Below are 56,414 nucleotides of genomic sequence, written 5' to 3'. Positions count from 1 at the left end.
CCACGCCCGCCGATGTGACGCGCCAACAACTCGCCCGACGGTCGTCCCGCGCGCCACGGCCCGCCCCACGGCAGCGCGACGCGCGAACAGCTCGCCCAACGGTCGTTCCGCGCGCCACGGCCCGCGGCCCGCCGACGTGACGCGGCGACGGCCCACAGCCGGTCAGCCAGGCCCCCGAGCGCGGCCCCGAACCACCACGCCGCCCGCCCCTCCCCGTACGTGCCCCGCTGACCCAACGGACCCGCCCGTCGAGGCCACGCCGCAGCACCGACCACCCCCGTCGCGGCAACCGATCGCCCCACGACCAACCTCCCGCTGCCCAGCTGCGCCTCTGACCGACCAACTGCCCCCCACACTTGACTGACCAGTCAATCCATGGCGCTACGATGCGAGAGTCGCGGCGTCAGCGTCGGAAGTGCGCCGCTTCTCCACCGGAACCGAACCGAAGAGGTCTCCCCAATGCCCGAGGTCGTCATCGTCGACGCCGTTCGCACTCCGATCGGCCGCGCGCTCAAGGGCTCGCTGAAGGACGTCCGCGCGGACGACCTGGCCGCGATCCCGCTGAAGGCGCTGCAGGAGCGCAACCCGCAGGTCGACTGGTCGCAGACGAACGACCTGCTGATGGGGGCCGCCTCGTCGATCGGCGAGCAGGCCTACAACGTCGGCCGCGACGCCGGGCTGCTCTCGGGCCTGCCCGACTCGGTCCCCGCCGCCACGATCAACCGCTTCTGCGCCTCGTCGCTGCAGGCGATCCGCAACGCCTTCCACGCCGTCGCCGCGGGCGAGGGCGACCAGTACATCGCCGCCGGGATCGAGGCCGTCTCGCGCGCGGGTCTCGGCGCCGGGATGCCGGACGACTTCAAGCACCCGAAGCTGAGCGGCGGCGAGGGCTCGCTCTACGACGTCTACATCCCGATGGGCCTGACGGCGGAGAACGTCGCCAAGCAGTGGAACGTCACCCGCGAGCAGCAGGACGAGTGGGCCGCGCTCAGCCAGCAGCGCGCCGTCGCCGCCCAGGAGTCGGGCCACTTCGACGCCGAGATCATCCCGGTCACCACCCCCGACGGCACCGTCGTCAGCAAGGACGACGGCCCCCGCCCCGGCACCACCGTCGAGGTCCTGGCGGGCCTCAAGCCGGCCTTCGACCCCGAGAACGGCACCGTCACCGCCGGCAACTCCTGCCCACTCAACGACGGCGCCGCCGCGACCCTGATCATGAGCGCCGACAAGGCCGAGAAGCTGGGCCTGACCCCGCGCGCCCGGATCATCGCCACCACCGTCGCCGCGATCCGGCCCGAGATCATGGGCATCGGCCCGATCCCGGCGATCAAGGCCCTGCTCGAGCAGACCGGCAAGACGATCGACGAGATCGACATCGTCGAGATCAACGAGGCGTTCGCCGCCCAGATCGTCCCCTGCAAGAACGAGCTGGGGATCGGCGACGAGCAGCTGAACCCGTTCGGCGGAGCGATCGCCCTCGGCCACCCGTTCGGCATGACCGGGGCGCGGATCATGACCACCCTGATCAACGGGCTGGAGAAGAAGAACGGCCGCTACGGCATCGAGTCGATGTGCGTGGCCGGCGGCATGGGCATGGCCGCGCTGGTCGAGCGGATCTAGGACCCCCGCCACCGCGGCGCACCGCCCAGGGGGTTGGTGCGCCGCCGGGCCTGCCCGCCGCCCGCCCCGCCCCGTAAGGTCGGGGACGTGCGCATCGGGATCCTGACCGCCGGCGGCGACTGCCCCGGGCTCAACGCGGTGATCCGGGCGGCCGGACGCCGACTGCTGCGGGCTGGCCACGAGCCGGTCGGCCTGCGGCGCGGCTACCGCGGCCTGGCCTTCGCCGACCACGTGCCGCTCGACCACCCGGCGCTGTCGGGGATCCTGCCGCTCGGCGGGACGATCCTCTCGACCTCCAGCTACGACCCGTTCCGCCACGACGACGGGCCGCAGCGGGTTCGCGACGCGATGGCCCGCGGCGACGTCGACGCGGTGATCGCGATCGGCGGCGAGCACACGATGGAGATCACCCGCGAGTTGCACGCCCAGCTCGGGCTGCCGGTGGTCGGGGTGCCGAAGACGATCGACAACGACATCGTCGGCACCGACCGGACCTTCGGCTTCGACACCGCGGTCCACGTCGCCGCCGAGGCGATCGACCGGCTGCACACCACCGCCCAGTCGCACGACCGGGTGATGGTGGTCGAGGTGATGGGTCGCAACGCCGGCTGGATCGCCGTGATGGCCGGGCTCGCCGGCGGCGCCGACGGGATCCTGGTGCCCGAGGTCGACGTCACCGTCGAGGAGCTGGCCGCCAACATCCGTCACCGCCACGACCGCGGCAAGGACTTCTCGATCATCGTCGTCTCGGAGGGCGCCCGGCTGGCCTTCGCCGACGGCTCCAGCCGCAAGGTCCGGGCCAGCGACGACACCGACGAGTACGGCTACGAGCGGCTGGGCGGCATCGGCGCCGCGCTCGCCCACGAGCTGGAGCAGGCGACCGGCTACGAGACCCGCGCCGTCGTCCTCGGCCACGTCCAGCGCGGCGGCACCCCGACCGCCACCGATCGCGTGCTCGCCACCCGCTACGGCGCCGACGCGGCCGACGCGGTGCTGGAGGGCGCCTTCGGCACGATGGTGGCGCTGCGCGGCAGCGAGATCGTGCGGATCCCGCTGGCCGAGGTGGTCGGGGTCAAGCCGGTCGACCTGCGGCTGCTGGAGCTGGCCCGGACCTTCTTCTGAGCGCGGGCCGGTCTAGCATCCCCGCCGATGCGGATCCTGACCGTCGTCGGCAACCGTCCCCAGTTCGTCAAGGCGGCGGCGGTCTCGCGGCCGCTGCGCGAGCGCCACGAGGAGCGGCTGGTCCACACCGGCCAGCACCACGACGACGCGCTCTCGGCCGTCTTCTTCCGCGAGCTGGACCTGCCCGCACCGGACGTCGAGCTGGCCCTCGGCGGCGGCAGCAACCTGGCCCAGACCGCGCGGATGATCGCCGAGCTGGAGCCCTTGGCGGCCGAGGCGAACGCCGACGCGGTGCTCGTCTACGGCGACACCAACACCACCCTCGCCGCCTCGATCGTGGCCGCCGACGCCGGGATCCCGCTGGCCCACGTCGAGGCCGGGATGCGCTCGTTCGACCGCCGGATGCCCGAGGAGCGCAACCGGGTCGTTTGCGACCACCTCTCGCAGCTGCTGCTCGTCCCGACCACGACCGCCGCCGGCAACCTCCAGCGCGAGGGCCTGGGGGACAGGGTCGTCGAGGTCGGCGACGTGATGACCGACGTCACCCTCCACGTCCACCCGCGCGCCCGCGAACGGGCCGCCGGCTGGCTGGCCGAGCGCGCCCTGCAGCCCGGCGGCTACCTGCTGGTGACCGCCCACCGGGCCGGCAACGTCGACGAGCGCGACCGGCTCGCCGCGCTGGTCGAGCTGCTGCGGACGGTGGCGACGCCGGAGCGCCCGCTCGTCCTGCCGCTGCACCCGCGGACCCGCGCCCGGCTCCACGAGCACGGGCTCTGGGAGCGGCTGGCCGGCGCCCCGGGCGTGCGGCTGGTCGACCCGGTCGGGCCGCTCGACTTCGCGACCCTGCTGGTCGGCGCCGCCGCGGTCCTGACCGACTCCGGCGGGGTCCAGAAGGAGGCCTACCTGGCCGCCGTCCCCTGCGTGACGCTGCGCGACACGACCGAGTGGACAGAGACGGTCGAAAGCGGCTGGAACGCGCTGGTCGACCTCGACGCGGCGGCTGCGGCGACGGCGCTGGAGCGGACGCCGCCGGCCGATCGTCCCGAGCTGTTCGGCGACGGCCAGGCCGGTCGCCGGGTCGTCGCCGCGCTCGAGGCCCACCTGGGCTGAGGCCCTACTTCGGCGCCATCCGGATCGCGCCGTCGAGCCGGATCGTCTCGCCGTTCAGCAGCGGGTTGCTGACGATGTGGGCGGCCAGGTCGGCGTACTCCGAGGGGTTGCCGAGCCGCGGCGGGAACGGCACCTGCGCGCCCAGCGAGGCCTTCGCGTCCTCGGGCAGCGCGGCCAGCAGCGGGGTGTCGAAGAGCCCCGGGGCGATCGTCATGCAGCGGATCCCGTAGCGGGCCAGGTCGCGGGCGACCGGCAGGGTCATGCCGACGATCGCGCCCTTCGAGGCGGAGTAGGCGACCTGGCCGATCTGGCCGTCGAACGCCGCCACCGAGGCGGTGTTGATCAGGACGCCGCGCTCGCCGTCCTCGTTCGGCTCGTTGGCGGCCATCGCCTCGGCCGAGAAGCGCTGGGCGTTGAAGGTGCCGAAGAGGTTGATCTTCAGGACCGTCTCGAAGGGCAGCATCGGGTGCGGCCCCTTCTTGTGGTGGAAGACCTGCTGCGGCCAGCCGGTCCCCGCGCAGGAGACGGTCGCCACCAGCGGGGCGACGCCGGCGGCGGCGGTGACCGCGGCCTTGACCGCGTCCTCGTCGGTGACGTCGGTCTTCACGAACTGGACCCGCTCGCCCAGCTCGGCGACCAGCGCCTGGCCCTTGTCCTCCTGGACGTCGGCGATGGTGACGTGGGCGCCGTCGGCGTGCAGCCGCCGCACGGTCGCCTGTCCGAGTCCCGACGCGCCGCCCGTGACGAGCGCGCTCTTGCCTGCGATCTGAGCCATGGCCGGCAATCTAGCGCGTCGGTTGGCTGACCAGCCAATCCGCCTGCGCCGGCCCGACGGTCGGCGGAGGCCCGCTCAGCCCGCGTCGTTCCAGCGCAGCAGGGCGTGCCGCTCGCGCTCGAGGCCCAGCAGCGAGATCGCCCCAACGGCGAGCGCCAGCTGACCGCCGAACGCCGCCGGCTGTCCCAGCCAGCGGGCGGCGAGGACCCGCAGCAGGTGACCGTGGGCGACGAGCAGGACGTCGCCGGCGTCGCCCGCCTCGGCCAGCGCGCGGGCGATCGCCCGGTCGGCCCGTTCGCCGACCTGGTCGATCGTCTCGGCGCCGTCGATCGCCACCGTCCACGAGTCCCAGCCCGGGTGCTCGGCCCGCAGCTCGGTGGTGGTGCGGCCCTCGGCGACGCCGTAGTCGCGCTCCTGGAGGTCGTCGTCGAGCGTCGCCGCCACCCCCGGCAGCGCCAGCTCCAGCGTCTCCCGCGCCCGCCGCAGCGGCGAGCAGCGGACCGCCGCGAAGTCGATCGCCCGCAGCCGCGGCCCGAGCGCCGCCGCCTGCTCGCGACCGTGCGCGGTCAGCGGCACGTCGGTGCGACCGGTGTGGCGCAGCGCCCGCGCCCACTCGGTCTCGCCGTGGCGGGCCAGCCACAGCCGCGGGCCGGCGTGGAGGACGCTCACGAGGAGACCAGGCCCGCGGCCCGGGCATCGGCCAGCGCGGCCTCGTCGGCGATCACCGTCAGCCGCTCGCGGGGGAGGAGGGTGGCCGGCGCGTGCGGTCCCGGCTCGCCCAGCGAGCGGGCCAGCGCCGCCGCCTTGCCGGCGCCGGTCACCAGCAGCACCAGCCGCCGCGCGGCAGCCAGCGTCGGCAGCGTCAGCGTCACCCGCTCCGGCGGCGGCTTCGGGGAGTCGAGCACCGCGACCGTCCGGCCCTCGGCCTCGAGCGCCCCGTGGCCGGGGAAGAGCGACGCCGTGTGGCCGTCCTCGCCGAGCCCCAGCAGCACCAGGTCGAGCGGGTCCTCGCCGAGGTCGTGGGCGTAGGCGCCGGCGCGGTCGACCGGCGTCCCCTGCTCGACCAGCCGGTGGACCCGCAGCTCGCGGGCCGCCGGCTCCAGCGCCTCGACCACCAGCCGCGCGTTGCTGTCGGGATCGTCGAACGGCACGCAGCGCTCGTCGGCCAGGAAGACGTCGACCGCCGACCAGTCCGGCACCAGCGGCCCCAGCCGCCGGTAGGCCGCGACCGGGGTCCCGCCGCCCGAGAGCGCGATCCGCGCCCGCCCGCCGGCGGCGGCGATCACCTCGGCGACCAGCGCGGCGGCCGCGGCGGCGCAGGCGTCGGCGTCGGGCAGCGCCCGCACCGTCGGCCCGTCGCCGTCGCCCGCGGCGGGATCGCTCACGTCAGCTCCCCCTGGCCGGGGATCACGTGGTACGGGGTCGAAGCGGAGTTGGCGTCGATCGCGTCGTCGGCCCGGATCACGTGCATCACGGCGTTGATCAGCGCCAGGTGGGTGAAGGCCTGCGGGAAGTTGCCCAGGTGGCGGCCGGACTTCGGGTCCAGCTCCTCGGCGTAGAGCTGGAGCGGCGACGCGTAGCCGAGCAGCCGCTCGCAGAGGGCCCGGCCGCGCTCGACCTCGCCGATCTCGACCAGCGCCGAGACCAGCCAGAACGAGCAGATCGTGAACGTGCCCTCCTCGCCGTGGAGGCCGTCGTCGGTCTCGTCGACCTTGTAGCGCAGGACCAGGCCGTCCTCGGACAGCTCGTCGGCGATCGCCAGCACCGTCGCCCGCAGCCGCGGATCGTCCGGGGGCAGGAACCGCACCAGCGGCATCAGCAGCAGCGAGGCGTCGAGCGCGTCGGTCTCGTAGTGCTGGCAGAAGACGCCGCGCTCGTCGACGCCGTTGGCGCAGACGTCGGCGTGGATCTCGTCGGCGATCCGCTGCCACTCGAGCGCCATCTCGTGCTCGCCGCGCAGCTCGGCCAGCCGCGCGCCGCGGTCGAGCGCCACCCAGCACATGACCTTCGACGAGGTGAAGTGCTTGAGCCCGCCGCGGACCTCCCAGATCCCGGCGTCCGGCTCGCGCCAGTGGGCGATCGCCTCCGCCACCTGCTTCTTCAGCGTCGGCCAGACCGACTCCGGCAGCTGGTCGCGCGAGCGCGTGTGCAGGTAGACCGAGTCCAGCATCGCGCCCCAGACGTCGTGCTGGTTCTGGTCGAAGGCGCCGTTGCCGATCCGCACCGGGCGGGCGCCGTCGTAGCCCTCCAGGTGGTCGAGCTCGAACTCCTCCAGCTGCCGCTCGCCGCCGATGCCGTACATCACCTGCAGCGGCTGCTCGCCCTTGGCGACGTCCTGGATGAAGTAGAAGAAGTCGTTCGCCTCCTCGTCGAAGCCGAGGGTGTACAGCCCCCAGAGCATGAACGTGGAGTCGCGGATCCAGGAGTAGCGGTAGTCCCAGTTGCGCTCGCCGCGGGGGGTCTCCGGCAGCGAGGTGGTGGCCGCGGCCAGCATCGCGCCGGTCGGGGCGAAGGTCAGCCCCTTCAGCGTCATCGCCGATCGCTGGAGGTAGGTCCGCCAGGGATGGTCGGGGAACTCGCCGTGGCTCAGCCACTCGTGCCAGAAGTCGGCCGTGTAGTTGACGCGGGCGTGGGCGTCCTCGTAGGTCTGCGGCGCGCCGTGGTGCGACCACGAGAGGGCGATGAAGTGGGTGTCGCCGGCGCGGACGGTGGTGCGGGCGCGGGCGCGGGCGCCCTCGAAGCCCAGCCGCAGGTCGGTGGTCAGGACCAGCTCGGTGCTCGACCCGGGATCCTTCACGCGGCCGATCCCGTAGCCCTCGGAGTCGTAGCTCCAGCGGCCGTGGCGCTGGCCGTAGTCGAAGACCGGCTCGCACTCCATGAACATCTCGACGTAGCCGTTGACGCAGCGGATCGTCCGCAGCAGCACGTGGTCGGCGTCGTCGTCGGTCGGCGAGCGGCGGTGGGTCTGCGAGCGCTCCGCCTCGTGGTGCCAGGGTCCGATCAGCAGGCAGTCGCGGACGACCACCCAGCCGGTGCGGGTGCCCCAGGTGGTCTCCAGGATCATCGTCCCCGGCAGGTAGCGGCGGCCGGCCGGGACCGTCTGGCCGACCGGGGCCAGGCGGAACGTGCCGGCGTCGCGGTCGAGCAGCGAGCCGAAGACCGACGGGCTGTCGTGCCGCGGCACGCAGAACCACTCGATCCCCCCGGAGGGCGCCACCAGCGCGTTGACCTCGCAATCCGACAGGAAGGCGTAGTCGGCGATCGGCGGGTAGGCCGAGTGCGGGTTGGGACGCTCGACGGGGCTCAGGTGCACTGGATGATCCTCCTGGCGGTGGCCAGCGCCTCACGGTAACCGTCGTCGGGGACGAGCGTGCGCCGCAGCGCCGCGCTCAGCACGCCGGCCTCTCCGCGGGAGGCGCCGAGGATCGTCCACTCGCGGTCGACCAGCGCGCCGGCGACGGGCGAGCCGGCGGCGGCGTCGGGCGCCACGTCGCGGGCCCGCAGGCCGCCGGGGTTGCGGTCGAGCGAGAAGCGGGCGCCGTCGCGGCCGGCGACGGTCGTCCCGGCCAGGCCGGCGACGCCGACGTCGGCCGCCACCAGCCGCAGCGCGACCGGCTGACCGGCGCCGTCGCGGACCTCGTCGCCGTCGGCGCTCCAGCCCAGTCGTGAGGCCAGCCAGCCGAGCACCAGCCAGCCGGCCGCGGCCGAGCCGGGCTGGTGGCGGACCTCGACCTCGCCGATCCGGGCCAGCCCGTCGCGCCGCCAGGCGGGGGCGAAGGCGGCCGCCAGCCGCTGCCGCCAGGGCAGGGTCCGCATCCAGGAGAGGTCGACGACCGCGGCCGCGTCCGAGGTCTGGAGGGCCAGCGCCTCGTCGAGGCCGTCGGTCGCCCGCTCGGCCTCCGAGCTGTCGAGCAGCACCGTCTGGGCCAGCGGCACCAGCGTGTCGATCGCGGTCCGGTGGCCGTGCGGGGCCCAGAGCAGCGTCGGCACGTCGGTCAGCACCATCGGGTCGACGATCGACTCCAGCCGCGACAGGTGGCGGGGGCCGATGTCGACCGTCACCAGCTCGTTCATCGCCGCCGGCCGGTCAGCGGCGCCGGTGGCCAGGGTGACCCGCGCCGACAGCCGGCTGCGGTCGGGGTGGACCCGCAGCAGGATCGAGCGCGAGGGCGCGTTGCCGCCCGTGGCCGCCAGCCGCCCGACCACCTGCTCGGCGTGGTCGGCGTCGACGACGGTGACCAGGTTCAGCGCCCGCGCCGGCAGCGAGCCCGCGCGCTGGCGGAAGCGCTCGCGCTCGAGGGCGCGCATCGCCTGCTCGACCCCGGCCGGGTCGACGTCGTCCTGCTGCCAGACGGTGTGGGCGACGGTGGACACGGCAGCCGTCCTCAGATCGCGCGCCAGCGGTCGCCGTCGCGCAGGATCCGCTGCTGGCTCTTCGGCCCGTCGCTGCCCGCCGGGTACTCGTCCGGCGGCGACGGGTCGGCCGCCCAGGCGTCGAGGATCGGCTGGATCACGGCCCACTGCGCCTCGACCTCGTCGGCGCGGGTGAAGAGCGTCGCGTCGCCGCGGAGGGCGTCGGTGATCAGCCGCTCGTAGGCCTCGGGCGAGGTCGACAGGAACGAGGTCCCGTAGGAGAAGTCCATCGTCACCGGCCGCAGGTGCATGCCGCTGCCGGGGACCTTCGCCGCGAGCTTGATCGAGACGTGCTCGTCGGGCTGGATCGTGAAGACGATCTGGTTCGGCTCGACGACCGTGCCGCGGTCCTGGAAGGCCAGGTGCGGGACCGGCTGCAGGGTGACGGCGATCTCGGTCAGCTTGCGCGACAGCCGCTTGCCGGTGCGGATGTAGAACGGCACGCCGGCCCAGCGCCAGGTGTCGACCTGCAGCCGCAGCGCGACGAAGGTCTCGGTGGTCGAGCTGGCCGGCACGTCGGGCTCGTTGACGTAGGCCGGCACCACCTCGCCGCCGACCGCCCCGGCGCCGTAGCGGCCGCGGACGGCGTGCTCGGGCATCCGCTCGCGGGCGATCGGCTCGATCGCGCGCAGGATCTTCACCTTCTCGCCGCGGATGTCGTCGGCGGCGAACGCGGTCGGCGGCTCCATCGCCAGGATGCAGAGCAGCTGCAGCAGGTGGTTCTGGACCAGGTCGCGGAGCGCGCCGGCGCCGTCGTAGTAGCCGGCCCGGCCCTCCAGCCCGACCGCCTCGCCGGCGGTGATCTGGACCGAGGCGATGTGGTTGCGGTTCCAGATCGGCTCGAAGAGGCCGTTGGCGAACCGCAGCGCCAGCAGGTTCTGGACCGTCTCCTTGCCCAGGTAGTGGTCGATCCGGAAGATCTGCTCCTCGTGCAGCACCTCGCGGATCCGGCGGTTGAGGTCGAGCGCCTCGTCCTCGGTGGTCCCGAACGGCTTCTCGATCACCACCCGCGTCTCGGCCCCCTCGCGGCGGGCCAGGCCGTGGCCGCCGAGCTGGGCCACGATCGGGCCGAAGAAGCGCGGCGCCGTCGACAGGTAGAAGACGCGGTTGAGCGGCTGGCCGGCCGCCGCGTCGAGCTGGCCGAGCCGCTGGGCCAGGCCGCGGTAGGCGCCGTCCTCCTCGAAGCCGCCGGTGACGTAGGAGACGTTCTCCAGCAGCGCCGTCAGCACCGTCTCGTCGGGCGGCCGGCGCGAGAAGCGCTCGACCGCCTGCCGGACCTGCTCGCGGTACTCGTCGTCGGACAGCTCCCCACGCGAGACGCCGACCAGGTGGAAGCGCTCGGGCAGCGAGCCCTCGTGGGCCAGGTTGTAGAGCGCCGGCAGCAGCTTGCGGCGGGCCAGGTCGCCGGTGGCGCCGAAGATCACCAGCGTCGACGAGGGCGGCGGCAGCTGGTCGAGGCCCTCGGCGAGCGGGTCGCCGCCGAGGTCGGGAGCGGGGGTCTCCTGGGCGGTCATCGGCGGGGCGCTCAGTCGGCGCGCTTGACGGCGTGGCCGCCGAACTGGTTGCGGAGGGCGGCCAGCACCCGGCTGGCGTAGTCGTCCTCCCCGCGCGAGCCGAAGCGGGCGAAGAGCGCGGCGGTGATTGCCGGCACCGGCACGTCGTGGTCGATCGCGGCCTCGATCGTCCAGCGGCCCTCGCCGGAGTCGTCGACCCACGGCTCGAGCCCGTCGAGGCCGGTGCCCTCGGCCTCGAACGCCCGCGCCGCCAGCGCGTTCAGCCACGAGCGGACGACCGAGCCCTGCTCCCACAGGTGGGCGACCTTCGCCAGGTCGAGGTCGGGATCGTTCTTGCGCAGCAGCGCGTAGCCCTCGGCGAAGGCCTGCATCACCCCGTACTCGATCCCGTTGTGGACCATCTTCACGAAGTGGCCGGAGCCGGAGGGGCCGACGTGCTCCCAGCCGCGGTCGCCGATCACGTGCCGCGACTCCTCCACGGTCTCCGGGGCCAGCGCGTCGAGGATCGGGGCCAGCCGCGCGACCGCCTCGTCGGGGCCGCCGACCATCATGCAGTAGCCGGCGTCGAGGCCCCAGACGCCGCCCGACGTGCCGACGTCCAGGTAGTGGACGCCCTTCGGGGCCAGCGCGGCCGCCCGCGGCTCGTCGTCGGTCCAGCGGCTGTTGCCGCCGTCGACGATCGCGTCGCCGGCCTCCAGCAGCGCGCCGAGCGCGTCGACGGTCGACTGGGTCGGGTCGCCGTGGGGGACCATCACCCAGACGTGGCGGGGGGCGTCGAGCGTCGCCACCAGCTCCTCCAGCGAGCCGACCGGGCGGGCGCCGGTCTCCGCGCCGAGCGCGCGGGTCAGGTCGGTGTCGCGGTCGTAGGCGACGACGTCGTGGCCCGCACGGCGCAGCCGCCGGACCATGTTGCCGCCCATCTTGCCGAGTCCGACGAAGGCGATCTGCATCAGCGGTGCTCCTCGATCGCGGTCACGAGCGCGTCCAGCCCCTCGGGCCAGTCGCTTCCCAGGTCGACCCGCAGCGCCTGCCGGTCGCGACCCACGAGCGTGCGCAGGTCGCCGGCCGACTGGGCGCGGAACAGGGTCCCGAAGTCGTAGTCCGCGCCGGGGATCGAGACCGCGGCGCGGGGGTCGTGCTCGAGCAGCAGGAAGCGGCCGCCCGGCGGCCCGCCCTTGTGCAGCTGCCCGGTCGAGTGCAGGTAGCGGGGACCGAAGCCGGCGGTGACGGCGGCGTCGGTGCGGGCGGCGAGCGCGGCCCGCAGCCGGTCGACCGCCTCGGCGGCGCCGTCGCTCGGCGGCAGGTAGGCGAGGATCGCCAGGTAGCCGGGGGCGGTGAGCCCGTCGAGCAGGCCGAGGATCGACCCGGCGTCGGCCTCGGGCGCCTCGGGCACCGCCTGGCCGGCGGCGATCTCGGCCAGGACCGCCTGGGTCGCGTCCTTCGCGGCCTGCACGTCGGGCTGGTCGAAGGGGTTGATCCCCAGGCCCCAGCCGGCGATCGCGACCGCCACCTCGGCCGCGGCGAAGGCGGCGCCGAGCGCGCCCGGCCCGTCGACGGTCAGCTCCAGCACCGGGACGCCGGCCGCGGCCGCCGCGGCCAGCTCGTCCTCGAGCGTCGGGTCGGGCCCCCCGGGCGGATCGGCGGCCCGCAGCACCAGCAGCTGGCGGTCGGGGCCGAGGGTGCCGCCGCCGGAGCGGGCCTCGTCGATCACCGGCAGCAGGCCGTGGCCGTGCTTGCCCGTCGACTCGGCCACCAGCTGCTCCAGCCAGAGGCCGAACCAGGCCAGCCGCGGATCCTCGACCCGCAGCGCCAGCTTGTCGCGGCCGCCGGCGGCGAGCGCGGCCAGCGCGACCCCGAGCCGGACGGCGGCGTTGTCGGCCAGCGGCATCCGGGCGCCGTCGAGCGCGGCCTGGCCGCCGCCGAGCAGGTGCTCCAGGTCGGCCCCGACCAGCGCCGCCGGCACCGTCCCGAACGGCGACAGCGCGCTGTAGCGGCCGCCGATCTCCGGGTCGCCGTGGAGGATGGCCCGGAAGCCGTGCTCCCGGGCCAGCCGCTCCAGCCCCGAGCCGGGGTCGGTGACGGCGACGAAGGCGTCGCCGTGGGGGTGGCGCTCCCAGAAGTGGCGGAAGAGCGAGAGCGTCTCGACGGTGCCGCCGGACTTGGTCGAGACCAGCACCAGCGTCCGCTCGGCCTCGGTCGCGGCGTCGGCGGTCGCGACCGCGTCGGGATCGGTCGAGTCGAGCAGCCGCAGGTGCAGGTGCGGCCGGTGGTCGTCGCCGGCGCGGTGGTGCGACCAGCGCCAGATCACCTCGGGCGCCAGCGACGAGCCGCCCATCCCGGCCAGGATCACGTCGGTGAAGCCGTCGGCGACGACCTCGGCGGCCAGCGTCTCGAGCGCCTCCCGCTGCTCCAGCCCGGTGGTCGGCGCGTCGAGCCAGCCGAGCCGATCGGCGACCTCGGGCTGCCCGGCCGGTCCCCAGAGGGTCGGATCGCGCTCCCACAGCCGCTCGACCACGCGCTCGGCGGCGGCGCGCTCCAGCAGCTGCTCGACGGCGGCGGCCTGGTCGCCGTCCAGCCGCCAGCGCAGCGTCGGCGGCACGGGGGAGGGGGAAGGGGTCTCGGTCATCGCGTGCGCGTCTCCTCGATGCGGGCCAGCAGGGCGGCGCCGCGGACCCCGGCCTGGGGCCCGTGCTGGGCGACGCGGATCTCGGTCTCGCTGCCGAGGCCGGGCAGCAGCAGCCGGCGGGCCGCGGCGCGCGCGGGACCGACCAGCAGCTCGCCGGCGCGGGAGACCCCGCCGCCGACGACCACGACCTCGGGCTCGATCAGGGTGATGGCGGCGGCGATCCCGATCCCGACCCGCTCGCCGAGGATCGCCAGCGCCTCGATCGCGGACGGCTCGCCCGCCTCGGCGGCGTCGGTCACGGCCATCCCGTCCTCGTACCCGCGCTCGCGCGCGAGCCGGTCGAGCGCGCGGCCGCTGGCCCAGGTCTCGAGCGAGGTCGGCAGCGGGGCGCTGCCGGCGGCCGGGGCGCCGGTGGACGGGTCGGCGGCGATCGTCAGGTGGCCGAGCTCGACCGCGGAGGTGCGGGCGCCGTGCAGCGGCCGGCCGTCGAGCACGATCCCGCTGCCGATCCCGGTCCCGACGGTGACCCCGACCAGCGAGCGGTGGAGCAGCTCCAGGTCGTCGCCCCAGGCCTCCGAGAGCGCGGCCAGGTTGCCGTCGTTGTCGACGTGGACCGGCAGCCCCAGCCGTTCGCCGAGCGCGTCGCGCAGGGCGACGTCGCGGAAGGCGGCGATGTTGGTGGTGCTCATCACCCGTCCGTCGGCGATCCGGATCACCGACGGGACGCCGACCCCGACGCCGTCGACCGGGCCGAGCGCGCGGACCATCCGCGCGATCTGGTCGAGCAGCGCCTGGGGATCGTCGACCGCGGTCGGCTCCAGTCGGGAATCGGAGAGGGTCGTGCCGTCGAGCAGGCCGACGGCGACCTTCGTGCCGCCGACGTCCACTCCGGCGGTGCGGCCGGTGCGATCCATCGCCGCGAGGTTCGCACATTCCGGGCCGACGCTCGGCGCCAGGGGGTGAACACCCGCGGCCGCGATTGCGCCCGCTGGAGCAGCGGGGGCCGGCCGGGCCGTGAGACCGGGGGCCGGAAAGCCGGACGGGCGGGGCCGCCACCGGCCCGCATCCGATCGCCGCCCGCGCGCGTAGGGTCGGGTGATGAGCGTGCGACAGCCGGGCCGGATCCTCGTCGCGGGCGCCACGGGCTCGATCGGCCGGCCGCTGGTGGCGGCGCTGGCCGCAGCCGGTCCCGAGGTCCGGGCGCTGGCCCGGCGGCCGGAGCAGGCCGGGCTGCCGGCGACCGTCGAGGTCGTGCCGGGGGACGTCCTCCGCGATCGCGGGCTGGCCGCGGCGCTCGACGGCGTCGACGTGGCGTACTACCTGGTCCACGCGATGGGCCGCGGCAACGACGGCGACTTCGCGGAGCTCGACCGTCGTGGTGCGCGGGCCTTCGGGGCGGCGGCGGAGCGGGCCGGGGTGCGGCGGCTGGTCTACCTGGGCGGGCTCGACGGCGCCGGAGCCGAGCGGTCCCACCACTTGCGCAGCCGGGCCGAGGTCGCGGCGATCCTGGCCCGCCACGTGCCCGAGCCGGTCCACGCCCGCGCGGCGATGGTGATCGCGCCCGACAGCCAGTCGTTCGTGATCCTGCGCAACCTCGTCCGGCGGCTGCCGGTGATGGTCTGCCCGGCGTGGGTCGCGACCCGCAGCCAGCCGATCGCCGGTCGCGACGTGACCGCGGCGCTGGCGACGCTCGCGACCATCCCCGCGGTGCCGGGCGAGGTCCAGCTCGGCGGGGGAGAGGTGCTGACCTACCGCGAGATGATGGCCCGGACGGCGGCCGCCCTCGGCCGGCGGCGGCCGCCGATGCTGCCGGTGCCGGTGATGACGCCGCGGCTGTCGTCGCGCTGGGTGAGCCTCTTCGGCGGCGTCGAGTACCCGCTGGTGCGGCCGCTGGTGGACGGGCTGCGGGCCGAGATGGTGGTGACCGAGCCCCCGCCGCCGGGCGTCAACGACGCCCCGCTCGGCTTCGACGCGGCGGTCCGGGCGGCGATCGACGGCTGAGCGCCGCATCCCCGTCCGGCCGCGCCGGCGCGGCCGAGGGTGGTTGAATCAGCCGCGATGCCGCTGTTCGTCCTGGTGCTGCTGGCCGTGGTCGCCGTCGCGAGCGCCGTGCTGGGCCGGCGACTGCGGACGCGCGAGGCCGTCCAGCAGGTCCGCGTCGGCCGGCTCGTCGACCACACCGGCCGCGACGCGGAGTCCGGCTCGGTCTACTCGATCCAGACCGCGACCCTGACCACGCCGACCGAGAACCTCGACCGGATCTGGACGCCGATGCACCTGGAGCGGCTGGCGCGCTCCTACTGGCACTACATGCAGCGGTTCTCGCTCGGGCTGGTGCGGGTCCACTACGACGACCGCGGCCGCTACGTCTGCCTCTTCTCGCGCCGGATCGTGATGCTCGGCTTCCGCGAGCCGGAGTACGAGTTCACCCCGACGCTGGGGCTGGTGCGGTGGCCGATCACCCACGGCCTGCTGGTCTCGCGACGGGGTCGCGACCGCGGCTTCCTGGAGATCGAGGTCCACCGCCGCGACGGGGTCGAGGATCCCGCCCGGCCCGACCACCCGGGGCCGCTCAGCCAGGCCTACGTCGAGCTCGAGGTCAGCCAGTTCTACCCGGCGATGTCGTCGGGGATCGCCTACTGGATCTACAAGCAGACCCAGTCGCGGTACCACGTGCTGCTGGCCTACGGCTTCATCCGCTCGCTCGCGACCGGCGAGCTGGCCGAGTCGGTGGTCGGCCGCTTCGCCCCCCGCCTGTCCGTCGAGGAGGACGGCCCGACGCCGGAGCGGATCCCGCGCGCGCGGCGCTCGCCCGCGGGGCGCGCGCCGTAGCGACGGGCACTACCGGCGTGTAGCGATGGGCGCTCCACCGCTGTAGCGATAACCGCTACAGCCCTGTAGCGATCGACGCTACAATCCTGCCATGAGCGAGCCAGGGCGTCAGGGCACGCCGTTCCCCTTCGAGGGGCCGGTTCCGCCGTCGCTGATGATCGACCGCCAGCGCGAGCTCGCCCTACTGGCCCGCCGCGCGGCCGATCGCGTCAACGTGCGACTGGTCGCGCCCCGCCGGTTCGGCAAGACCAGCGTCACGCTCGCGCACGCGCGCACGCTGCGCGAGAGCGGCTGGCGGACCGCCCACGTCGACCTCTTCCGGGTGGCCGACGTCACCGACGTCGCGCGCCGGGTCGCCGCCGCCTACGCCGCGCTCGACGTCCCGTGGATCCGGGCCCACCTGTCGGGACTGTTGGCGCGGATCGGCGTCGGGCTCTCGGCCAGCGGACCGACGGTGACGGTCGGGCCTCGGCCGCCGGCCGGGCACGGCGCCGACGCCGAGGCGCTGCTGCTGGAGCTGCTCGACCTGCCGCTGACGCTCTGGAACCGCGACCAGACGCCGACGCTGGTGGTGTTCGACGAGTTCCAGGACCTGCTCGTCGCGCGCCGCGACCTCGACGGGCTGCTGCGGTCGCGGATCCAGTACCACCAGGACGCCGCCGCCTACGTCTTCTGCGGGTCCGAGCCGTCGATGATGCGCGAGCTGTTCGAGGCCCGGGCCCGGCCGCTGTTCGGCCAGGCGACGCCGCTGACGCTGGGACCGCTCCCGCTCGCGGACGTCGCCGCCGAGCTGGCCGCGCGCTACGGCGACGAGGGCCTCGACCCGGGCCTGGCGCTCGGGGAGCTGGTGGCGTTCGCCGCCGGGCACCCCCAGCGGACGATGCTGCTGGCTTACCTGCTGGCCGAGCGGCTGGCCGACGGCCAGCCCGGCACGCCCGCCGTCGCCCGCGAGGTGATCGACGAGGCGATCGCCCAGACCGCCGCCGGCCTGCGGGCGATGTGGAACGGCCTCGACGCCAACGAGCGGGCGGTCCTGGCGGCGATCGCGGACGGCGTCGCGCCCTCGTCGACGGCGCTGGCGGCGTCGCACGGGGTCGCCCGCTCGACGCTCAACAACGCCGCCGAGCGGCTGGTCGACCAGGGCCACCTGCAGCGCGACGGCGATCGCGGGGCGATCGCCGTCGTCGACCCGCTGCTCGCGGAGTGGGTGCGCCAGCGCTAGGAGATCGCGAAGCCGGGACCGGCGCCCGGCATGCTGGCCAGCTTCTCCGGCCGGTGCTGGGCGTGGACGCGGCGGATCGTGTCCGACCCGGCCCGCATCACCACCGACTCGGTGGTGGCGCCGCCCTGGGCACGGCGGCGGACGCCCTGCAGCAACTCGCCGTCGGTGACGCCGGTGGCCGAGAAGAGGCACTGCTCGGCGTTCACCAGCGTGTCCTGGGTCAGCTGGCGATCGAGGTCGTAGCCGCCGGCGATCGCCGCCTGCCGCTCCTCGTCGTTGCGCGGCCAGAGGCGACCGACGATCGCGCCGCCGAGGCACTTGATCGCCGCGGCCGAGATCACGCCCTCCGGCGTGCCGCCGACGCCCCACAGGAAGTCGACGGCGGAGTCGCTCATCACCGCCAGCAGCGAGCCGGCGACGTCGCCGTCCGAGATCAGGCGGACCTTGGCCCCGGCGGCGCGGACGGCCTCGATCTGCTGCTCGTGGCGCGGGCGGTCGAGGGTGATCATCAGCACCTCGCTGATGTCCTTCTGCCGCCGCTCGGCGATCAGGCCGACGGTCTCCACCAGCGGGCGGTCGAGGTCGAGCAGGTCGCCGATGTCGCGGCCGCCGGCCAGCTTCTCCATGTAGACGCAGGGGCCCGGGTCGAACATCGAGCCGCGGGGGGCGATCGCGATCACCGCGAGCGCGTTCGGCTGGCCCTTGGCGGTCAGCGTCGTGCCCTCCAGCGGGTCGACGGCGATGTCGACCTGGGGACCGTCGCCGTTGCCGACGCGCTCGCCGTTGTAGAGCATCGGCGCCTCGTCCTTCTCGCCCTCGCCGATCACGACGATGCCGTCCATCGCGACGGTGTCGAGGACGTGGCGCATGCCGTCGACGGCGGCCTGGTCGGCGGCGATCTTGTCGCCGCGACCGGCCAGGCGCGACGCCGCCAGGGCGGCCGCCTCGGTGGTGCGGACGAGCTCCATCGCGAGCGTGCGGTCGGGCGTGGTGATCATGCTCTCGTTCTCGGCGATCGGTCGGGGAACACGGGGCTGGACGGCGCGTGCCCCGCGACGGCGGGGCACGGACGCTTCACGGCGCGGACCCTATCCGAGCCCGCGGGGACGGCGGATCGAGGCTCAGCGCGCGGCCGGCGCGTTCTGCGGCGTGGCGAGGCGCTTGAGGTCGGCCCGGACCACGTACTGGACCGCGTCGACGCCGGTCACGCCGAGGTCGTCGGCCAGGTTCTTGGTCAGGTCGAAGGTGGCGCCGTTGGCGAACGGGCCGCGATCGATGACCGGGACGACGAAGCTCTCGCCGCCGCGGCGGATCTCCACCTGCGTGCCGCAGGGGAGGGTGCGGTGGGCGACGCCGACGGTGCTCTGCGTCAGCGTCGTGCCGCAGGCGGTCTTGCGGCCGTAGAAGCCGGGGCCGTACCAGGTGGCGCGGGCCTTGGCGAGCACGACGACCTTGACGGTGTCGGCGCTGTTGGCGTCGCCGACGGTGGCGGTGCGGGCCTTGCGGGCGTCGGCCTGGCCGGTCAGCAGCACGCGCAGCTCGTGGTAGCGGATCGCGCGGGTCCGCCAGTTGGCGCGGAACTTGCCGTTGCTGCGGATCTTGGCGATCGCGGCCCGGCGCCAGACGCCCTTCGGGTCCACCCGCTCGACCCGCACGTAGCGGCCGGCGAGGTCGCGGTCGAAGCTGCCGGCGATCTGGACCGGGCGGCCGACGACGGTGGACGGGCTGGCCGACCAGGTGCCGGCGCCGGAGAGGTCCGCGCTGGTGTCGGCCGGCGCGGCGGCGGCGGCCGCGGCGCTCTCGAGCGTCAGGCCACCGGTGCCGTCGGCGGCCAGGGCCGTGGCGGGAAGGAGCGCGGGTACCGCGAGCAGGCCGATGACGGCAGCGCGGCGCGCGAAGTTGCGGGCGATCACGTGATCCTGTTGGTCTCGTTCTGCGCCTACGGGGTGAGCTGTCGGGCTCGCGCTGAACGAGTGCGCTACGGATCGAAATCGACCCGATTCGCCCCAGCGGCCGCCCTTCCGGGCCGGCCGCAGTGGTTCCCCCGCCCCCCGACGAACCGGTCGTCGGGAGCTCGGCGGGCAGGATTATGGCACATCGATCGCGGCGCGCCAGGTCGCCGTCGCGGGCTCCCGGCGCGGGCCGTCGATGGGTACGGTGTCAGCGCGGCGTGATCCGGCGGAGCACGCCGCGGACGATCGACTCGCCGCGGTTGGCGACCGCGCCGACCGCGTCGAGCACGTCGCGCAGGGCCTGGTCCTTCGGCGACGGGGTCGGCTCCGGCGTCGCCCAGCCGGAGCGCGGCGCCTTCGGGACCGGCCGCGCGCGGTCGGCGCCGGAGCTCGCGGTGGGGGCGGGGGCCGCCTGGGGTGCGGCCCGCTTCGGCTTGGCGCCCGCGGCCGGCTTGGTGGTCGCCTTGGCCGCGGCGGCCCGCTTCGGGGCGGCCTTGGCCGGGGCCTTCGCGCGGGTGCCGGCGCCGGCCTTGGCGGTCGTCTTCGCGCTCGTGGCCTTCGGCTTGGCGGTCGCCGTCCGGGCCTTCGGCGCCGCCTTCGCCGTGCCCGACGGGGCCCGCCGGGCGCTCCGTCGCTGGGGCCGGCTGGCGGGCAGGTTGCCGAGGACGCCGTCGGTCGCGGGCGGGTCCTGATCGGGCTTCGCGTCGGCCATCGTCGGCGAATCGTCGCGCAATCGACGCGCGAGTGCACCTTTTCCCGTTCTGCGGTGTATAGGAGTTCGACGGGCCTCGCCGCGCGCGCATCTTGGCGCTTTACGCGTGTAGATGTGCGACGGCAGCCTGTTAGAATGAAGGGACGCTGTCGGTAGCCTGGGCCGCTGTTGCCCGCACCTCTGCTTCGGCCGACGCGCACTCCTCACTGCTTTGCCACTGCCTCCGCCGTCTCCCGGCGGAGCGCCGAAGAGACGCCTCCCTATATGTCTGCAGTCGAACTCCAGGAACTCGAAGAGGTCAAGACGCTGGTCCATCGGGGCCAGACGCTCGGGGTGCTCACGCACGCGGAGGTGCAGAAGGCCATCTCCGAGCTCGACTTCGACGAGTCCGACGTCGAGGACCTGAACACCTACCTCGAGAAGAGCGAGATCGAGCTCGTCGACGAGATCGATCCCGCCCACAGCGCCACGCAGGTCGAGCGCGCGCCCGACAAGCGTGGCCGCAAGAAGCGCCAGGCCACGCCGCTGGACCTCCGTCCCGACATGACGACGGACAGCCTCCAGCTGTTCCTCAAGGACATCGGCAAGGTCCGGCTGCTGACCGCGGCCGAAGAGGTCGACCTCGCCAAGCGGATCGAGCGCGGCGACCTCGACGCCAAGCAGAAGATGGTCGAGTCGAACCTGCGCCTGGTCGTCTCGATCGCCAAGAACTACCGCAACCAGGGCCTGCCCTTCCTCGACCTGATCCAGGAGGGCACGCTGGGCCTCGTGCGTGCGGCGGAGAAGTTCGACTACCGCAAGGGGTTCAAGTTCTCCACCTACGCGACCTGGTGGATCCGCCAGGCGATCGCCCGCGCCCTGGCCGACAAGGCGCGGACGATCCGGATCCCGGTCCACGTCGTCGAGAAGCTGAACAAGATCGGCCGCGCCGAGCGCAAGCTGGTCACCGAGCTGGGCCGTGAGCCGACGCCGGACGAGATCGCCGAGGTCACCGGCATCGACCCCGAGGAGGTCGAGTCGATCAAGCGCTCGGCCCAGGCCCCGGTCTCGCTCGAGAAGCCGGTCGGCGACGAGGAGGAGTCCGAGTTCGGTCAGTTCATCGCCGACGAGCGGGCCGAGTCGCCGTACGAGCGCGCCGCGGAGATCCTGACCAAGGAGCACCTGCGCGAGGCGCTGGAGAACCTGAGCTACCGCGAGCGCCGCGTGCTGGAGCTGCGCTACGGGCTCGGCGGCGAGAAGCCGTGCACGCTGGACGAGGTGGGCCACCGCTTCAACGTCACGCGCGAGCGGATCCGCCAGATCGAGAACCAGTCGCTGAAGAAGCTGCAGTCGCTGGCGGAAGCGCAGAAGCTGCGCGACGTCGCCTAGCCGCGGCCGCGATCGACCGAAACGCGCGAAGGGCGTCCTGCGGGGCGCCCTTCGTCGTTCGTCCGTCCATCCGCGGCCGCCCGCGCGCGGGGACGGATCGGGCAGCGCCGATCCGGTCCCCATGCCGGTCGATCTGCGCACCTGCCTCGCCGCCCTCGTCGCCCAGGACGGCTCCGACCTGCACCTGAAGGTCGACCGCCCGCCGCTGGGCCGGATCGACGGGGTGCTGCGGCCGCTGATGGCCGACCATCCGCCGCTGACCGCCGCCGACACCGAGGGCGTCCTCCAGGCGATGCTGCGCGACGACGAGGCGCGGGCCGCCTTCGCCGCCGAGGACGAGATGGACCTGGCCCACCAGGAGCCCGGGATCGCCCGCCTGCGCGTCAACGCCTTCCGCCAGCGCGGCCACGTCTCGATCGTCTGCCGCGTGGTCCCCGACGAGCCGCGCTCGATCGAGGAGCTGGGCCTGCCGCCGGTGATCGGCGAGCTCGCCGACGAGGAGCGCGGCCTGGTGCTCGTGACCGGCATCACCGGCTCCGGCAAGTCGACCACGCTGGCCGGGATGGTCGACCGGATCAACCGCGCTCGCGAGTGCCACGTGGTCACGATCGAGGACCCGATCGAGATGCTCCACACGGACCGCAAGGCCTCGATCAACCAGCGCGAGGTCGGCGCCGACACCCGCGGCTTCGGCCAGGCCCTGCGCCGCGTCCTGCGCCAGGACCCCGACGTGATCCTGATCGGCGAGCTGCGCGACGAGGAGACCGTCCGCGCCGCGCTCTCGGCCGCCGAGACCGGCCACCTGGTGCTCTCGACCGTCCACACCCTCGACGCGACCGGGGCCGTCGACCGGCTAGTCGGCTTCTTCCCGCCCCACCAGCACCAGCAGATCCGCGAGGCGCTGGCCCTGACCCTCCAAGGCGTCGTCAGCCAGCGGCTGGTCCCGCTCGCCGCCGGCAAGGGCCGGCTGGCCGTCTGCGAGGTCCTGCGGGCGACCGGGCTGGTCCGCGACATCGTCCGCGACTCGGCCCGCCTCGGCGAGCTGAGCCAGGTGATCGCCGAGGGCAAGCACTACGGGATGCAGACCTTCGACCAGGCCCTCTGCCGGTTCGTGCTCGACGGCCGCGTGAGCCATGACGACGCGATGCGGGCCGCCGCCCGGCCCCACGACCTGGAGCTGCTGCTGCGCGCCGACGGCCGGATGGGGACCTCGATGGACGACGTCGCCGACCAGCAGCGGCGGGCCGCCGGCGGCGAGGAGCGGGAGACCGCGCTGCCCGCCGTCTGACCGCGACGGCCTCCGCCGCGCCCCGCGAGCGGAGATCCCTGCTGTGCCCAATGCTTCATTCGGTAAAGTCACGGCATGCCCGTCGATCCGACATGCCCCGTGTGCCGGACCGCAGAGATCGTCTGCGGGAAGTGGACGCTGCTCCTGATCCGCGACCTGGCCGAGGGCCACACGCGCTTCTGCGAGCTGGAGCGGTCGCTGGGCGGGATCAGCCCCCGCACCCTCTCGCTGCGCCTGCGGGCGCTGGAGGACGAGGGGATCGTCGAGCGCCAGACCTTCCCCGAGGTCCCGCCGCGGGTCGAGTACGCGCTGACCGCCAAGGGCCTGGCGCTGCTGCCGATCATCGAGGGCATGCGCGAGTACGGCAGCCGCTGGCTCGGCGGGGCCGACGAGTGCGCCGCGGTCGACGTCGCGGACGCCCCGGCGCCGCTGGCCGTCAACGCCTGATCGGGCGCCCGCGGGGCCCGGCCCCGATCTTGCAGTCCTTGCGACCTTCGTCCCGGACCGGAACTCTCGGGGCGGTCCCCGGTTGGGACCTTCGATGGAGCAGGTCGTTCCCCCAGACGGTCACCGCTGCGGCTGTGGCGCGCACGCCCACGATCCCGGATCCCCGGACCGCCTGACCCGTCGCGGCGTGGTCCGCGCCGGAGCGACGCTCGGTGCCGCGATCTGGCTCGGCGGCGCGGCCGGCGCCGATCCCGTGGCGGCCGCCACCCGTGGCCGCGGTCTGGTCGTGCCCCGCTCGCAGCTGCGGCCGGGACGGGTGGTCGGCCTCCGCGCCCCGCGCCGCTTCGACCTGCTCGGCGGGTCGCTCGACGCGCTCCGCGGATCCGGGGTCGAGGTCCGCACCCGCCCCCGCGGCGGACGCTGGAGCCGCTGGACCGCGCTCAGCGACCACGGCGGCCACGCCCCCGACGGCGAGCGGAGCGCGATCAGCGACCCCGTCTGGTTCGGCGGCGCCGACGAGCTGCAGCTGCGGACCCGCCGCCAGCCGCGCCACGACCTGGCGCTCGAGCTGGTCTCGGTGCCGGCCGCCGAGCAGCGGGCCGGCGCCCGCGCCACCGCCCGCGCCGTCGCCGAGGGCGGGGTCCACGTCGCCGCCCCGCGCAACGCCGGCGAGGCGACCGCGACCCTCCGCGCGGCCCAGCCGACGATCGTCCCGCGCGCGGCCTGGGCCGGGAACCTGAAGCCGAAGTCCGGCCCCGACATGGGCCAGGTGCAGGTGGCGTTCGTCCACCACACCGTCAACGGCAACACCTACCAGCCGGAGCAGAGCGCCGGGATCGTGCGTGCGATCGCCGAGTACCACATGCGCTCGAACGGCTGGAACGACATCGGCTACAACTTCCTCGTCGACCGCTTCGGCCAGATCTTCGAGGGCCGCGCCGGCGGGATCGACCAGCCGGTGGTCGGGGCCCAGGCGGTCGGCTGGAACAGCCTCTCGACCGGGATCGCGATCATCGGCACCTTCGACGGCGAGCCGGCCCCGGACGCCGCGCTGAACGCGGTCGCGGCGCTGATCCGCTGGAAGCTCCCGCTCCACGGGGCGCCGACCGCGGGCACCGTCCCGCTGGTCTCGGTCGGTGGCGCCGGCAACCGCTGGGCGAAGGGCGCCACGGTCGCCATGAATCGCGTCAGCGGCCACCAGGACGGCTGCTCGACCGACTGCCCCGGCCGCGCGCTCTACGGCCAGCTGCCGACCCTCCGCAGCCGCGTCGGCGGCTCGGCCGGGCCACCCCCGACCACGCTCTCGCTCGACGTCCAGAAGGAGATCGTCGAGTACGGCGGGACGCTGGGCGTCAGCGGCCGGCTGGCGATCGGCGGCGCCGGCGTCGGCGGCTCGCAGGTGGTGGTCGAGAAGAAGAGCCCGTCCGGCCAGTGGGTGCCGATGGCGACGGCGACCACCGACGGCTCCGGCAACTGGGACGCGCGGGTGCGGTGGAAGCGGTCGAGCCCGATCCGCGCCCGCTCCGGCGGGGTCGTCTCGAAGCAGGCGACGCCCCCGATCGCGCCCAAGTTCAGCCTCACGCAGCCCTCGCGCCACGTCCGCAAGGGCAACTCGTTCAAGGTCACGGGCCGCGCCCAGGGGACCGACGCGATCGAGGTGATCCTCCAGCGCAAGGTCTCCGACACCCGCTTCCCGGTCGTCTACCGGCGGCGGCTGAAGCTGAAGGGCTCGCGCTTCACGCTGCGGGTGCCGGTGCGGCGGACCGGGCTCCAGCGGGTGGTCGCCCAGACCCGCTCGGGCGGCAAGCTGTTCCAGTCGCCGCGCCGCTACCTGCGCGGGGTCTAGTGGTGATGGTGGTGGTGGCCGTCGCCGAGGGCGGCGGTCGGCACCCGGCCGACCAGCACCGCGGCCAGCGCCGTCGAGAGCGGCACCGCCAGGATCAGCGCGATGCTGCCGACGAGGGTCGAGACGATCGGCTCGGCCAGCCGCGAGTCGTTGATCGCGTCGCCGAACGGAACCCCGTTGGCCGACACGATCAGCAGGATCGGCAGCGTCGCTCCGGCGTAGGCCAGCACCAGCGTGTGGATCGTCGCCGCTAGGTGGTCGCGGCCGACGGTGAACGCCTCGCGGTAGAGCCGGCGGGCCGAGAGCCGCGGGTCGGTGCGGTGGAGCGCCGCCACCGTCGAGACCTGCGAGACGACCGTGTCGGTCAGGACCCCGAGCGCGCCGATCACCATCCCGGCCAGGACGATCCCCTGCAACGGCAGGTGGCCGCCGCTCTGGAGCGAGAACGAGCTCAGCTCGCCGTCCTTGCCGTCGAGCGCGGCCAGGTCGGTCCAGAGCACGCCGAGCAGGCCCGCGGCGACCAGCGCGACGCCGATCCCGGTCACCGCCGCCAGGCTCTGGGTGGTGACGCCGTAGGTCAGGCCGGTGGTGATGAACATCACCGCCAGCGCCCCGACCACCGCCACCAGCACCGGCGAGCCGCCGTCGAGGATCGCCGGCACCAGCCACAGCACCACCAGCCCCATGCTGAAGGCGGTCCCGGCCAGCGCCAGCAGCCCGCGGCCACGGGCGACGACGGCGCCGAGCAGCGCGAACAGGACCGCCAGCCAGACCAGCGAACCGTGGCGGTCGACCCCGACGAACGAGTAGGCGGGGCCCTCGCCGCCGATCCCGGCCGCCGCCGGGTCGCTGCCCTCGGGCCCGGTCGGCTGCGGCGCCACCCGCACGTCGTCGCCGGGATGCAGCTCGGGGCTGACCTCGGGCGGGCCGAGCACCACCGGCACCAGCTGGCCGCGGTCCGCGCCCTCGGCGATCCGCAGGTGGGCGGTCGCACAGCGCTGCTCGGTCGGGCCGCCGCAGGAGGCGGTCGTCACCCGGTCGACGGTCGCCGCGACCGTCTTCTGGGCGCCACCCTCGATCTTCGGGCCGCTGCCGTCCGGCCACAGCACCGCCAGCCCGACGACGGTCAGCAGGGCGACGACGGCGACCGCCCCGACGAGCGCCCGTCCCGCGCGACTGGTCAGGAGCGTGCGCAGGGGGGAGTCGGCGGCCATCCCGGCCTGGTTCGGCCCGGGGGGCGGGGGTCCTGCCTGCGCCCCTAGGCGGCGTCGCGGCAGGCCGCGCAGCGGCCGTGGAGGACCACGTCGTGGCCGGTGATCTCGAAGCCGGCGGCCTCGCTCAGGCGGGCGATCGACTGCTCCAGCCCGTCGTCGGTGAAGGGCACGACGGCGCCGCAAGCCTGGCAGACCAGGTGGTGGTGATGGTGGTCGGGCGCCAGCCGCTCGTAGCGGGCGATGCCCTGGCCGACCTCGATCCGCTGGACCAGGTGCAGCTGCTCCAGCTCGTCGAGCACGCGGTAGATGCTGGCCCGGCCGACGGTCCGGTCCTGGGCCCGCAGCTCGTCCTCGATCTCGAGCACGGTGCGGGCGCAGCGCTGCTGGTCGAGCAGGTCGAGCAGCGTGGTGCGGGCGCCGCCGCGGCGGTAGCCGGCGTCCGCGAGCCGTTCCTCGGCCCGGCGGCGCCACGCCGTCGGTGCGTCGGTGGTGGTCACCCCTCCATCGTAGCCGCAGCGGCCCGCCACCCACGCTTGCAGGACGGCGCCCAGCGGCGAGGACCCGGCGATGGCGGGGCGAACGGCGGGCCCATGCGCCATCCCCAGCTGCATGCTGCCCTCCGGACGGCGGCGCTCCACGCCGGGCGCGAGCTCGCCCGGCGGGTGGACGACGGCGACGAGGTCCCGTTCGAGCTGCTCGAGCACACCCGCGGATCGTCGCGTCGGCCGGACGCCCCGACGCTCTACTCCTACCGGCCGCTGGTCGGGCTCTACGTCGAGCGCCACGGCGACACCCTCGGCCGGCTGCCGGCCGTCGCCGAGGCCGCCCACGCGATGGTCGCCTCGTGGGGCGTCGAGGCCTACCTGGAGGCCCGCGGCGTCTCTCGCCCGCCGGCCGACCCGCACGCGCGGGCGGCGCTGGCCGTGCGCCAGTTCCTCGAGCGGCTGTTCGAGGACGCCCCCGACTTCGAGGTCGTCGACGAGCACTTCGAGCGGGCCTTCGCCGAGCTCGACGCCGTCCTCACCACCGACGCGACCGAGACCGTGGTGGCGATCCCGCTGACCGGGGTCGAGGTCGAGCTGGGGACGGTGGCGATCACCCGCGGGGTGGCGCTGCAGCAGCCCGAGACCCTGCGCGGCGAGGTCCCCGAGGCGGCCCTGGCCGGCCCCGACGGCGGCCTGGCCGACGCGGTCGCGACGCTCCGCTGGGGCGCGCGGCCGGGATCGCCCGACACCCCGCGGCGGGCCCGCGAGGCGGCCCGGCGGCTGGTCACGGCCCTGCGCCTGCACTGCCCCGGCGCGGCGCCGGCGGCCGGGGCGCTGGTCTGGCTGCGGCCGGCCGACGGTCCCTGGCGGGCGATGGCGCTCGGCGGCACCTTCGCCGCCCGCGGCCACGTCGTGCTGGGCGTCGACGACGTCCCCGACCTGCAGGCGTTCGTCGAGCTGGTCGCCCGCCGCCTGCCCGAGCAGGGCGAGGTCGCCTGGGCGCTGCGGCGCTGGACGCTGGGCCTCGACCGCGACCGTCCCGAGGAGGCGCTGAGCGACCTGCTGCTGGCGGGGCGCGCGCTGCTGGAGCCGGAGGGCCCCCGCAGCGGGCGGCTGGCCGGACGGCTGGCGGCGCTGGTGGCCCCGGCCGAGGAGCGGGCGGCGCTGGCCCAGCGGCTGGCCGCGCTGGCGCTGACCGAGCAGGACGTGATGGCCGGCAGCCGGCGGCTGGGCAAGGACCTGCCCGAGCGGGTCGACGAGCTGGCCGACTGCCTGCGCGCGGTTCTGCGGGACTGCGTCTGCGGCCACCTCAGCGGCGACCTCGTGGTGGTGGCCGAGGAGGTCCTGGACGGCGCGATCGTCGAGCCGGAGGACGCTCGCGTGCAGCTGCGCGACCGGGTGCTGGCCGCCGTCCGCCGGCCGCTGGCCCCGCGCGAGCCGGCCTGGCGCCCGGCGCCGGCGGCCCGTGACCGCTGGACCGCCGAGGAGCCGGCCGACGAGCCGACCTGGGACGAGGAGGACGGCTGGGAGGAGCAGCCCGCCGCGCCCCGCGGTCGTTCCGACGACGAGCTGGACGCCCGCTCCCGCCAGCGCTGGCAGGACGACCACGCCGACGCCGACCCCGACGACGGCGACGACGAGGCGACCTGGGACGACGAGCCGGCCGCGGTCGAGGCCGCCCGCCCGCCGCACGAGGACGACCCGACCGGCGAGCGGCCGCCGATCCACGTGATCGACCGCCGCGGGCGAGGCCCGGTGGTGGAGGAGGAGCCGATCGCCGAGGAGGAGCCGGTCGCCGACGAGGCCGGTCCCGCCGCGACGATCGGCCCGGCGGTCGCCTGGACCGCCGCCGGCGACGAGGAGCCGCCCGCGATCGACGTCGAGGAGCTGCTGCGCGACGAGCGGCTGGCCGAGGCCGACCGCGAGGCGCTGTGGCTGGAGCAGACCTGGGACGAGCCGCAGCTGGCCGAGCGGACGGACGACGACGACGCCACCGGCCCCTGGCCGGTCGCCGCCAACGGCTGACCGGGTCGCCCACACCCCCCCCCGGCCGCGCGCCGCTTGGTACCGCATCGGTAGCAAACGGCGCGCGCTCGGCTGGCCGGCCGCCGGCCGTGCGGTTACAGTGCTGCAACCATGAGGAGCTGCCTGGCGGTCGTCGTCGTCCTGATCGCGTTCGCGCTGCCGACGCCGGCGCTGGCCGACGGCCGCTGCGGCGCGCATCCGTGGTGCGACACCGCCAAGGGCCCCGACGAGCGGGCCGCGCTGCTGCTGGCCGCGATGAGCGACCAGGAGAAGATCTCGCTGCTCGGCGGGGACGACGTCGCCGGCGGCCTCGGCGGGCTCGGGGCGGCCGTCCCGACCGGCACCGGCAACGGCATCCCGCGGCTCGACGTGCCGCCGCTGCGGCTGGTCGACGGCCCCAACGGGATCCGCCAGGGCCGGGCGACTCAGATGCCGGCGCTGGTCTCGCTGGGCGCGAGCTTCGACCGCGAGCTGGCCGCCCGTCACGGCCGCACGATCGCCGAGGAGGCGCGGGCGAAGGGCGACGACGTCGTCTACGGGCCGGGGGTGAACATCGTCCGGACCCCGCTCGGCGGCCGCTCGTTCGAGTACCTCGGCGAGGACCCCTACCTGTCGTCGCGGCTCGGGGTGGCGTGGATCGAGGCGGCCCAGGCGACCGGCGTCGTGGCCGACGTCAAGCACTACGCGCTCAACAACCAGGAGGGCGCCGACGGGATCCCGCCGATCGGCGGCACTCGCGGCGGGCGGATGTTCTACAACGCCGTCGTCGACGACCGGACCCTGCGCGAGATCTACCTGCCGGCCTTCGAGGCCGCGGTCCGCGAGGCCAACGTCGGCACCGTGATGTGCGCCTACAACCGCGTGGCGCTCCAGTACGCGTGCGAGAACGAGCGGCTGCTGGAGACGATCCTGCGCCGCGAGTGGGGCTTCAAGGGCTTCACGATCGCCGACTACGGGGCGGCCCGCAACACCTACGCGTCGCTCGAGAAGGGCCTCGACTTCGAGCCCTGGCCGGGACTGATCTACAACCCGCTGCTGATCAACGCCGGGCTGCTGCTGGGCCAGACCAGCCAGGCCGCGATCGACCGCCACACGGCCCGGATCCTGCGGACGATGTTCGCCTACGGCATGTTCGACCGGCCCGCCTACCCCGAGGACGACCGCCTGATCGACCAGCCGGCCCACGACGAGGCGGCGCGGACGATCGCCGAGGCGGGGACGACGCTGCTGCGCAACGACGGCACGCTGCCGCTGCGGCCCCGTCGCGGCGGCCGGATCGCGGTGATCGGCGCCGCCGCCCAGGAGATCGTCAGCGGCGGCGGCTCGTCGGCGGTGACCCCGTTCGCGCACGTCACCCCGCTCGACGGGCTGCGCCAGCGGGCCGCCCGCGACGGCGTCCGGGTCGACTACGACGACGGCGCCGAGGCGGGTCGCGCGGCGGCGCTGGCGGCCGGGGCCGACGCGGTCGTGGTCGTGCTCGGGGCCCCGACCACCGAGGGCACCGACCGCTCGTGCCTGGCGGTCGCCTGCCCCGGCGAGAGCGAGGCGCCGAACCACGATCCCGACGGGCTGGTGCGGGCCGTCGCCGGCGCCAACCGCCGGACCGTCGTGGTGCTGCAGACCGGCGCTCCGGTCCTGACCCCGTGGCGCGACCAGGTGGCGGCGCTGGTCGAGGCGTGGTTCCCCGGCCAGGCCGGCGGCACGGCGATCGCCCGGGTGCTGTTCGGCGACGTCGATCCCGGCGGACGGCTGCCGGTCAGCTTCCCGGCCTCGGCGAACGACGGCCCGACCGCCAACCGGCCCGAGCGCTACCCCGGCGAGCCGAACGGCGACGTCCACTACAGCGAGGGGGTGCTGGTCGGCTACCGCTGGTTCGACCACGAGCGGGTCCGCCCGGCCTACCCGTTCGGCTTCGGGCTCTCCTACACGACCTTCGCCTACCGCGACCTGCGCGTGGCCGCCGACGCGGTCGAGGCGACCGTGGTCAACACCGGCACGCGGGCCGGCAGCGACGTCGCCCAGCTCTACGTCGGGATGCCGCAGCCGGCGCCCGGCGTCGTCCAGCCGCCGCGGCAGCTGAAGGGCTTCCAGAAGGTCCGGCTGGCCCCCGGTGCCAGCGCCCGCGTCCGGTTCCCGCTCGACCGCCGCTCGTTCTCCTACTGGGACGTCCGCCGCGACCGCTGGACGATCGCTCCCGGCTGCTACCGGATCGAGGTCGGCCGTTCCTCGCGCGACGTGCTGCTGCGCGGGGTCTACGGCCAGGGGCGGCGCGACTGCCCCGACCCGAACCCGCCGGCCGCCGTCGCCCGCGCGCCGCGGCTGACGCTGACCGTCGGCCCGCGGACGCTCGTCGCCGGCCGCACGACGACGGTCCGGGTGCGGGTGCGGACGGTCGCCGCCGACGGCCGCGCCCGCGCGGTCCGCGGGGCGCGGGTCGCGATCGTCGGCCGCGGCGGTGCGGTCCGCAGCGACCGCCACGGCCGTGCCCGGCTGCGGGTGCGGGCCGACCGCGCCGGCCGGCTGACCGTCCGCGCCAGCCGCCGCGGGCAGCGACCGGCGCGGGCGGCCCTGCGGGTGCGCTAGCCGCCGGCCAGCGCGTCGCGGACGGCGGCCAGCGCCGGCAGGTCGAAGACCTCGTGGTCGAAGGTCGGGACGACCGTCGGCCGCGGGTCGCCGACCGCCGCCGCCAGCTCGGCCACGATCGCCCGGTCGCGGGCGGCCAGCGCTCGGTGCTCGTCCCAGGTGCGGCCGACGCGGGCGGCCAGCGGCGCGCCCAGCCGCTCGCTCAGCGCGGCGGTCACCTGGTCGCCGTCGCGCTCGCGGTCCCCGTCGGCGACCACGCTGACCCGGTTGACGACCAGCCCGGTGAAGGGCATCTCGACCTCGCGCAGGTGGCGGCGGAAGAAGACCGCCTCGCCGGCCTGGACCGGGCCGGCGCCGGTCACGATCACGAACCGCGTGGCCGGGTCGCGGAGCAGCGCCCGGACGGCGGTCGCGCGGCGGGCGAAGCCGTCGGTCAGCGGCCCGAGCGCCTCGAAGAAGGTGGCGAGGTCGCGGAGCAGGTCGACCCCGGTCAGCCGCTGCAGCGCCCCCAGCGCCAGCCCGGTCCCGCGCCGCGCCACCCGCGCCGCGATCCCGCCGCGGCCCTGGCCGAGCAGCGCCCGCACCGCCCGTCCCTCCAGGAAGCCGGCGATCCGGTCGGGCGCGTCCAGGAAGTCGAGCGCGTTGCGCGACGGCGGCGTGTCGAGCACCACCACGTCGAAGCGCGGGTCGCGGTGGAGGTCGTGGAGGCGGGCGACGGCGGTGAACTCGTGGCTGCCGCCGGCGGCGGTCGAGATCTGGCGGTAGAGCGGGTTGGCCAGCACCCGCTCGCTGGTCGCCGCGTCCGGGCTCAGCTCACGGACCAGCGCGTCGAAGGTCCGCTTCGGGTCGAGCATCATCGCCCACAGCTCGCCGGGCGGGGCGACGCCGAGCGCGTCGAGGGCCGCCTCCGGCACCCGCTCGGGATCGTTGCCGAGCGCCCCCAGGCCGAGCGCGTCGGCCAGCCGCCGGGCCGGGTCGATCGTGACCACCGCCACCCGCCGGCCCTCGCGCGCCAGTGCCAGCCCGAGCGCCGCCGCGGTGGTCGTCTTGCCGACTCCGCCCGGACCCGCGCAGACGACCACCTGGGCGTCGGCCAGCCGCTCCAGCAGCGGCCCGCTCACGCCGCCGCCCCCGGGGCCGCCAGCCGCCGCAGCCCGGCGCCGAGCCGGTCGGCGAGGGCGCCGATCTCGTCGGGACCGAGCCGCCGCGCCGGCAGGAACGGCAGCGTCACGACCGGCGCCGACGCCTCGCGGCGGAGGCGGGCCAGCTGCCGCTGCTGGTCGTGGGCGCGCTCGGCGTGGCCGCGGGCGGCGACGATCGCCGGGTCGTCGCCGGCGGCGGCCAACCGCTCGCGGTCGGCGGCGGCGAAGCGGTCGGGCAGCAGGCCGTTGGCGATCCCCAGCGTCACCGCCACCCCGGCGCCGCGCCGCAGCCCGCCCTCCAGCTCGATCGCCTCGGAGACGGGCAGCTCCTCGGCGGTCGCGACCACCACCACCGCGGTCTCGGCCGGGTCGACGATCGTGGCGGCGATCTGCTGCCCCTGGCGGGCGACCGGCCCGACCCGGGCGGTGGCGGCGAACTGGGCCGGCGCCCCCAGGATCGTGGCGGCGTGGCCGCTGGCCGGCGCGTCCATCACGCAGAGGTCGTAGGGCTGCGCCCCGGGCGTCCGCCGGCGCGGCTGCGACAGCTCCCAGACCTTGCCCATCGCCAGCAGCTCGCGCATCCCCGGCGTCGCGGCGGTCAGGGCGGTGAAGACCCGGCTGGAGCGCAGCAGCTCGGCCAGCGGCCCGATCGGCAGCTGGTCGCGCAGGTACTCGCGCAGCGCCGCCTCGGGCGAGACCGAGACGTGCCAGAGGGCGTCGCCCCAGGGACCGGGCAGCCGCCGCTCGTCGAAGCGGTCGTCCTCCTCGCCGACCGACTCGCCGGGAGCGACGCCGGCGGCCGGGTCGAGCGTCGCCGCGACGTCGCCGCGGCGGCCAACCTCGGCGATCACGGTCCGCCGGCCCTGGCGGGCGGCGAGGACGGCGAGCGCGGCGGCGACGGTCGACTTGCCGACCCCGCCCTTGCCGGTGACCACGATCAGTCGCCGGTGCAGCAGCTCGCCTGGCATCCGCCGGCGATCCTACGCCAGCGGCCCGATCAGTCGATCACCAGTCCGACCTCGACCCGGCTGACGCGGTGGCCGGCGCTGATCCGGAAGGTCGTCACCCGCGCGCCCGGCCGCAGCGTCCCGAGCGTGCAGACCGATCGCCGCCCGACCGCCGCGCAGCGCAGCCGCGGGTAGGCGCGCCGCAGCGCCGAGCGGGCCGAGCCGACGCCGATCCCGGCCGCGGTCCGCTCGGCCCGGCGGCCGCTGGAGACGGAGATCACCTTCGCGTCCCCGGGGTCGCCGGGGCCGAAGGTCACCGTCAGCCCGCGGTAGGCGTAGACCGTCAGGTTGCCGGTGATCTCGCTGGCCGGGTGGGTGATCCGCGTCGGCGGGCCGAGCCGGTCGCGGACGTCCTGGACGCCGGCGCCGAGGCGGACGCCGGCGATCGAGGATCCGGGGACGATCCGGGCGGCGGCCGGTGACGCGGCGACCAGCAGCGCGGCCGCGCCGGCGGCGGCCAGCGCGGCGGCGCGGCGGGCGCGGGGGCGGGAGGGGAGGGGCGACGACATCGGCCCATCGTGGCGGCCGCGGGGGACGTCACCCGCGTTCGCCGCCGCCCACGGGAAGGAACGGCCGCGTCCCCGGCGAACCCCCGGATCGCAGGCAGTCAACGACGCCCGCAGGAAGATCCCGTGTCGGACCACGCCACCCCCATCCCAGCGCCGGCGGACGCCACCGCGCCCGCCCGCCCGATCGTCATCGTCATGGCCAACCAGAAGGGTGGCGTGGCGAAGACCACGACCACCCTCAACCTGGCCGTGGCCCTCGCGGAGAAGGGCCACCGCGTCCTCGCCATCGACCTCGACCCGCAGGGCAACCTGACGATGTCGCAGGGCCTGGACCCCGACCACGTCGACCCGTCGATGTACCACGTGCTCGTCCAGGGCCGCCCGATCGCCGACGTCACCCACAGCGCCGAGATCGACGTCGCCGCGGCCTCGATCGACCTCGCCTCCGCCGAGGTCGCGATGGCCTCGATGATCGGCCGCGAGCGGGCCCTCGAGCGCGCCCTCCGGGCCGTCGCGGGCGACTACGACTACGTCTGCATCGACACCCCGCCGAGCCTCGGCCTGCTGACGATCAACGCGCTCTGCGCGGCCGACAAGGTGATCGTCCCCGTCCAGGCCGAGTACCTGTCCCTGCGCGGGCTCGCGCAGCTGCGCCATACCGTCGACATGGTCCGCGAGCAGCTGAACCCGAAGCTCGAGATCCAGGGGATCCTGCCGACGATGCTCGACCGCCGCACGGTCCACGCCAAGGAGGCGCTGGAGCTGCTGGAGGAGCACTTCGGCGACCGCCTCTTCGCCACCCGCGTCAAGAAGACCATCCGCTTCGCCGAGGCGCCCGTGAAGGGCATGTCGGTCCTCCGCTACGACCCCGACAGCCTCGCCGCCCAGACCTACCGCGACCTCGCCCAGGAGGTGCTCCGTCCATGAGCCCGCAGCACAACCGTTCCAGCCTCCGCGAAGGTCCGCTGGCCGACCTCTTCCGCCGCACCGACGCGCCCGCCGACGCGATCGCCGACGGGACGACGATCCCGACCGACAGCCGCTACCCGGCGAAGGTCGAGCTCGGCGCCGATCCCGACCAGATTCTCGGCCTCGCCGACGTCGAGCCGAGCGCGGCCGAGCTGGCCGAGCCGACCGTCCCGCTGGTCGCCCAGACCGCGGCGACCGTCGAGGCGTGGGGCGAGCGGCGGCAGCCGATGCACGCGCCGGGCGGCCCGTCGATCCGCGTCGTCGGCGTCGGCGGCGGCGGCACCAACGCCGTCAACCGGATGGTCGAGGCGGGCATCACCGGCGTCGACTTCCTGTCGATCAACACCGACGCCCAGTCGCTCCAGGAGTCGCTGGCCGAGACCACGATCCACATCGGCCGCGCCAGCACCCGCGGCCTCGGCGCCGGGGCCAACCCGGACGTCGGCCGCAGCGCGGCGATGGAGCAGTACGACGACATCAAGAACGCGCTCCGCGGCAGCGACATGGTCTTCATCGCGGTCGGCGAGGGCGGCGGCACCGGCACCGGCGCGGCCCCCGTGGTCGCCCGCGTGGCCCGCGAGCTGGGCGCCCTGACCGTCGGCATCGTCACCAAGCCGTTCGCCTTCGAGGGCCGCCGCCGCGCCGAGTCGGCCGACGCCGGCATCCAGGAGCTGTCGAACGAGGTCGACACCCTGATCGTGGTCCCGAACAACCGGCTGCTGTCGGTGCTCGAGCGCAACACCTCGATGGTCGACGCCTTCAAGGTCGCCGACGACATCCTCCGCCAGGGCGTGCAGGGGATCTCCGAGCTGGTGACCGTGCCGGGCCTGATCAACCTCGACTTCGCCGACGTGCGGACGATCATGGCCGACCGTGGCGCCGCCCTGCTGGGGATCGGCCACGGGACCGGCGAGTCGCGGGCGATCCAGGCCGCCGAGCGCGCGGTCTCGAGCCCGCTGCTGGAGACCTCGATGGACGGGGCGAAGGCGATCCTGCTCTCGATCACCGGCGGCGGCGACCTGTCGCTGTGGGAGATCAACGAGGCGGCGGAGACGATCCGCGAGGCCGCGCACCCCGAGGCGAACATCATCTTCGGCGCGATGGTCGACGAGAAGCTCGGCGACGAGGTCTGGGTGACGGTGGTGGCGACCGGCTACGACCGCCAGCCGCACCTGGAGCCGGAGCAGCCGGAGCGTCGTCGCGTGCGCGCCCCCGAGGGCGAGCCGCGCGTCGAGCGCCGCGCCCCCGCCCCGCGCGAGGCCTACGCGCCGCCGCGGCGCGAGCCGGTCGCGACCAGCGGCTGGAGCGTGCCCGAGTTCCACCACGACGGGCGCTGAGCCCGCCCCAGTCACGCTCGCGTGGCGGATCGCCCCCGGACGCCGGGGATCAACCGCCACGCGAACCTTGGGGTGCGCCGTCGCCATGGGGATCGTCGCCGCTGGTCATCCCCGCACCGCCGAGGTCGGGGCGACCGTCCTGCGGGAGGGCGGCAGCGCCGCCGACGCGGCCGTCGCGGCGGTGCTCGCGTCCTGGGTCTGCGAGCCGCTGCTGACCGGCCCGGCGGCCGGCGGCCACCTGCTGGCGGTCGACCCGGACGGGACGCCGATGGCGATCGACGCCTTCTGCGCCGTCCCGGGCGCCGGCGGCCGACGGGCCGACGCCGCGCCGCTGCGGGCGGTCGACGTCGACTTCGGCGGCGCCCGCCAGGTCTTCCACGTCGGGGCCGCGTCGGTCGGCGCGTTCGGCCTGATCGACGGGCTGGTGCGGCTGCACGACCGCTACGGGCGGATGCCGCTGGAGCAGCTGGCCGCGCCGGCGGTGCGGATGGCGGAGGAGGGCGTCGCGCTCAACCGCCAGCAGGCCTACGTGGCGGCGATCCTCGAGGGGATCCTGCGCTCGACCCCCGAGGTCCGCGCGCTGTGGGCGCCGGACGGCGCGCTGCTGGCCGAGGGCGAGCGCTTCCGCTGCCCCGAGCTGGGGGAGACGATCGCCCGCCTCGGCCGCGAGGGCGCGGCGCCGCTGCGCGACGGCGACCTGGCGGCGGCCTGCGTGGCCTGGTGCCGCGAGCAGGGCGGGGCGCTGACCGCCGCGGACCAGGCCGGCTACCGGGCGGTCGAGCGGCCGCCGGTGCGGGTCGACTACCGCGACCGGACGGTCCTGACGACGCCGCCGCCCTCGGCCGGCGGGCTGCTGCTGGCGCTGGCGCTGGGGCGGCTGGATCGCGGATCGCCGGGGCCGCCGACCGCGGCGGCGCTGGTCGCGGCGATGGCCGAGGCCGAGGACGAGCGGACGGCCGCGTTCGTCGACGGGCTGGCCGAGCCGGGCTTCGCCGACCGGCTGCTGGCGCTGCGGCTGGGGTCGACCACCCACCTCTCGGCGATCGACGACGACGGCCTCAGCTGCGCGGTCACCTGCACCAACGGCGAGGGCTCGGGGCTGGTCGTGCCGGGGACGGGGATCCACCTCAACAACGTGATGGGGGAGGAGGACCTGAACCCGCAGCTGGGCCCGGCCGGCGCGGGGATGGCGCCGTTCGCGTCCGGTCGCCGGCTGCCGTCGATGATGGCCCCGACCGCGGTGATCGGCCCCGGCGGGCTGGAGGCGATCCTCGGCTCGGCCGGGTCGATCCGGATCCGCTCGGCGCTGCTGCAGGTGATTGTCGGCCTGGTCGACCACGGGCGGCCGCCGGGGGCCGCGGTCGAGGCCCCGCGGGTCCACCTGGAGGAGGGCGTGGTCTACCGCGAGCCGGGGGTCGTGGGGGCGGACGGCGACTGGAGCGGCGGCCGGCCGGTGGTCGAGTTCCGCGAGCCGAACCTGTTCTTCGGCGGCGTCCAGATCGCCTGCCGGAACCCCGCCGACGGCCGGCTCTCCGCGGCGGCCGACCCGCGCCGCGGCGGGGCCGTCGCGGTGGCCTGAGCGGCGGGCGGAGGACCGAGGGCCAAGGGCCGAGGGCCGCCGGGGGGGCGAACGTCACACGCCGCCGCTCCCTTCCCCCGCTGTGCGACGTTCACCCCCGCCGGCGACGGTCTTCGTCGCACAGCGCGGGGTCCGCTCTCGCCAAGTGACGTTGCCCCCCCCCGCCGCCGAAGGGGTCGAACCGCCGGCCTCGAACGCCACGTCCGGAACCCGCCGGTCGTGGTTTGGGATGCTGCGCGGGTGTCCCGGCGTCAGTCCCTGCTGCTGCTCGCGCTCGCCGCGACCTGGGGCGGCAGCTACGCGCTGATCAAGGTCCTGCTCGACCACGGCCTGCACTGGCAGTGGATCGCGTCGTTCCGGCTGCTGATCGGGGCCGCGGTGGTGATCGTCGTCGCTCATCGGCGGCTCGGGCCACGGCCGCTGCGCGCGAGCGCGGGACGGAGCATCCTGATCGGGGCCTGCAGCGCCGGGCTGTCGCTGCCGATGATCTCGCTCGGCGAGCGCTGGGTCGCGTCGGGCCTGGCCGGGGTGCTGGTGGCGGCGGCGCCGCTCTTCACCGCGCTCTTCGCCCGGCTGCTGATCCCGTCGGCACGTCTGGGACGGGCCGGGCTGGTCGGCATGCTGGTCGGGTTCGCCGGGGTCGTGCTGCTGTTCGGCGCCGACCTGTCGGGCAGCTCCGACCTGCTGCTGGGCGGGTTCGTGCTGCTGCTGGCCCCGCTCGGCTACGGGATCGGCGCGGTCCTCAGCCGGCTGTGGGCGACCGAGGGGCCGCCGCTGGCCCAGACCGCGGCCAACCTCGGCTGGGCGGCGGCGATCGCCACCGCGATGGCGCTGGTGGCGACGGCGGCGGGCGAGGGCGCTCCGGCGCTGCACGGGGTCGGGCCATGGCTGGCGCTGCTGGTGCTGGGCGCGCTCGGGACCGGGATCGCGTACCTGATCTTCTTCCAGCTGATCGCCGAGATCGGGCCCTCGAAGGCGGCGCTGGTCACCTACGTCGTCCCGATCTTCGCGCTCAGCTACGGGGCGGCGTTCCTCGACGAGGAGATCACCCTCACCGCGGTCGCCGGGGTCGTCCTCGTGATCGTGGGCGTGCTGGTCGCCAACCGGCCGCCGCCGGGCGCTCAGAGCGGCCGCTTGAAGCCGTCGTGGGTGGCCCGGAAGCCGAGCCGCTCGTAGGGGCGGAAGCCGACCGCGGCCGTCAATCGAAGCGGACGACGCCGTTGGAGGCGCTGCGAACCTTGGCCAGGTCGGCGAACTCCAGGTGCTTGAGCGCGGCCCGCAGCAGCGAGAGCAGCTGGCGCAGGCGGGCGTTCTCCGACCGCGATTCGAGCAGCTGCTGCTTGGCCTCGGCCGAGAACTCGACCGAGGCGGCGAGGTCGTAGGAGCTGGCCGCGGTCAGGTCGGCGGGGCTGACGTCGTGCTCGGTCGCCTGGGTCGCCAGCGAGGCGTAGGCCTGGCGGACGGCCGCGGCGGCGTCGTGGTCGACGGTCTCCGAGGCGTCGTCGAGGAACTCCACCTCGGCCGAGGCGTAGGCGTGGCGGTGGTGCTCCTCGACGACCCGGAACGGCCGGGTGCCGCGGGTCAGGATGTCCATCCGCCCGTCGTCGAACTGCTGGAGCACCTCGGTGACCCGCATCGCGCACCCGACCGACCGCGGCCCGTCCTCGTCCACCAGGACGATCCCGAACTCGCGGTCGTCGGCGATGCAGTCGGCTCCGAGCTCCTTGTAGCGCTCCTCGAACAGGTGCAGCGGCACCTCCTCGCCGGGGAGCGCCACGATCCCCAGCGGGAACAGCGGCAGGTCCGGGTCGCGATCGCTCATCGCCCTCCGAGCATACGCCGCCGGTCGACGGACCTCGACGGCAGGGGGCTCGCGGCTGCGAACCTGCGACCCGTGGCCACCCCCGAGATCGTCTGGTTCCGGCGCGACCTGCGCGTCCGCGACCACCCGGCGCTGCACACGGCGGCGAGCGGCGGCAACCCGCTGCTGCCGCTGTTCGTGGTCGATCCGGCGATCGTCGCGGGACCGGCGGCGTCGCGGCCGCGGGCGCGGTTCCTGGCCGACAGCCTGCGCGCGCTCGACGCGGCCCTGCGAGAGCGGGGCGGCCGGCTGGTCGTCCGCCACGGTGATCCGGCGACCGTCCTGCCCGCGCTCGCCGCCGAGGTCGGCGCCGCCGCCGTCCGCTGGACCGCCGACGCCTCGCCCTTCGGCCGCGCCCGCGACCGGCGGGTGGCCGAGGCGCTGCGGGGGCAGGGCGTCGAGGCGGTCGCCCACCCGGGCCAGTACGTCGTCGACCCGACGGCGATCAGCACCGGCAGCGGCACGCCCTACGTCGTCTTCACGCCCTTCGGCCGCGCCTGGGCCGCCGCGCCCCGCCGGGCGCTCGATCCGGCTCCGCGCAACCTCCGCGGCGTCCCCCGGGTCGGCGGCGAGGGGCTGCCGAGCGCCCGCGACCTGGCTCCCGACGACCGGCTGCCGGACGTGGCCGAGCCGTTCGCGAGCGGCGGCGAGGACCAGGGCCTGCGCGCCGCCCGCGCCTGGCTCGACGGGCCGCTCGCCGACTACGCCGACCGCCACGACGCGCTCGCGGCGCCCGGCCGCTCGACCCGTCCCGCCGGCGGCACCAGCGGCCTCTCGCCGCACCTGCGCTGGGGCACGATCTCGCCGGCCTGGCTGGAGCAGCGGGCCCGCGACCGCCGCGGCGAGGGCCCGGCCGCGTTCGTCCGTCAGCTGGCCTGGCGCGACTTCTTCGGCCACGTCTACCGCCACCACCCCGGCGACCGTCACCGCGAGCACCAGCCCCGCTACCGCGCGCTGGCCTGGGAGGACGACGCCGAGGCGCTCGCCGCCTGGCGGGCCGGCCGCACCGGCTACCCGCTGGTCGACGCGGGGATGCGCCAGCTCGCCGCGACCGGCTGGATGCACAACCGGGCGCGGATGGTCGTCGGCTCGTTCCTGACCAAGGACCTGCACGCCGACTGGCGCCACGGCGAGCGCCACTTCCACCGCCTGCTGCTCGACGGCGAGCCGGCCCAGAACGACGGCAACTGGCAGTGGATCGCGTCGGTCGGGGTCGATCCCAAGCCCTACTTCCAGCGGCTCTTCAACCCGGTCCGCCAGCAGCAGCGCTTCGACCCCGACGGCGTCTACGTGCGCCGCTGGGTGCCCGAGCTGGCCCGCGTCCCCGACCGGCTGCTGGCCGAGCCGTGGCGGATGAGCGAGGACCAGCAGCGCGACGCCGGCTGCGCGATCGGCCGCGACTACCCGTCGCCGATCGTCGACCACGCCGCCGAGCGCGAGCACGCCGCCGCCCGCTACCGGGCGGCCGGCGAACGCTGAACGGCCCCAGGCTCAGCCGGCGGCGCGGCTGGCCGGCGGCAGCACGGCCTCGACCGGGCGCGGCCCGACCAGCTCGGCGTAGACGTCGGCGGTCTCGCGGGCGATCTCCGCCCAGTCGAACCGCAGCACGTGCTCGGCCGCCCGCGCCACCACGCCGTCGCGCAGCGCGCGGTCGGTCAGCAGCCGCTCCATCAGGTCGGCCAGCGCGCGCGGATCGCGGGAGGGGAAGCGCATCCCGACCGCCTCCTCGGGGACGACCTCGCGCAGGCCCCCCGAGTCGGCCACGATGCAGGGGCAGCCCGAGGCCATCGCCTCCAGCGCCACCAGCCCGAACGGCTCGTAGATCGACGGCACCACGCAGAGGTCGGCGATCCGGTAGAGGGTGTGGAGGACGTCGTCGCCGATCCAGCCGAGGAAGGTGCCGTGGGCGTCCAGCCCCAGCGCGGCCGCCTGCCGGTGCAGCTCCTGCTCGTGGGTGCCGGATCCGGCGACCAGGAAGCGGACCTTGCCGACCCGCTCGATCACCCCGTCCGGCCCGCCCATCGCGTCGAGCGCGAACTGGAAGCCCTTCTCGTAGACCAGCCGCCCGACCAGCAGCACCAGCTGCTCTTCCGGGGCGGCGTAGCGGGCCCGGACCGCAGCCAGGTCGCCCGAGGGCCGCAGGTCGGCGGCGTCGATCCCGTTCGGGATCACCGTCACCCGCGACTCGTCGATCCGGTAGATGTCGGCGATGTGCCCGCGCATGTAGTGCGAGCAGGCGATCACGCGGTCGGCGCGGCGCGCCATCCAGGTCTCGATCCCGTGGATGTGGCTCTGCGGGTGCTTGTCGACCCAGCCCTGGTGGCGGCCGTACTCGGTCGCGTGGACCGTGGCGACCATCGGCACCCCGGCCCGTCGCGCCAGCCGGTCGGCCGCCGACGCCACCAGCCAGTCGTGGCCGTGGACCAGGTCGAAGCGCTGGTCGGCCATCAGCGTCAGGCCACGGGCGACCATGTCCTCGTTCATGTCCGCGATCCAGGCGATGAACGTGTCGAGGTCGCGCGGGCGGGCCGGCTCCGGCACCCGGTGGACGACCACCCGCGAGCGGACGGCGTCGGTCGAGACGACCGCGTCGCCACGGGTCAGGACGTGGACCTCGTGGCCCTGCTGGGCCAGGTTCGTGGCCAGCTTGTGGACGTGCCGCGCGAGGCCGCCCTCGACGATCGGGGGGTACTCCCAGCTGAGGATCAGGACGCGCATCGGGTCACCGTCGCGCCGGCGTCCCGTCCAGGAACGGGGCGAGATTGCGCAGCGCGGGCGCCGCAGACCCTAGCGCCTCCAGCTCGCCGACCAGCGCCTCGGCGTGCGAATCCGACCGACGGTCGGGATAGTCGCCGGCCGTCCGCCGGGTCCGCAGGAACGCCCAGTCCGAGGCCTGGACGGCCAGCAGCTCGCGCCAGGCGCGGGCCGTCGCGCGGCCGCCGAGCGCCGTCACCCGCAGCTCCAGCGCCCGCGCCCGGACCGCCATCGCGGCCACCTGCGGGCCGCTCCAGGTCCAGAGCGTCCGCGGCGTGCCCCAGGTGGTGGTCCGGCGGGCGGCCGGTGGTAGCGGCGCGACCGCCCCGGCGGCGCGGGCCTCGGCGGCGGCGCGGTCGGCGTCGACGATCTCCAGCCCCTGGGCGCGGGCCTCGTCGAGCAGCGCCTCCAGCCACCACGGGCCCTCGATCCACCAGTGGCCGAGGAACTCGGTGTCGAGCGCGATCACGGCCAGCCCGCCGTCGCGCAGCCGCTCGCGGGCGGCGCGGACGAAGGTCGCCGCGTCGGCCCGGGCCCGGTCGCGGGCGCGGTCGGGATCCCACGGCGAGCCGTCGTTGGCCCACGGCAGCAGGTCGAAGGTCGTCCGCCGGTGGCTGTCGCGGTAGGCCCCGTCGGCCGGCATCGCCCCGTCCGACCAGACCAGGTCCATCAGCCGCCGGTCGATCGGCAGCAGGGTGGTGCCGGCGGCGGTCGCGTAGGGCCGCAGGTGGGCCGGGTCGCCGAACCCGAGCACGTCGGTCAGGTCGACGCAGCTGGCGCGGACGCCGGCCTCGGCCAGCACGCCGTCGAGCGCCGGGTCGTAGGCGCACTCCGGCAGCCAGAAGCCGCCCGTCCAGCGGCCGCCGCGGCGACGGTGGGCACCGATCCCGCCCGCCACCTGGGCCCGCAGCCCGGCCGGGGTGGCCAGCAGCGGCAGCACCGCGTGGGTCGCCGACGAGGTCCAGCGGGCGTGCCGCAGCAGCGCCCCGCCGACGTCGCCGTCGCGGCGGTCGAAGGCCCGACGGGCCTCGCGGTAGATCTCGCGCAGGACCTCGAGCGCCCGCGCCTCGGCCGGGTAGCCGGTCTCGGTCAGGCCGGCGATGTCGCGGGCGTAGGTGTCCTCGCGGACGTCGTCGAGGAAGGCCCGGAAGCGGTCGGGGACGCCGTCGGCCGCCAGCTGGTCGGCCAGCACCGGCGTCACCGAGAGCGTCAGCCGCTCGCCGTCGGGATGGCGGTCGAGCAGCTCCAGCAGCGGCAGGTAGCAGGTGGCGGTGGCCTCCCACAGCCACTCCTCGCCGAACGGCCAGGTGCCGAAGCCCTCCACGTAGGGGAGGTGCGAGTGGAGGACGACCGCCAGCCGTCCCTCGCCGCTCATCGCCGCTCCGGTCCGCCGGCCGCCCGCGTGCCGGTCAAGGCCGCACGACGGCGACGAAGTCCAGCGCCTTGTCCAGGTCAGCGCCGTCGGCGGCCGTCCGCAGGACGAAGTCGGAGGCGGCGATCGCGGGCGTGAACCAGCCGTAGAAGGGCTTCGTGATCCGCAGCGCCTTGTGCAGCCGGTCCCAGCCCAGCCGCTCGATCGCGAACTGGTGCAGGGCCAGCTTGCGGTGGTGGAAGAGCCCGTGGATCTCGACCCGCGAGAAGTGCCGCTCCAGCAGCTCGCGGTACTCGTCGGCCCGGTACTCCTTGATGTGCCAGGGGTTCTCCGACTTCTCGGCGCCGTCGGGGGCCAGCGTCAGCAGGTTCGGGGTCGAGACGTAGGCCTCGCCGGCGGGGCCGATCAGCTGCTTGAACCGCTCGAGGATCGCGTCCGGATCCTGGACGTGCTCGATCGTCTGCAGGAAGACGACGACGTCGGTCGGCGCGTCGTAGGTCTCGACCAGGGTCCGCTCGAACCGCAGGTTGGGGCGGACGTAGCGCAGCCGCGCGTGCTCGTGGGCCTCGGGGTTGGCGTCGACCCCGACCACCTCGGCGGCGGTCCGGGCCAGCACGGCGGAGCCGTAGCCCTCGCCGCAGGCCAGGTCGACGACCCGCTGGGGGCCGGGGCGCTGGGCCAGCCGCTCGGCGATCCACTCGTAGACCACCAGGTGCCGCCGGTACCAGTAGTTCTCCTCCGGCACGTCGGGCAGGGTCCGCTCGCCCGTCAGCTCCAGCGGCGGGACGCCGGGCGGCTGGTTGCGCTGGACGTAGCGGGTCTCGGCGGCGGGCATCGCGCCGCCAATCTAGCGGTGGCGGGTCCGGGCGGCCCCTCCGACGGGGCCGGGGACGACGGGCGGTGCGTAGACTCCGGCGATCCATGAGCCCTTTTCCGACCACCGGTAGCGCTGCGGCCGAGCCGGAGACCGCCGAGCGCATCCGCGACGTCAACACCCGCTACCACGACGGGGCGGCCGCGCACTACGACGAGAAGTGGGGCATCGACTGGGGCGAGATCGGGCGCGACCAGGTCCTGCAGAAGGTCCACAAGCTGCTGGGCAAGCCGGCGCCGCGGTTCGAGCGCTCGCTGGAGATCGGGGCCGGCACCGGCTACTTCAGCCTCCACCTGCTGAAGGCCGGGCTGATCGGCCAGGCGACCGCGACCGACATCTCGCCGGGCATGATCGCCGCGCTCGAGCGCAACGCCGAGACGCTCGGGCTCGAGGTCGAGACGGCCGTCGCCGGGGCCGAGCAGCTGCCGTTCCCCGACGCCAGCTTCGACCTCGTCTGCGGCCACGCGATCCTCCACCACATCCCCGACCTGGAGCAGGCGTTCGCCGAGTTCCACCGGGTCCTGAAGCCGGGCGGGGTGGTGCTCTTCGCCGGCGAGCCGTCGCGCAACGGCGACAAGCTGGCCGCGATCCCGAAGGGCGCCGCGCTGCGGGTCGCGCCGGTCTGGCGGCGGCTGGTGCGGGCCTCGCCGGCGGTCAGCGGCCACGACGACGGCGGCGAGGAGAACCACGCGCTCGAGCACCTGGTCGACGTCCACGCGTTCCTGCCGGTCGAGCTGCGCAAGCCGGCCGAGGCGGCGGGCTTCGCGACGGTCGACGTCCAGGGCGAGGAGCTGGCCGCCAACTGGTTCGGCTGGTTCAACCGGGCGATGGAGGCGACCGCCAACCCGGACGACATCCCCTGGGCCTGGCGCCGCTACGCCTTCCGCGGCTACCTGCTCTTCCAGCAGCTCGACCGGCGCCTGCTCGAGGGCCGGCTGCCGGCCGGGGTCTTCTACAACCTGATGGTCACCGCCCGCAAGGCGGACTGATCCCGGGGGACGCCGCGGCGTCCCCCGGAACCTCGCCGCTACTCCGCCGCGCTCCAGGCGCTGGTGGTGTAGTCGGCGGCGCGCGCGAACCACTGGCCCTTGCTGCTGCCGCGCTTGTCGCAGAAGCTGCCGCCGTCGGGCCGGTCGGTGCAGGTGAACCAGCTGAACTCGTTCAGCGCGCCGACGCCGCCGCCCGGGTCGAGCACCAGCGGGTCGAGCGAGATCGGGCCGACCTTGCGCCAGGTCCGCCGCATCGCCGGGTCGATCTTGCGCTGGAAGCGGGTGTGGGCGACGGTGTTCGTGCGGCCGTAGTAGTAGGCCTCGATCGCCGGGTAGCCGTTGCCGATCGCGCGGATCGCGTAGCCGCCGGCCGGGCGGCGCTTGATCGTGACGTCGTAGTCGACGCTCCAGGCGCCGGGCGAGATCCGCTTGCCGGCCGCGCTGACGGTGAAGTCGTTGGTGACCGAGTTGACCAGCGACGCCTTCACGTGGACCCCGCCGCCCTCGTTGCGGAGCGCGACGTCGTTGGTGCTGCGGGCGTGCCAGTCGGTCGAGTGGACCGCGTCGAAGTTCGACCGGACCGCGATCGGCAGCGCCGGCACGTGCTGGCCCCCGCGCAGCCCGCGCGGCACCGGGTAGTCCTTCACGCAGGGGTAGGGGATCTTGAACTTGGTGCAGATCCCCGGGCCCTTGATCGACTTCGGCAGGAAGGTCGCGACCGTCGTCGGGGTCACGGTGAAGGTCGTCGCGCCGGTCTTCGTGTTCCAGGCCAGCGTCGCGCGGGAGCGGTGGACCGCGGCCGGATCGGCGCTGAAGCCGCGGCCGTCGCCGACCAGCAGCCGGCCGCCGGCGACCGCGTTGGGGATGAACCAGCGCAGCAGCACGATCCCGTCGTCGCGGTTGCGGGCCCCGAGGTTGCGGCTGACCCGCTTGTAGCCGGCCGGCACCGCGCCGAAGCCGGCGGCGTTGGCGGCGTTGTAGAGCGCCGAGGTGGTGGGCGCCGGCGGCTTGCCGGTCTTGCAGCGCGGGACGCCCTTGATGAACCCGGTGGTGAAGGTCCGGATGTAGTAGTCGGGCACGTAGTAGGCGCCGACCTTGTCCCAGATCGTCGACCCGTAGGCGTTCTCGCCGGTGGTCTGGCAGCTGATCCGGACCCACTGGCCGGCGCGGACGTGGTCGACCTTCGCGCGCGGCTCCAGCTTCGGGGCGGTGCGGCCGTCGAGGCTCTGCCGCACGAGGTAGGTGTTGGTCGCCTTCCAGGGCCGCGGCGAGGTCACGCGGTCGGCGCTGGCGACGGCTGGGGCCAGCAGCGCGGCGGCGGCGACGCCGGCCGCCACCAGGGCGCCGGTCGTTCGCGAACGGGGGGACATGCGGGTGCTCCTTCGGCGGGGTGTCCGGGGGGGGACGGGACGCGGGCACCGTTCCACGCCGGGAGCGCGTGCGGCAGGGGAGTCTCATCCCGCTCTCACGAACGGGTGGCGGGGCGCCGGACCCCGCCGGGTCAGTCGACCCAGCGCATCCGCTCGGGCGCGTCGCGCATCCGGATCACCTTCGCGGGGACGCCGCCGGCGACCGCGTTGGCGGGGATGTCGCGGGTGGCGACCCCGTAGGTGCCGAGGACCGCGTTGTCGCCGACGGTGGCGCCGCGCAGCACGCAGCCGCCGTAGCCGATCCAGACGTTGTGGCCGACCCGGACCGGGCGGGTGTAGATGCCCTGCTCGCGGATCGGCGTCTCGACCCAGGCCACCGAGTGATCGAAGTCGATGAACATCGAGCGGTCGGCGATGATGCACTCGCGGCCGATCTCGACCCGCTCGTAGCAGCTGATCGTGCACTCCTGGCCGAGCACCGACTTGGCCCCGATCACGACCTCGCCCTCGTGGCAGCGGACCTTCGTGCCGTCGCCGATCCACGACCAGCGGCCGAGCCGGACGACCGCCTTCGGGCCGATCTCGAAGTGGACGCCGGAGCAGACGAAGGCCGGCCCGTCGAGTTGCAGCCGGCGGCCGTAGCGCAGCTTCAGCCGCAGCATCCGCAGCGCGATCCGGGCGTAGCGCGGCTTCAGCATCCCGTGGCGGCGGGCGAACCGCAGCAGCGTCAGCGGGCCGCCGCGGGGCGGCTCCGGCGGCCGCCGCGGCTGCGGCGGCGGCCCCAGCTCGTCGGCCGGCAGCGGCAGGGAAGCGGGGTCGATCGCCACGGCGGCAAGCGTAGCCGTCCGTCGCGGGTGGGCGGGGCCCGCCGAAGGTCGGGGATCCGGTCGCGGGAGGGGTCGCCGGCGGGCGGGCGGGGGTAGGGTTGCTCGGCGATGGCGACCGAGACGAGCCTGGCCGAACGGCTGCTGGAGGGCGACAAGCGCGCGCTCGCCCGGGCGATCACGCTGGTGGAGAACGACGACCCCCGCGGCTGGGAGCTGGTGCGCGAGGTCTACCCGCACACCGGCCGCGCCGCGGTGCTCGGCCTGACCGGGGCGCCGGGGGCCGGCAAGTCGACGCTGATCAGCTCGCTGACCAAGGCCCGGCGGGCGCAGGACCGCGAGGTCGCGGTGCTCTCGATCGACCCCAGCTCGCCGTTCACCAAGGGCGCGCTGCTCGGCGACCGGATCCGGCTCAGCGACCACTTCCTCGACCCGAAGGTCTTCATCCGCTCGATGGCCAACCGCGGGGCGCTCGGCGGGCTCTCCGAGGCGACCTTGCAGGCGGCGCTGTTGATGGACGCGGCCGGCAAGGACGACGTCTTCCTGGAGACGGTCGGCGTCGGCCAGGCCGAGATCGACATCATCGACCACGCCGACACCGTCGTGCTGGTGCTGATCCCCGGCGGCGGCGACTCGATCCAGGCGCTGAAGGCAGGGGTGATGGAGATCCCCGACATCATCGTCGTCAACAAGGCCGACCACCCGATGACCGACACGATGGTCCGCGAGATCCGCTCGGTGCTGTCGCTCGGCGAGCACGAGAAGGGCTCGTGGCGGGTGCCGATCGTGAAGACCGAGGCCTACCGCGACATCGGCACCGACGAGGTGATCGAGCAGCTGGACAAGCACCGGGCCCACATCCAGGCCGCCGGCCAGCTCGAGGAGCGGCGCGGGCGCAACCTCCGCAACGAGGTCCTGGCGCTGACCACCGGCCGCCTCCGCCGGCGACTCGACGAGGCGCTCGAGGCCGACGGCGAGTTCCAGCAGCTGCTGGACCAGGTGGTGCGGCGCGAGCTCGACCCGGCCAGCGCCGCGACCCGGGTCCTGGAGCGGCTCGACCGCGGCGACCTGCGGGCGCCCTGAGCGACGGCCTCAGGGCTGCAGCCGCGGCAGCGCGTTCTCGACGCCGGCCCACGGCAGCGCCCCGCGCGGCGGGTCGCTGCCGGCGTCGCCGTCGAGCAGGCCGGCGGCCAGCAGCCAGACGGTCGCGACGACCGTGACCGCGGCCAGGCCGGCGCCGAGCCGCGGCAGCCGCTGCCAGGCCCAGCCGACGACCGGGCCGAGCACCACCAGGCCGGCCGCGGCGGCCGGGCCGCCGAGCCAGTTGGTGGCCGGCCACGGCGAGAGCACGGCGTAGGGGAGGGTGGCGACGGCGAAGACGAGCAGCAGGAAGAGGACGATCACCTCGACGTGGATCTCGTCCGCGAAGACCCGCGCCAGCCGCGCCCGGTGCCAGTGCCAGAGCCGCCAGCCGGCGACGCCGACCAGCAGCAGCACCGGCGCCCACCGCAGCAGCCCCAGGTCGCGGTCGACCAGCAGCCCGAGCGGGCCGACGACCAGCCGCTCGAGCAGGTCGCCGATCCCGTCGAAGTCGGTCGGCAGGGTCCAGCCGGCGGCCGGCGCCCACGGGGTCGGGCCGCCGTAGAGCCGGTCCTGGACGGTGATGTAGACGACGGCCGAGAGCAGCAGCACCTCGAGCGCCAGGAAGCCGCCGAGGCCGCGGCGCCGGCGCCGCATCCAGCGGGCGAGCGCGGCGGCGATCAGCAGCGCGACCGGGGCCAGCGGCAGCCACAGCCACCAGAGCAGGGCGCAGAGCAGCGCGCAGGCGAGCGCGGCCCCGGTCCGCGGGCGGTCGCGGACGGCCAGCGCCGCCGCCACCGCGCCGGCGATCAGCAGCGCGGCGGGGCCGGTCGGGCCGACCTGGGTGGCGCCGAGGACCGCCGGCGGCGACAGCGCGATGGCGAGCACCCCGCGCGAGGCCCACGGCTCGGGCACGATCCGCCGCGCCAGTCCCTGGGCGATCGCGAAGGCCAGCGCCAGCAGCGCCGCGCACCACAGCTGGACGGCCAGGCGGCCGCCGATCCCGGTCCGCTCGCCGACCCAGTAGGCGGGCGCGAGGGCGGCGCCGGTGCCGAGGCCGCTCGGCTCCAGGAAGCCGCCGGGCGCGATCGGGACGCCGCCCGGCGCGTCGGGGCGGGCCTGCATGGCGACGTTCGGCCGCAGCGCGCCGCCGCGGGCCTGCCCGGTCACGCCGCCCCAGTCGCGCCAGGCCTGGGCCTGGTAGTCGTCGAGCAGGTCGACGTCGCCGTCGGTGACGATCGAGTGGGCGACCAGCAGCCGGTGGGCCTCGGTCGCCGACAGCTCGCGGCTGGGGGCGGCGGGCAGCACCAGCCCGGCGGCGTAGACGGCGACGAGCAGGAGCCAGACCGCCGCGAGCTGCAGCGGAACGGGTCGGGCGGCCGGCACCGGGGCAGCGTAGCGGTCCCGTCCGCGGCGGCGAGCCGGGCCGGGCGGGCCGATCGTGGAACGCCGAGGCGCCAGGCAACGGGTCGACGCGCCAGGTTGGCGGGTCGGTAACGGCTCGGCGACATCCGCGGACGGCGGCGCTCCTACCGTCGTCCCGCGCGTGACCCAGGGGCGTCCCTCTGCTCCTGGCCCGCCCCACCCCTCACCCCTCACAGCCGAGGTCCCCCTTGCGCAAGAAGCTCACCGTCGGCGCGGGCGCTGCCCTCGCCGCGCTCGCGGTCGGCGGCGTCGCCGTCGCCCAGATCGACAGCGGCGTTCCGAACGCTCACCGCCGCGCCGGCAGCCCGGCCGACACCGTCGCCGCCGGCTGGTCGGCCACGCGCCTGGTGACCGGCAAGAGCACCCTGGAGAACCCGGTCGGCCCATACAAGAGCTACGGCTACATCAGGGACGGCGGCCAGCAGGCCGATCACCTGGACACCAAGTCCGAGCCCGACCAGAACACCTACCTGGTGACGGCGTCCAACCCCGGTGGGCCGACCGCCGGCTACGACTACGGCCGGCACTTCCTGATCCAGGGCCACGAGGTCTTCTCGTCCGACCCCACGACCGCCCGCCACGGCTACCTGACGCGGATCAACCTCGACGTCCAGGATCCGGACCACCGGATCACGCTGCTCAACGGGACCGACGGCACGACCGATCCGCAGGGGATCGCGAACACCGCCCTCTACTCGATCGACGGCTCGACCTACGACCCGTTCTCCCAGCAGCTGCTGTTCACGGCCGAGGCCGGCAACAAGGGCGGCGTCTTCAGCACGCCGTTGACGTGGTCGTCGACGACCACGCCGGCGCTGGCCGACCACTTCGGCTCTATGGGGCGCGGGGGCTACGAGGGCATCCACGACGACCGGCTCGGCAACCTGCTGATCGTCGAGGACGTCGGCGGCTCGGGCGTGACCGACAACGGCAGCGCGACCAAGGTCAAGCAGCCGAACTCGTTCGTCTACCGGTTCGTCCCGGCCGCGGCGGGCGACCTCGACCACGGCAAGCTGCAGGCGCTCCAGTTCAGCGTCGCCGGCACGCCGATCAGCTTCCACCCGGCGGCCACGGACCCGACCGGCGCCCACGACGACGCCCTCGGCACGGCGATCAAGACCCTGCACTCGGGTCAGACCGTCCAGGCCAAGTGGGTCACGATCCACGACACGGCCAGCGATGGCACCGCCTCGTTCGACGCCAACGCGGCGGCCAAGGCGAAGGGGGCCACGCCGCTCAAGCGGCCGGAGAACGTCAAGTTCGTCCCCGGCAGCGACTTCGGCTCGTTCGTCTTCACCGAGACCGGCGACACCGATCGCGCGGGCGGCCAGTACCCGGGCGCTGCCGAGCGCGGGGCTTGGGGCGCGCTGGTGCGGGTCGACATCCCGGTCGGCCAGGACACGGGCAGCGGTCGGACGGTCGTGCTCGGCGATCCGACCCACGCGGCGTTCGACAACCTGACCTTCCTCGACAAGGACACGCTGCTGGTCAGCGAGGATCGCGGCGACACCCTTCACGAGCAGCTCGACGCGCTCGACTCGCTGTGGGCCTTCGACCTGCGCAAGCCGATCGACCAGATCAACGCCGACGCCCGCCGCCTGGTCGCCCAGGGGCGCGATCCGGAGGCGCTGGCCGACGTCCAGCTGAAGGACGCCGGCACCCCGAACCACAACGACGGCGACAACGAGGTCACCGGCATCCACGTCTCCGACGGCTCGACGTCGGCCACCGGCATCCTCGGGGCGGTCGATCCCGGCACGGCGTCCGGCGTGCGGATCTTCTTCACCGGCCAGCACGGCGCCAACAGCACCTACGAGCTGACGAAGCTGACGACGCCGGGCGGCCCCCAGGGCCCGGCCGGTCCGCAGGGTCCCGGCGGCCCCCAGGGTCCCGCCGGTCCCCAGGGCCCCGGCGGCCCCAAGGGGCCCCAGGGCGACAAGGGCCCGCAGGGCGACAAGGGGCCGAAGGGCACGATCGTCTTCCGCAGCCTCACGGCGAGCCGCGCGAAGGCCAAGGCCCGGATCACGCTGCCGGTCGCCGGCAAGCTGACCACGACGATCTCGGCCAAGCTCGGCAAGAAGCGGCTGACGCTCGGGTCGCTGACGGTCCGGAAGGCGAAGAAGGGCACCGCCACCTACACGGTGCGCTTCACCCGCAAGGCGCGGCGCGCGCTGGCCCACCGGCGGAGCGCGAAGGCCGCCGTGCAGCTGCGCCTGGTGCCGTCGGGGAGCACCGCCGCTGGCCGCTTCAGCACCGCGAAGACGGTCCGGTTCCGCTCGGCATGAGGCGCTCCGGTGTCGCTCCGGCCCTCGCCGCGATCGCCCTCGCGGCGCTGGCCGGGTGCGGCAACGACGACCGCGGTACCACCACGACCGCCGCGCGGGTCCGCGCGGCGGTCGGTCCGTCGCTGGACCGGTTCGGCCTCGAGCGGGCGCTGGGCAACGGCGTCCGGGCCGGGCTCTACCGGGTGGCGGTGATGAGCCAGCAGTCCGACGACGCGAAGGACCTGGGACAGCCGCTGCCGACCGGCGTCGTCGACGGCGTTCGCTGCACCCTCCGCGGGGCCGGCGCGACCCGCTGCCTGGTCCGCTGGCGGACGGTCGACCGGGTCCGCCAGCGGACCGCCTACCGCGTGCGGCTGCGTCCGGGCGGCTGCTTCGTGGCGGCGGCCGAGCCGGCGCGCGACACGATCTACGACGCGACGATCCGCTCCTACGCCGAGGACCCGCTGAACGTCGTGCAGGCCGTGGGGCGCCCGTGCTGAGGCCGCGACGTCCGGTGGTCGGCCGCCGCTGCGCCTGGCTCGCGGTGGTCGCGGCCCTGGCCGGCCTCGCGGGCTGCGGCGGGGACGACGCGCCGCCCGCCACGACCGCCGCGGTCGCCGCGCGGGGAGCGCAGACGTACGACAAGCGCAGCCCGATCCCCGGCAACGTCGATCCGGTCACCCCGGCCGACCTGCGCCGGCCGATCGCGACCTACCGCCGGCACGTGCGCCGCCAGCTGACGGTGATGCGGGGCGACCTGCGCGGGCTGCGGCGCGCGGTCGCGGCGAACGATCGGGCCGCTGCGCGCGCGGCCTGGCTGCGGGCCCAGTACCGCTACGAGACGATCGGCGCGGCCTACGGGGCGTTCGGCGCCCTCGACCAGGCGGTCAACGGTCGCGCCGGCGGGCTGGCCGGCGGCGTTCGCTCGCCCCGCTTCGCGGGCCTGCACCGGGTCGAGATGACGCTCTGGAGCGGGCAGCCGGTCCGCGCCGCGGCTGGACGGGTCGCACGGCTGGACGCCGCGGTCGCCCGCCTGCGCCGCCACGTCGGCCGGGCCGAGATCGACCCGCTCGACTACGTGCTGCGCGCGCACGAGGTGCTCGAGGACACGCTGGCGCTGCAGCTCTCCGAGCAGGCCAGCCCGTGGAGCGGGGCGGCGCTCAACGCCCTCGCCGGCAACCTCGCCGGCACGCGGCTGTTGCTGGGGACGATCGCCGGCCTGGCCCGGCAGCGCGATCCGGTCGCCGTCCAGCAGTGCTGGCGGGCGATCGGGCGTCTGCAGCGGGCGCTCGACGGCGTTCGCGCGGGCGGACGGCTGCCGCGCTGGGACGCGCTCGGCCAGCGCGATCGCGAGCGGATCTCCGGCCTGACCGCAGCGGCGGCCGAGGCCCTGGCCGTCGTCCCCGAGCTGACCGACCCGCGGCCTCCGCGCCCGCTCAAGCGCGCGATCGAGACCGGAGGAGCGAGCCGATGAAGCGCCGCCAGTTCCTCGCCGCCGGAGCGCTGCTCGGCGCCGGGGCGGCCGTCGACCGGGTCGCGGGCGGCGGTCCGTCCGACGCCGTCGCCGCACCGGCCCCGGCGGCCGACGGCTCCGGGCTGCGGACGCGGATCCCGTTCGAGGGCCCGCACCAGGCGGGGATCCTGACCCCGCGCCCGCCGCAGGCGATCTTCGTCGCGCTCGACGCGATCACGGAATCGCGCTCCGAGCTGGCCGAGGGCCTGCGGGCGCTCTCCGAGCGGGCGCGGCTGCTGACGGCCGGCCACCACGCGCTGCTGGGATCGCCGGGGGAGGGGCCGACGCCGGAGACGGGCGTCCTCGGGCCATTGGCGCCGCCGGACGCGCTGACGGTCACGGTCGGCCTCGGCGCGTCGCTCTTCGACCGCCGCTTCGGGCTCGGCGACCGGCGCCCGAGCGGCCTGACGGCGATGCCGGCCTTCCCCGACGACGACCTCGACCCGGCCGCCTGCCACGGCGACGTGCTGCTGCAGCTCTGCGCCAACAGCAGCGAGACCCTGCTCAACGCGCTGCGCGACCTGCTGCGCGCGACCCGGCCGGTGCTGGCGCCGCGCTGGAAGGTCGAGGGCTTCCTGCCCGACCCGGCCCGCGAGGCGGGCGCCGGCCGCAACCTGCTGGGCTTCAAGGACGGCACCGCCAACCCCGACGTCGGCGATCGTCGCCTGATGGACCGCCTGGTCTGGACCGGCCGCGGCGACGGACCGGCGTGGACGGTCGGCGGCACCTTCGCGGCCGTCCGCGTGATCCGCAACCGGGTCGAGTTCTGGGACCGGGTCTCGCGCGACGAGCAGGAGTTGATGATCGGCCGCGACAAGGCGCGCGGGGCGCCGCTCGGCCGTCGGCGCGAGGCCGACGATCCCGGCTACGCCAGCGACCCGAAGGGCGAGCGGATCCCGCTCGACGCCCACATCCGGCTGGCTCGCCCGCGCACGCCGGCGACCGAGGGCGAGCGGATCCTGCGCCGGTCCTACAACTACTCGCGCGGCATCGACCCGGCCGGCCAGCTCGACATGGGGCTGGCCTTCGCCTGCTTCCAGCGCGACCTCGACCGCCAGTTCGGTGCGATCCAGCGACGGCTGGCCGGCGAGCCGCTGATCGACTACGTCCGCCCGACCGGCGGCGGCTACTTCTTCCTGCCGCCCGGGGCCGCCGATCCGCAGGACTGGGTCGGGTCGGGGCTGTTCGTCTGACGCGGCCCCGCCCCGCGCGGCCCGCCGTTTCGCGATCACCGGATCGTCACAGGCTGCTCACACCGCGGCCACAGGAGCGGCCCACGCGCCGAACTAGCGTGAACGTGCCATGCGGGCGCGGCGGCGCCAACCGCGCCGTCGGGCCCGCGTCTCCCTCACGCCCCCTGGAGCCGCCGTGCCCACGTCGCCCGCCTCGGACGCCCCGCGTCCGGAGTCCCTCGTTCCCGTCGATCCCGCGACCGGCCAGCACCCGCAGGCCGGGCGGACCCGCCGCTCGTTCATCCGCGGCGTCGCCGCCGCCGGCGCCAGCACCGCCGCCGCCGTGGCGCTCGACGGGGCCGGGATCACCGACCTGCTGGGCGATAGCGCCGTCGCCGCCGGTCCACCGACCCGGTTCTCGGAGTTCACGGCGATCGCGGCCTCCAGCGCCGACCAGGTCCAGGTGCCCGAGGGCTTCCGGGCCGACGTGCTGATCAAGTGGGGCGACGAGTTCGCCAACAGCGACGGCACCAAGCTGCGCTACGGCTTCAACAACGACTTCCTGGCCTTCCTGAAGCTCGACGGCAAGCCGGACGAGGGCCTGCTGTTCGTCAACCACGAGTACCCGGCGCCGTTCTTCCAGCACGGCAACAAGGACCCGAAGACGAAGACCGAGGAGCAGATCGCGCTCGAGAAGGACGCGGTCGGCAACTCGATCCTCCACATCCGGCGGGTCGACGGGCTCTGGCAGGTCGTCTCGCCCTCGCCCTACAACCGCCGGATCACCGGCGGCGCCCCCGCCTGCGAGATCACCGGTCCGCTGCGTGGCACCACCCAGGTCGTCGGCGGCGCCAACCTCACCATCGAGACCACCGCCGCCGGCTCGCTGGCCAACTGCTCGGGCGGCATCACGCCCTGGGGAACCACGCTCTCCTGCGAGGAGAACTACGACGGCTACTGGGGCGACGACTCGGCCTTCGCCTACGGCTGGAAGCACGGGGCCGGCAACGACCGCTACGACGAGAAGACCTTCGCCCACTACGGCTGGGTGGTCGAGCACGACCCGTACGACCCCTCCTCGACGCCGCGCAAGCACACCGCGCTCGGTCGCTTCCGGCACGAGAACACCGCCTTCCGCCACGTCGCCGGCAAGAAGTTCGTCCTCTACATGGGCGACGACAAGGCCGGCGAGGGCGTCTACAAGTTCGTCAGCGACCGC

At 75.3% G+C, this 56,414-nt stretch carries 48 protein-coding genes and 1 riboswitch (1 of these 49 cut by a window edge); of the genes, 24 read left to right on the top strand and 24 right to left on the bottom strand.

Going from position 1 to position 56,414, the window contains the following annotated elements; translation table 11 throughout:
- Window positions 1–459 precede the first annotated feature (459 nt).
- The 3 genes from SH587_RS09870 to wecB all read left to right on the top strand — a co-directional run bounded on the left by SH587_RS09870 (window position 460) and on the right by wecB (window position 3,852).
- Window positions 460–1,620, top strand: coding sequence for an acetyl-CoA C-acyltransferase (locus SH587_RS09870; RefSeq protein WP_320670431.1), 1,161 nt, complete (start codon window positions 460–462; stop codon window positions 1,618–1,620).
- Between the two features lie 87 nt (window positions 1,621–1,707).
- Complete coding sequence (locus SH587_RS09865; protein ID WP_320670430.1) at window positions 1,708–2,742, top strand: 6-phosphofructokinase; 1,035 nt, start codon at window positions 1,708–1,710, stop codon at window positions 2,740–2,742.
- 27 nt (window positions 2,743–2,769) lie between these two features.
- Window positions 2,770–3,852, top strand: a complete 1,083-nt coding sequence (wecB, locus tag SH587_RS09860) for a non-hydrolyzing UDP-N-acetylglucosamine 2-epimerase (protein ID WP_320670429.1) — start codon at window positions 2,770–2,772, stop codon at window positions 3,850–3,852.
- A 4-nt stretch (window positions 3,853–3,856) separates the two neighbouring features.
- On the opposite strand, the gene SH587_RS09855 is transcribed toward wecB, so the two are convergent.
- The 9 genes from SH587_RS09855 to SH587_RS09815 form a co-directional block, all read right to left on the bottom strand.
- The gene (locus SH587_RS09855) at window positions 3,857–4,627 is read right to left on the bottom strand and encodes a 3-hydroxyacyl-CoA dehydrogenase (RefSeq protein ID WP_320670428.1); all 771 of its coding nucleotides are present in this window, start codon (window positions 4,625–4,627) and stop codon (window positions 3,857–3,859) included.
- A gap of 75 nt (window positions 4,628–4,702) precedes the next feature.
- Window positions 4,703–5,296 (bottom strand): histidine phosphatase family protein, encoded by a 594-nt coding sequence (locus tag SH587_RS09850; protein ID WP_320670427.1) that lies wholly within the window; start codon window positions 5,294–5,296, stop codon window positions 4,703–4,705.
- Complete coding sequence (gene pgl / locus SH587_RS09845) at window positions 5,293–6,012, bottom strand: 6-phosphogluconolactonase (RefSeq protein WP_320670426.1); 720 nt, start codon at window positions 6,010–6,012, stop codon at window positions 5,293–5,295. Before pgl ends, SH587_RS09850 begins: the two co-directional genes overlap by 4 nt.
- Window positions 6,009–7,940: a glycoside hydrolase family 15 protein gene (locus tag SH587_RS09840; protein ID WP_320670425.1), complete on the bottom strand. Its 1,932-nt coding sequence runs from the start codon at window positions 7,938–7,940 to the stop codon at window positions 6,009–6,011. The genes pgl and SH587_RS09840 overlap by 4 nt, the downstream gene beginning before the upstream one ends.
- On the bottom strand, window positions 7,931–9,001 hold the full coding sequence (locus SH587_RS09835; RefSeq protein ID WP_320670424.1) for a glucose-6-phosphate dehydrogenase assembly protein OpcA: 1,071 nt from the start codon (window positions 8,999–9,001) through the stop codon (window positions 7,931–7,933). Before SH587_RS09835 ends, SH587_RS09840 begins: the two co-directional genes overlap by 10 nt.
- Window positions 9,002–9,012: 11 nt before the next feature.
- Window positions 9,013–10,554, bottom strand: a complete 1,542-nt coding sequence (gene zwf / locus SH587_RS09830; RefSeq protein ID WP_320670423.1) for a glucose-6-phosphate dehydrogenase — start codon at window positions 10,552–10,554, stop codon at window positions 9,013–9,015.
- Between the two features lie 11 nt (window positions 10,555–10,565).
- A complete protein-coding gene (gnd, locus tag SH587_RS09825) occupies window positions 10,566–11,504 on the bottom strand; it encodes a phosphogluconate dehydrogenase (NAD(+)-dependent, decarboxylating) (protein WP_320670422.1) in 939 nt (312 codons plus the stop codon).
- Complete coding sequence (locus SH587_RS09820; protein ID WP_320670421.1) at window positions 11,504–13,180, bottom strand: phosphoglucose isomerase-related protein; 1,677 nt, start codon at window positions 13,178–13,180, stop codon at window positions 11,504–11,506. Before SH587_RS09820 ends, gnd begins: the two co-directional genes overlap by 1 nt.
- Window positions 13,177–14,094 (bottom strand): ROK family protein, encoded by a 918-nt coding sequence (locus SH587_RS09815; protein ID WP_320670420.1) that lies wholly within the window; start codon window positions 14,092–14,094, stop codon window positions 13,177–13,179. The genes SH587_RS09820 and SH587_RS09815 overlap by 4 nt, the downstream gene beginning before the upstream one ends.
- A gap of 184 nt (window positions 14,095–14,278) precedes the next feature.
- Between SH587_RS09815 and SH587_RS09810 the strand changes: the two genes are divergently transcribed.
- From SH587_RS09810 to SH587_RS09800, 3 genes are all read left to right on the top strand, one after another.
- Window positions 14,279–15,181: an NAD(P)H-binding protein gene (locus SH587_RS09810; RefSeq protein WP_320670419.1), complete on the top strand. Its 903-nt coding sequence runs from the start codon at window positions 14,279–14,281 to the stop codon at window positions 15,179–15,181.
- A gap of 57 nt (window positions 15,182–15,238) precedes the next feature.
- Window positions 15,239–16,012 (top strand): hypothetical protein, encoded by a 774-nt coding sequence (locus tag SH587_RS09805; protein ID WP_320670418.1) that lies wholly within the window; start codon window positions 15,239–15,241, stop codon window positions 16,010–16,012.
- Window positions 16,013–16,103: 91 nt separating this feature from the next.
- The gene (locus SH587_RS09800; RefSeq protein WP_320670417.1) at window positions 16,104–17,234 is read left to right on the top strand and encodes an AAA family ATPase; all 1,131 of its coding nucleotides are present in this window, start codon (window positions 16,104–16,106) and stop codon (window positions 17,232–17,234) included.
- Here SH587_RS09800 and glpX read toward each other — a convergent pair.
- From glpX to SH587_RS09785, 3 genes are all read right to left on the bottom strand, one after another.
- The gene (gene glpX, locus SH587_RS09795; protein ID WP_320670416.1) at window positions 17,231–18,232 is read right to left on the bottom strand and encodes a class II fructose-bisphosphatase; all 1,002 of its coding nucleotides are present in this window, start codon (window positions 18,230–18,232) and stop codon (window positions 17,231–17,233) included. The two genes, SH587_RS09800 and glpX, sit on opposite strands and share 4 nt — an antisense overlap.
- 123 nt (window positions 18,233–18,355) lie before the next feature.
- On the bottom strand, window positions 18,356–19,147 hold the full coding sequence (locus tag SH587_RS09790) for a septal ring lytic transglycosylase RlpA family protein (RefSeq protein ID WP_320670415.1): 792 nt from the start codon (window positions 19,145–19,147) through the stop codon (window positions 18,356–18,358).
- 9 nt (window positions 19,148–19,156) lie between these two features.
- Window positions 19,157–19,324, bottom strand: a riboswitch (cyclic di-AMP (ydaO/yuaA leader).
- Window positions 19,325–19,394: 70 nt separating this feature from the next.
- A complete protein-coding gene (locus tag SH587_RS09785; protein ID WP_320670414.1) occupies window positions 19,395–19,898 on the bottom strand; it encodes a hypothetical protein in 504 nt (167 codons plus the stop codon).
- A gap of 264 nt (window positions 19,899–20,162) precedes the next feature.
- Here SH587_RS09785 and SH587_RS09780 point away from each other — a divergent pair, with 264 nt between their 5' ends.
- The 4 genes from SH587_RS09780 (at window position 20,163) to SH587_RS09765 (ending at window position 24,847) form a co-directional block, all read left to right on the top strand.
- Window positions 20,163–21,266, top strand: coding sequence for a sigma-70 family RNA polymerase sigma factor (locus tag SH587_RS09780; protein ID WP_320670413.1), 1,104 nt, complete (start codon window positions 20,163–20,165; stop codon window positions 21,264–21,266).
- A 121-nt stretch (window positions 21,267–21,387) separates the two neighbouring features.
- On the top strand, window positions 21,388–22,554 hold the full coding sequence (locus SH587_RS09775; RefSeq protein WP_320670412.1) for a type IV pilus twitching motility protein PilT: 1,167 nt from the start codon (window positions 21,388–21,390) through the stop codon (window positions 22,552–22,554).
- A gap of 99 nt (window positions 22,555–22,653) precedes the next feature.
- Window positions 22,654–23,001, top strand: a complete 348-nt coding sequence (locus SH587_RS09770; protein ID WP_320670411.1) for a winged helix-turn-helix transcriptional regulator — start codon at window positions 22,654–22,656, stop codon at window positions 22,999–23,001.
- Window positions 23,002–23,188: 187 nt separating this feature from the next.
- Window positions 23,189–24,847: an N-acetylmuramoyl-L-alanine amidase gene (locus SH587_RS09765; protein WP_320670410.1), complete on the top strand. Its 1,659-nt coding sequence runs from the start codon at window positions 23,189–23,191 to the stop codon at window positions 24,845–24,847.
- Here the strand turns inward: SH587_RS09765 and SH587_RS09760 are convergent.
- Entirely contained in the window at window positions 24,844–26,061 is a 1,218-nt protein-coding gene (locus tag SH587_RS09760) for a YibE/F family protein (protein WP_320670409.1), read from the bottom strand. The two genes, SH587_RS09765 and SH587_RS09760, sit on opposite strands and share 4 nt — an antisense overlap.
- Before the next feature lie 44 nt (window positions 26,062–26,105).
- A complete protein-coding gene (locus SH587_RS09755) occupies window positions 26,106–26,558 on the bottom strand; it encodes a Fur family transcriptional regulator (protein WP_320670408.1) in 453 nt (150 codons plus the stop codon).
- Between the two features lie 93 nt (window positions 26,559–26,651).
- Between SH587_RS09755 and SH587_RS09750 the strand changes: the two genes are divergently transcribed.
- Together SH587_RS09750 and SH587_RS09745 are read left to right on the top strand one after the other, a co-directional pair.
- Window positions 26,652–28,571, top strand: a complete 1,920-nt coding sequence (locus tag SH587_RS09750; protein ID WP_320670407.1) for a hypothetical protein — start codon at window positions 26,652–26,654, stop codon at window positions 28,569–28,571.
- A 111-nt stretch (window positions 28,572–28,682) separates the two neighbouring features.
- Window positions 28,683–31,154, top strand: coding sequence for a glycoside hydrolase family 3 C-terminal domain-containing protein (locus SH587_RS09745; RefSeq protein WP_320670406.1), 2,472 nt, complete (start codon window positions 28,683–28,685; stop codon window positions 31,152–31,154).
- On the opposite strand, the gene SH587_RS09740 is transcribed toward SH587_RS09745, so the two are convergent.
- Genes SH587_RS09740 through SH587_RS09730 form a run of 3 tightly spaced genes read right to left on the bottom strand, consistent with a single transcriptional unit; the run spans window position 31,151 to window position 33,812 of the window.
- Window positions 31,151–32,275 carry an ArsA family ATPase gene (locus tag SH587_RS09740; RefSeq protein WP_320670405.1) on the bottom strand — a complete coding sequence of 375 codons (1,125 nt, stop codon included), beginning with the start codon at window positions 32,273–32,275 and terminating at the stop codon, window positions 31,151–31,153. The two genes, SH587_RS09745 and SH587_RS09740, sit on opposite strands and share 4 nt — an antisense overlap.
- Window positions 32,272–33,264 carry an ArsA family ATPase gene (locus SH587_RS09735; protein WP_320670404.1) on the bottom strand — a complete coding sequence of 331 codons (993 nt, stop codon included), beginning with the start codon at window positions 33,262–33,264 and terminating at the stop codon, window positions 32,272–32,274. Before SH587_RS09735 ends, SH587_RS09740 begins: the two co-directional genes overlap by 4 nt.
- A gap of 29 nt (window positions 33,265–33,293) precedes the next feature.
- The gene (locus SH587_RS09730) at window positions 33,294–33,812 is read right to left on the bottom strand and encodes a hypothetical protein (protein ID WP_320670403.1); all 519 of its coding nucleotides are present in this window, start codon (window positions 33,810–33,812) and stop codon (window positions 33,294–33,296) included.
- A gap of 195 nt (window positions 33,813–34,007) precedes the next feature.
- On the opposite strand from SH587_RS09730, the gene SH587_RS09725 reads away from it, so the two are divergent.
- The 4 genes from SH587_RS09725 (at window position 34,008) to SH587_RS09710 (ending at window position 38,873) form a co-directional block, all read left to right on the top strand.
- Window positions 34,008–34,739 (top strand): ParA family protein, encoded by a 732-nt coding sequence (locus SH587_RS09725; protein ID WP_320670402.1) that lies wholly within the window; start codon window positions 34,008–34,010, stop codon window positions 34,737–34,739.
- Window positions 34,740–35,008: 269 nt separating this feature from the next.
- Window positions 35,009–36,118 (top strand): cell division protein FtsZ, encoded by a 1,110-nt coding sequence (gene ftsZ / locus SH587_RS09720; RefSeq protein WP_375341749.1) that lies wholly within the window; start codon window positions 35,009–35,011, stop codon window positions 36,116–36,118.
- 85 nt (window positions 36,119–36,203) lie between these two features.
- Window positions 36,204–37,697 carry a gamma-glutamyltransferase gene (locus SH587_RS09715; RefSeq protein ID WP_320670400.1) on the top strand — a complete coding sequence of 498 codons (1,494 nt, stop codon included), beginning with the start codon at window positions 36,204–36,206 and terminating at the stop codon, window positions 37,695–37,697.
- A gap of 240 nt (window positions 37,698–37,937) precedes the next feature.
- On the top strand, window positions 37,938–38,873 hold the full coding sequence (locus SH587_RS09710; RefSeq protein WP_320670399.1) for a DMT family transporter: 936 nt from the start codon (window positions 37,938–37,940) through the stop codon (window positions 38,871–38,873).
- A gap of 22 nt (window positions 38,874–38,895) precedes the next feature.
- Here SH587_RS09710 and SH587_RS09705 read toward each other — a convergent pair whose 3' ends face one another.
- Entirely contained in the window at window positions 38,896–39,519 is a 624-nt protein-coding gene (locus SH587_RS09705) for an LON peptidase substrate-binding domain-containing protein (RefSeq protein ID WP_320670398.1), read from the bottom strand.
- A gap of 72 nt (window positions 39,520–39,591) precedes the next feature.
- Here SH587_RS09705 and SH587_RS09700 point away from each other — a divergent pair, with 72 nt between their 5' ends.
- Window positions 39,592–41,037 (top strand): cryptochrome/photolyase family protein, encoded by a 1,446-nt coding sequence (locus SH587_RS09700; RefSeq protein ID WP_320670397.1) that lies wholly within the window; start codon window positions 39,592–39,594, stop codon window positions 41,035–41,037.
- Between the two features lie 12 nt (window positions 41,038–41,049).
- On the opposite strand, the gene SH587_RS09695 is transcribed toward SH587_RS09700, so the two are convergent.
- From SH587_RS09695 to SH587_RS09685, 3 genes are read right to left on the bottom strand one after another with little or no spacing between them, the layout of a single operon-like run.
- Window positions 41,050–42,276 carry a glycosyltransferase family 4 protein gene (locus tag SH587_RS09695; RefSeq protein WP_320670396.1) on the bottom strand — a complete coding sequence of 409 codons (1,227 nt, stop codon included), beginning with the start codon at window positions 42,274–42,276 and terminating at the stop codon, window positions 41,050–41,052.
- A gap of 4 nt (window positions 42,277–42,280) precedes the next feature.
- Window positions 42,281–43,687 carry a 1,4-alpha-glucan branching protein domain-containing protein gene (locus SH587_RS09690; protein WP_320670395.1) on the bottom strand — a complete coding sequence of 469 codons (1,407 nt, stop codon included), beginning with the start codon at window positions 43,685–43,687 and terminating at the stop codon, window positions 42,281–42,283.
- Window positions 43,688–43,721: 34 nt separating this feature from the next.
- Window positions 43,722–44,519, bottom strand: coding sequence for a class I SAM-dependent methyltransferase (locus SH587_RS09685; protein WP_320670394.1), 798 nt, complete (start codon window positions 44,517–44,519; stop codon window positions 43,722–43,724).
- An 86-nt stretch (window positions 44,520–44,605) separates the two neighbouring features.
- Between SH587_RS09685 and SH587_RS09680 the strand changes: the two genes are divergently transcribed.
- The gene (locus SH587_RS09680; RefSeq protein ID WP_320670393.1) at window positions 44,606–45,547 is read left to right on the top strand and encodes a class I SAM-dependent methyltransferase; all 942 of its coding nucleotides are present in this window, start codon (window positions 44,606–44,608) and stop codon (window positions 45,545–45,547) included.
- Window positions 45,548–45,585: 38 nt separating this feature from the next.
- On the opposite strand, the gene SH587_RS09675 is transcribed toward SH587_RS09680, so the two are convergent.
- Window positions 45,586–46,917 (bottom strand): hypothetical protein, encoded by a 1,332-nt coding sequence (locus SH587_RS09675; protein WP_320670392.1) that lies wholly within the window; start codon window positions 46,915–46,917, stop codon window positions 45,586–45,588.
- 131 nt (window positions 46,918–47,048) lie between these two features.
- Window positions 47,049–47,744, bottom strand: a complete 696-nt coding sequence (locus tag SH587_RS09670; RefSeq protein ID WP_320670391.1) for an acyltransferase — start codon at window positions 47,742–47,744, stop codon at window positions 47,049–47,051.
- Between the two features lie 108 nt (window positions 47,745–47,852).
- Here SH587_RS09670 and meaB point away from each other — a divergent pair, with 108 nt between their 5' ends.
- Window positions 47,853–48,824 carry a methylmalonyl Co-A mutase-associated GTPase MeaB gene (gene meaB / locus SH587_RS09665; RefSeq protein WP_320670390.1) on the top strand — a complete coding sequence of 324 codons (972 nt, stop codon included), beginning with the start codon at window positions 47,853–47,855 and terminating at the stop codon, window positions 48,822–48,824.
- Window positions 48,825–48,833: 9 nt separating this feature from the next.
- Here meaB and SH587_RS09660 read toward each other — a convergent pair whose 3' ends face one another.
- Window positions 48,834–50,207 carry a hypothetical protein gene (locus tag SH587_RS09660; protein ID WP_320670389.1) on the bottom strand — a complete coding sequence of 458 codons (1,374 nt, stop codon included), beginning with the start codon at window positions 50,205–50,207 and terminating at the stop codon, window positions 48,834–48,836.
- Window positions 50,208–50,434: 227 nt separating this feature from the next.
- Here SH587_RS09660 and SH587_RS09655 point away from each other — a divergent pair, with 227 nt between their 5' ends.
- The 5 genes from SH587_RS09655 to SH587_RS09635 all read left to right on the top strand — a co-directional run.
- Window positions 50,435–52,531: a PhoX family protein gene (locus SH587_RS09655; protein WP_320670388.1), complete on the top strand. Its 2,097-nt coding sequence runs from the start codon at window positions 50,435–50,437 to the stop codon at window positions 52,529–52,531.
- Window positions 52,528–53,010 carry a hypothetical protein gene (locus SH587_RS09650; RefSeq protein ID WP_320670387.1) on the top strand — a complete coding sequence of 161 codons (483 nt, stop codon included), beginning with the start codon at window positions 52,528–52,530 and terminating at the stop codon, window positions 53,008–53,010. The genes SH587_RS09655 and SH587_RS09650 overlap by 4 nt, the downstream gene beginning before the upstream one ends.
- Window positions 53,004–53,984, top strand: a complete 981-nt coding sequence (locus SH587_RS09645) for an EfeM/EfeO family lipoprotein (RefSeq protein WP_320670386.1) — start codon at window positions 53,004–53,006, stop codon at window positions 53,982–53,984. Before SH587_RS09650 ends, SH587_RS09645 begins: the two co-directional genes overlap by 7 nt.
- The gene (locus tag SH587_RS09640; RefSeq protein ID WP_320670385.1) at window positions 53,981–55,216 is read left to right on the top strand and encodes a Dyp-type peroxidase; all 1,236 of its coding nucleotides are present in this window, start codon (window positions 53,981–53,983) and stop codon (window positions 55,214–55,216) included. Before SH587_RS09645 ends, SH587_RS09640 begins: the two co-directional genes overlap by 4 nt.
- A gap of 175 nt (window positions 55,217–55,391) precedes the next feature.
- Window positions 55,392–56,414, top strand: partial view of a PhoX family protein gene (locus SH587_RS09635; protein WP_320670384.1) — the 5' portion only. It continues 1,278 nt past the right edge of the window; only the first 1,023 of its 2,301 coding nucleotides appear in the window; it begins with the start codon at window positions 55,392–55,394; its stop codon lies off the right edge, out of view.

Source organism: Patulibacter defluvii (assembly GCF_034096925.1).
In the GTDB taxonomy this organism is placed as follows: Bacteria; Actinomycetota; Thermoleophilia; order Solirubrobacterales; family Solirubrobacteraceae; genus Patulibacter; species Patulibacter defluvii.
The sequence above is the reverse complement of the archived record's forward strand: the minus strand, read 5'-3'. Positions and strand labels throughout refer to the sequence as shown.

Excerpts from the sequence above, each read along its gene's own strand:
- SH587_RS09675 (WP_320670392.1), bottom strand. The coding sequence starts at position 46,917 with ATGTCCCCCCGTTCGCGAACGACCGGCGCCCTGGTGGCGGCCGGCGTC.
- wecB (WP_320670429.1), top strand. The coding sequence starts at position 2,770 with ATGCGGATCCTGACCGTCGTCGGCAACCGTCCCCAGTTCGTCAAGGCG.
- SH587_RS09640 (WP_320670385.1), top strand. The coding sequence starts at position 53,981 with ATGAAGCGCCGCCAGTTCCTCGCCGCCGGAGCGCTGCTCGGCGCCGGG.
- SH587_RS09815 (WP_320670420.1), bottom strand. The coding sequence starts at position 14,094 with ATGGATCGCACCGGCCGCACCGCCGGAGTGGACGTCGGCGGCACGAAG.
- SH587_RS09805 (WP_320670418.1), top strand. The coding sequence starts at position 15,239 with ATGCCGCTGTTCGTCCTGGTGCTGCTGGCCGTGGTCGCCGTCGCGAGC.
- SH587_RS09760 (WP_320670409.1), bottom strand. The coding sequence starts at position 26,061 with ATGGCCGCCGACTCCCCCCTGCGCACGCTCCTGACCAGTCGCGCGGGA.
- SH587_RS09685 (WP_320670394.1), bottom strand. The coding sequence starts at position 44,519 with ATGCCCGCCGCCGAGACCCGCTACGTCCAGCGCAACCAGCCGCCCGGC.
- SH587_RS09715 (WP_320670400.1), top strand. The coding sequence starts at position 36,204 with ATGGGGATCGTCGCCGCTGGTCATCCCCGCACCGCCGAGGTCGGGGCG.
- SH587_RS09725 (WP_320670402.1), top strand. The coding sequence starts at position 34,008 with ATGGCCAACCAGAAGGGTGGCGTGGCGAAGACCACGACCACCCTCAAC.
- SH587_RS09775 (WP_320670412.1), top strand. The coding sequence starts at position 21,388 with ATGCCGGTCGATCTGCGCACCTGCCTCGCCGCCCTCGTCGCCCAGGAC.
- SH587_RS09750 (WP_320670407.1), top strand. The coding sequence starts at position 26,652 with ATGCGCCATCCCCAGCTGCATGCTGCCCTCCGGACGGCGGCGCTCCAC.
- SH587_RS09800 (WP_320670417.1), top strand. The coding sequence starts at position 16,104 with ATGAGCGAGCCAGGGCGTCAGGGCACGCCGTTCCCCTTCGAGGGGCCG.
- SH587_RS09735 (WP_320670404.1), bottom strand. The coding sequence starts at position 33,264 with ATGCCAGGCGAGCTGCTGCACCGGCGACTGATCGTGGTCACCGGCAAG.
- SH587_RS09695 (WP_320670396.1), bottom strand. The coding sequence starts at position 42,276 with ATGCGCGTCCTGATCCTCAGCTGGGAGTACCCCCCGATCGTCGAGGGC.
- meaB (WP_320670390.1), top strand. The coding sequence starts at position 47,853 with ATGGCGACCGAGACGAGCCTGGCCGAACGGCTGCTGGAGGGCGACAAG.
- zwf (WP_320670423.1), bottom strand. The coding sequence starts at position 10,554 with ATGACCGCCCAGGAGACCCCCGCTCCCGACCTCGGCGGCGACCCGCTC.
- SH587_RS09690 (WP_320670395.1), bottom strand. The coding sequence starts at position 43,687 with ATGAGCGGCGAGGGACGGCTGGCGGTCGTCCTCCACTCGCACCTCCCC.
- SH587_RS09650 (WP_320670387.1), top strand. The coding sequence starts at position 52,528 with ATGAGGCGCTCCGGTGTCGCTCCGGCCCTCGCCGCGATCGCCCTCGCG.
- glpX (WP_320670416.1), bottom strand. The coding sequence starts at position 18,232 with ATGATCACCACGCCCGACCGCACGCTCGCGATGGAGCTCGTCCGCACC.
- SH587_RS09705 (WP_320670398.1), bottom strand. The coding sequence starts at position 39,519 with ATGAGCGATCGCGACCCGGACCTGCCGCTGTTCCCGCTGGGGATCGTG.
- gnd (WP_320670422.1), bottom strand. The coding sequence starts at position 11,504 with ATGCAGATCGCCTTCGTCGGACTCGGCAAGATGGGCGGCAACATGGTC.
- SH587_RS09680 (WP_320670393.1), top strand. The coding sequence starts at position 44,606 with ATGAGCCCTTTTCCGACCACCGGTAGCGCTGCGGCCGAGCCGGAGACC.
- SH587_RS09810 (WP_320670419.1), top strand. The coding sequence starts at position 14,279 with ATGAGCGTGCGACAGCCGGGCCGGATCCTCGTCGCGGGCGCCACGGGC.
- SH587_RS09730 (WP_320670403.1), bottom strand. The coding sequence starts at position 33,812 with ATGTCGTCGCCCCTCCCCTCCCGCCCCCGCGCCCGCCGCGCCGCCGCG.
- SH587_RS09780 (WP_320670413.1), top strand. The coding sequence starts at position 20,163 with ATGTCTGCAGTCGAACTCCAGGAACTCGAAGAGGTCAAGACGCTGGTC.
- ftsZ (WP_375341749.1), top strand. The coding sequence starts at position 35,009 with ATGCACGCGCCGGGCGGCCCGTCGATCCGCGTCGTCGGCGTCGGCGGC.
- SH587_RS09870 (WP_320670431.1), top strand. The coding sequence starts at position 460 with ATGCCCGAGGTCGTCATCGTCGACGCCGTTCGCACTCCGATCGGCCGC.
- SH587_RS09785 (WP_320670414.1), bottom strand. The coding sequence starts at position 19,898 with ATGGCCGACGCGAAGCCCGATCAGGACCCGCCCGCGACCGACGGCGTC.
- SH587_RS09855 (WP_320670428.1), bottom strand. The coding sequence starts at position 4,627 with ATGGCTCAGATCGCAGGCAAGAGCGCGCTCGTCACGGGCGGCGCGTCG.
- SH587_RS09820 (WP_320670421.1), bottom strand. The coding sequence starts at position 13,180 with ATGACCGAGACCCCTTCCCCCTCCCCCGTGCCGCCGACGCTGCGCTGG.
- SH587_RS09745 (WP_320670406.1), top strand. The coding sequence starts at position 28,683 with ATGAGGAGCTGCCTGGCGGTCGTCGTCGTCCTGATCGCGTTCGCGCTG.